The organism is Microbispora sp. GKU 823 (assembly GCF_002027145.1).
GTDB classification, from domain to species: domain Bacteria; phylum Actinomycetota; class Actinomycetes; order Streptosporangiales; family Streptosporangiaceae; genus Microbispora; species Microbispora siamensis.
On record NZ_MWJN01000015.1, the window covers coordinates 56,714 to 113,359 of the forward strand.

Below are 56,646 nucleotides of genomic sequence, written 5' to 3' on the forward strand. Positions count from 1 at the left end.
TCCGGCCGGCGACCGGCTGTGCGGGGCTCTGCCTGCGCTGCGGGATCATGCTGCCGGGGGAGACGCTCGGCGTCCGCCCGCACGAGGAGAGCGAGGCGGTCTACTTCGTCTTCGAGGGCGAGGGGCAGTTCTACCTGCACGACCGGTGGGTGGACCTGGGGCCGGGCGACGGCGTCTTCGTGCCGCCGGGCGTCCGGCGCGGCGCCCGCAACCCCCACGCGGGCCACCTCGCCAGCCGCTTCGTCGTGTTCGGCGGTTCCATGGCGGGAATTCCCGCATATCTGGCAGATGATTTGTCGGATTTGCAGCACGAACGGTCGTAGCGGTAGGGGAAAATAGGGGTGGAAAATCCGCCTCGCACAATCTTGAGTGGTACCGGGTGCATCCTCGCGTTTCTCGTACCTCCTTTACTTCCAGCGGTGTCCACGTGAATGACCAAGCGAAATCGAAACCCTTCAAGCGGTCACGGCCACGCGAGTCGCGGGCGGCGTCATGCGGCGCGTGAGCCTCGGCGGGCAGGGCCTCGTCTCCACGAGCCTCGGGCTCGGCTGCACCGCGCTGACCGGCGCGTACGGCCCGGCCGACCCCGATGAGGCGATGCGGGTGGTGCGGCGCGCGCTCGACGGCGGCGTGTCGCTGATCGACCTGATCGACGCCGACGCCGAGGCCGAGCGCCTGGTCGGCAAGGCCGTCGCACACCGGCGCGACGAGGCCCTGATCGCGGCCGGTCCCGGTTCGGTTCGGTGGGACGGTTCGGTTCGATGGGCCAGTGCGGTTCGAGGGGCCGGTGCGGTTCGGGGGGCCGGTTCGGCCCGGTGGGAGGCGCGAGACTTCCTGTCCCGTCCGGAGAACCTCGGCCGCGCCTGCGACGCGTCGCTGGCCCGCCTGGGGATCGAGCGGATCGACCTGTTCGTGGTGGACCCCGACGCCAGCGGAGCGCCGATCGAGGAGACGATGGGCGTGGCCGGCCGGCTCCAGGACGCCGGGAAGATCGCGCACATCGGCGTCCGCGCCCTGGACGGGGACCGGTTGCGGCGCGCGCACGCGGCGCGGCCCGTCGCCGCCGTCGCGGTGGAGTACTCCCTGTGGCAGCGCCGGGCGGAGCGGGAGCTGCTGCCGGTGGCGCGCGAGCTGGGGATAGGGGTCATCGCCGGCAGGCCGCTCGGCCGGGGCTTCCTGACCGGCCGGATCACCTCGCCGGTCCACCTCGGCCCGGGGGACGTACGCTGCCTCGATCCGCGTTTCTCGCCCGAGAACCTGGAAGCCGAGCTGCTGCGGCTGCGCGACGCCCAGCGGGTGGCGGCCGAGATGGACGTCGGCATGGGGCGGCTGGCCATCGCGTGGCTGCTGGCGCGGGGCGACGACATCGTGCCGGTGCCGAGCACGCGCGACCTGGTCCACCTGGAGATGAACCTCACCGCGACCGGCATCCTGCTGCCCGAGCCGGTCAAGGCCCACCTCGCCAGGACGTTCCCGCTGGAGGAGGGCTGAGGCTCAGGGGAACGAGCGCTGCCCCCGCAGGCCGGGAGTGTTCGGGCGGGGGCGGGGCGCCGGCTGGTCGCGGCGCGGCGAGATGAGCGAGGCGGCCAGCGCCTTGTTGACCGCGTCGATCCGGGAGACCGCGCCGAGCTTGGTGAAGATGTTGTGCAGGTGCCGCTTGATCGTCGCCTCGGTGAGCGTGAGCCGGGTGGCGATCTGGTAGTTGCTCAGCGCCTGGGCGGCGAGTTCGAGGATCTCCCGCTCCCTGTCGGTCAGCACCACCTTCGACCCGCCGCCCTGCACCTGCGCGAAGGAGTCGCGCGAGACGGCGAGCACGAGCCGGTCGGGCTCGTTCCTGACGCTCCTGACGGCCGAGATCAGCTCCTGGCGGTGCACGCTCTTGAGCAGGTAGCCGCGGATGCCCGCCGCGAGCAGGCGGCTCAGCAGCTGCGGGCCGTCGTACATGCTGAGGATGATGATCTGGGACTCGGGCGAGATCTCGCGCATGCGGGTCACCGTCTGCGTGGCGTCGTCGCCGGGGATCTCGACGTCGAGGAGGACCACGTCGGGCCGCTCCCGCTCGACCAGGGCCACCGCCCCGTCGGAGTCGCCGGCCTCGCCGACGACCTCGAAGTCCTCCTGGGCCTCGAGGATCTCGCGCAGGCCCTCCCGGAACAGCGCGTGGTCGTCGATGACGGCGATACTGATCATGTTGTCCGTTCCGGTCATGCGGTGAGCCCTGGAAAGGGCACGTACAGTTCGACGTGGGTGCCGTGGCCCGGCCTGCTCGTGATGGTGGTCGTCCCTCCGATGATCGCGGCCCGTTCCTGCATCGACATCAGGCCCACCCCGTCCGACCGGCCGCTTCCTTCGGCGAAGCCCATGCCGTCGTCCTCCACCGACGCCCGCAGTTCGTGGGGGGCGAAGTCGATCCGGATCAGCACCTTGGCGGGGTTGCCGTGCTTGAGCGCGTTCCTGGTCGCCTCACGCAGGATGAGGAAGGACTCGTCGCGCACGGCGGGGGAGGCCCACGTCTCGTCCCCGCTGACCCGCAGCCGGATGTCCACCTCGTCCATGTCCACGGTCTCGAGGTAGTACAGCAGGGCCTTCTCCAGGCTGTTGAGCGGCTCCTGCGGGTGCAGGTCGCTGGTGACCGCGCGCAGGTTCTGCATGGTCTCCAGGATGGCCTGCTGGGCGGTCTCCACTTTGGCGGTCGCCGTCGCCGGCTTGCTCGCCCGGTGCAGGTCGTACAGCTCCAGTTGCCGGTGGGCGACGCTGAGGCCGTGCCCGAGCCGGTCGTGCAGTTCGCGGGCGATCCGGCGGCGCTCCTCGACCTGGGCCTCGTGGACCTTGTCGAGCAGGAAACTGGAGTAGCTGGCCGAGGCCTCCCTGATCCGTGTCGTGATGCTGCGCTCCAGCCCGAGCACGACCAGTGTGAGCAGCCGCATCGACTCGGCATCGCCGGGCATGCGCTCCAGCAGGCAGGTCACGACCGCCTGGAACCACACCGACGCCGCGCGGAGCGACTCGTCCGGATGAACCCCGCTCGCCGCCCTGGTCGCCCCCACCTCCCACGCGATCATCTTGTGGGAGTCGCCCACCTTGATGCTGCCGGCCCGCAGCGTCTCCGCGACGTCGTCGAGGATCTGCTCCGCGTTCGCCAGCGCCTGCCGCAGGGCGATCGGGTCGCGGCTGATCGGGCTGTCCAGTGCCGCCAGGTTCCGTGCGTACGCTTCCAGAATCTCGGAGCGATGCGCTTCGAGGAAACCCTCGAAGTCCGGGACCGCCGGTCCCAGTTCTCCATCTCCCGCCAATGGACCCTCCGAGAGGAAGCGGACGAGTGCCCTCCATCCTGGACTAAGCCGCACGCCCAGACAATAAGAATTGTGACACCAGCGGGAGAAGAACAGCCAAATGCACAGCGTATTGCGTCGTCATGAACGCCCGGTAGGGCAGGCGGCGGCGCACCCGGGACCCCCGGGAAAGCGGAGTAAGAGTGACGACGGTGAGCAGCGCGGCGCCGGTGAGCATCACGGCCGGCGCCATGCCGAGCGGCACCCGCAATAGCAGCGCGACCGCGCAGAAAGCGAGCGCGACGGAGGCGGCGACCGCCGACAGCAGCAGCCTGACCGGCCATTCTCCGCGGCTCACCGCGAACGTCGCCCGCCCGGCGGAGCGGTCGCCCGCGATGTCCGGCAGGTCCTTCGCCGGCGTTCCGACCAGGCCCATCCACAGCGACGCCGCGACGGCGAACGCGGGCAGCGCGATCATCTCGCGCCCGCCGGGGCCGGTCCCGTAAGAGGCGTATCCCGCGCAGTAGGAGAGCAGGCCGGACACGCCGCCGACCACGACCGTGGCGCTGGACCACTTCTTGAGCTGGAAGGGCGGCGCCGAGTAGAGGTAGCCGAGCACGAGCACCGCCGTGACCAGCCAGATCATCGCGCCGCCGAGCAGCAGCGCGCCGAGCAGGGCGGCCGCGGCGGCGGTCCAGGCGACGATCCAGGCCAGTTCGGGGTCGAGGTCGCCGCGGGCGATCGGCCGGCGCGAGCCGTTCACGCGGTCCTCCCGCACGTCCGTCACGCCGTTGAACAGGTAGACGAAGAAGATCGCGCACTGCCACACCAGGGCGCCCGCCAGCAGGCGGAACGGGTCGGCGGGGGCGAGTCCGGCGTCCACGGCCGCGCCGGCGGCGAACCGCAGGAAGAAGATGGCCAGAACGGACGGGCGCGCCTCGGTCACGCACATTCCGAAGATTCGGAAAGGCGGAATCGAAATGGCTGGGAACGCTGCTCTGCTCATCGACATGACCCGGAGTATGTGTCCGATTCAGGGGGTCGTTAAGAGGGCCGCCCGGGAGGTTGTACCGGGCCTACAACTTTCGATACCCCTACCGATCGTCCGGGTGATGCCGGGCGCACTCTAGTTGCTTCTCCCTTGCCCCTTGACCAGGGCGCTTGTAGCTTCGGCAACGTGCCGGTCAGCGAATCGCCGGAAATTCGGACGGCCTTCCGGAAGGAAGTCGGCGGGATTCGCGGACAGCTTTTCGGAAAACGGTCGGTCGCGAATTCGGTGACATGGTCGCCGATGAGAAAGGAATTCCTCATGAGCAGCTCTCCTTCCCGTTACTCGGCCTTCACCCCCGTCCGCCTGGCGGACCGGCGCTGGCCGGACCGGACGATCGAGGCCGCCCCGCGATGGCTGTCCACCGACCTGCGCGACGGCAACCAGTCGCTGGTCAACCCGATGAGCCCGGAGCGCAAGCTGGCGATGTTCGACCTCCTCGTACGGATGGGCTACAAGGAGATCGAGGTCGGATTCCCGGTGGCGAGCCAGGACGACCACGACTTCGTGCGCATGCTCATCGAGCAGGACCGGATCCCCGACGACGTGCGGATCTCGGTTCTGGTGCAGGCGAGGGACGAGCTGATCCGGCGGACCGTGGAGAGCCTGGCCGGCGCCCCCCGGGCCAACATCCACCTCTACAACGCGACGGCCCCGCTCTTCCGCCGGGTGGTCTTCGGCATGACCCGCGACGAGTGCAGGGACCTCGCCGTCGAGGGCACCCGCCTGATGATGAAGTACGCCGAGGCGACCCTCGGCGACTGCGACCTGGGGTTCCAGTATTCGCCCGAGCTGTTCAACGAGACCGAGCCCGAGTTCGCCCTCGAGGTCTGCGAGGCGGTCATGGACGTGTGGCAGCCGGAGGAGGGCCGGGAGATCATCCTCAACTTCCCGACGACGGTGGAGCGGTCGCTCCCGCACGTCTTCGCCGACCAGATCGAGTGGCTCGACCGCAACCTGCCGCGCCGCGAGCACGTCTGCCTGTCGATCCACCCGCACAACGACCGGGGCACCGGCGTGGCCGCCTCCGAGCTGGCGCTGCTGGCCGGCGCGCAGCGGATCGAGGGCTGCCTGTTCGGCAACGGCGAGCGGGCCGGCAACGTCTGCCTGGTCACGCTCGGCCTGAACATGTACACCCACGGCGTCGACCCCGGCATCGACTTCTCCGACATCACCGAGATCCGCCGCACCGTCGAGTACTGCAACGAGATGCAGGTCAGCCCCCGCCACCCGTACGGCGGCGACCTCGTCTACACGGCCTTCTCCGGCTCCCACCAGGACGCCATCAAAAAGGGCTTCGACGCGCTGGCCGTGGAGGCGGGCGAGGCCGGCGTGGGCGTGGACGACCTGCCGTGGCGGATGCCGTACCTGCCGATCGACCCCAAGGACGTCGGCCGCACGTACGAGGCCGTGGTGCGCATCAACAGCCAGTCGGGCAAGGGAGGCGTGGCCTACATCCTGAGCGCCTGGCACGGGCTGAACCTGCCCAAGAACCTGCAGGCGGAGTTCGCCCGCGTCGTGCAGGCCCACGCGGACGGCTCGGGCGGGGAGATCACCCCGGCCGTCGTCCGCGATCTGTTCGACGAGGAGTACCTGTCGCGGACCGAGATCACCGTACCGCTCGGGCTCGGCGGCCGGCCGCTGCAGACCACGTTGTACGTCGACGGCGCGCGCTTCGACGTCGCCGGGCCGCGGGCCGACGCCATCCGCACCCTGGGCGCCCGGCTGGCGGTCTGGAACGTGGACGTGCAGATGGTCCACCGCACCGGCGTGGAGGCCGCGGCCGGGAGCGCGGAGGACCGGGAGGTCGCGGTCTACGCCGAGTGTGTGATCGACGGGCGGCAGGTCTGGGGGGTGGGCCTCGACCACGACGTGGTCGCCGCGTCCTTCGCCGCCGTCCGCTCGGCGCTGGCCCGCGCGGGTGAAACGGATGGGGAAGGCGCGGGGGAGCGGGCCGGCGAGAGCGTTTCCGCGCGAATGACGCTGGTCGGCTGAACGCTGCTCAACACTGAAGCTTTACAGAAGTCACGGCAATTGTGAACCGGCCGCGCGGCGAGAATCGAACGGAATTCGGGAGGCTCATTATGGCCCTGGTGGAGCGGGAAGAGGTGTTGGCCTCCCTTGAGGACATGCTGGCCGACGCCGTCACCGGCAGAGGAAAGATCGCCATCGTCGGCGGGCCCGTCGCGACGGGGAAGACCGCACTGCTCAACACTCTGGTCGAGGACGCGCTGGAGCACGGCGCCCTGCCGCTGACCGCGACCTGCTCGCAGGCGGAGTCGGGACTTGCACTGGCCGTGCTGTCGCAGATCCTGCACAACGCGCCGCTCACCCCCGACGAGGAGGAGCGCACCCGCAACCTGCTGCACGAGGGCGCCCGCTGCGCCATGTCGGCCGACCCGCTGGCCGACTACGTCGACCAGGTGGACGCCCACATCGTGCACGCCCTGTGCATGGTGCTGCTCGAACTCGCCGAGCGGCACCCCCTCATGATCGTGGTGGACGACATCCAGCACGCCGACCGCGCCTCGCAGCTCTGCCTGGCCTACCTCGCCCGCAGGCTGCGCTTCGCCCACATCCTGGCGATCTTCAGCCAGTCGGAGGAGTCGTGGAACGCCCCGACGCTGTTCCAGACCGAACTGCTGCGCCAGCCGCACTGCCGCCGCCTCCCGCTGTCGGCCCTGTCCCGCGAGGGCGTCGAGATCATGGCCGCCGACATCGTCGGTGACGACGTCGCCCGGCGGCTCGCCGCGGACTGGCACGCGGTCAGCGGCGGCAACCCGCTGCTCGTGGGCGCGCTCATCGAGGACCACCTCGCCGCGGCCGACGCCGGAGGCGCCACGGCCGAGACCGAGGCGGACGCGGGGATCGACGAGATCGTCGCGGGCGACGCCTACCGCCAGGCGGTGCAGTCGTGCCTGCGCCGCGGGCACCCGCTCGCGGCCCGCGTCGCGCGGGGCCTGGCGGTCGCCGCCGACCCCGGCCACCTCGACCGGCTGCTCGACCTCGACGCCGGCGTCGTCGTCCAGGCGCTCAACGCGCTGCACAACGCCGGGCTGGTCGGCGCCGACCTGCACCTGCGCCACCCCCAGGCGCGCGCCGCCGTGCTCGCCGACCTCGACCGGCACGAGCGGACGGACCTGCACCGCAGGGCCGCCGAGCTGGCGTACGGCCAGGGCGCACCGGCCGCCGTGATCGCCGAGCACCTGCTGGCCGCCTCGCACAACGGGGGGCCCTGGGCCGTGCCGATCCTGGAGGAGGCGGCCAGGCAGGCGCTCAGCGAGGGACGCGTTGAGCCCGCCGTCGACTACCTGCGGCTGGCCGACGGCGCGTGCACCGACGACCAGCGCCGGGCCACCATCAAGACGACTCTGGTGCGGGCGGAGTGGCGGCTCAACCCGAGCGCTCCCGCGGCCCACCTCGACGAGCTCACCGACGCCATGCACCGCGGCCACCTGCGCGGCTCCGACGCGGTCGTGCTGGCCAAGGCGCTGCTGTGGCACGGCCGCTTCGACGACGCCCGCGACGTGCTCGACCACCTGGGCAGGATCGGCTCGATCATGGACGCGGAGACCGTGGCCGAGATCCGCGCCGCCCGGCCGTGGCTGCGCTGCTCCTACACTCCGTTCCTCGCGCACATCCCGAGGGTCACCGACATGAGCACGCAGGCGCCGCCGTCCGCGCCGGTCATCGGCAGGCTGGAGGCCGCCACCGCGCTCGCGGCGGTGCTGACCAAGGGCCCGCACCCCCAGACGCTGGCCGACGTGGAGCGCATCCTGCGCGGCTCCCGCCTCGACGACATGTCGATGGACGCCGTCGAGTGCGCCCTGCTCGCGCTGATCTACGGCGAGCGGCCCGACCTGGCGGCGCCCTGGTGCGACCTGTTCTTCGAGGAGGCCGCCAGCCGCCGGGCCCCCAGCAGGCAGGCCCGCCTCGCGGCGCTGCGCGCCGAGATCAGCCTGCGGCAGGGCGACCTGGAGGGCGCCGAGGGCCTCGCCCAGATGGCCGTACGGCTCATCCCGCCGACGAGCTGGGGAGTCGCGGTCGGCGCCCCGCTGTCGGTGCTGCTGACGGCGGTGACCGCGATGGGCCGGCTGGACGAGGCCGTGCAACTGGTGAACCAGCCGGTGCCCGAGGCCATGCTCCAGACCCGGTACGGCCTGCACTATCTGAACGCGCGGGGCCGCTACCACCTGGCGACGGGCGACCTCGGCATGGCGCTGCGCGACTTCCAGACCTGCGGCGAGCTGATGGGCTCCTGGAGCCTCGACTCGCCCGGACTGGTCTCCTGGCGGACGGGCGCGGCCGAGGCGCTGATCGGCATGGGCCGCCCGGAGCGGGCCCGGCCGCTGCTGGACGAGCACGTGGCGCGCTGCGCCCCCGGGCCGGTGCGCGCCCGTGGGACCGGTCTGCGGCTGACGGCCGCGGCGAGCGAGCCCAAGCAGCGTCCCCCGATGCTGCGCCGCGCCGCCGACATGCTCCAGGCGAGCGGCGACCAGTACGAGCTGGCCCGGGCCCTGGTCGATCTGGCCGACGCCTACCAGGCGGTGGGAGAGCTGCGCCGCGCCCGTACGGTCGCCAGGCAGGCCCAGCGGATCGCGGAGGAGTGCGAGGCCGTCCCGCTGGTCAACGCGCTCACCCAGGGCGCTCCCGCGCAGCCGGCCGAACCGCCCCGCACGGACAGCGGCCCGGGGACGCTGAGCGAAGCCGAGCGCCGGGTGGCCTCGCTCGCTGCGGTCGGATACACCAACCGCGAGATCGCCGACAAGCTGTACATCACGGTCAGCACGGTCGAGCAGCACCTGACCCGGATCTACCGCAAGCTCAACGTCACCCGCCGTTCCGACCTGCCCGCCAGCCTCGAGTTCAGCACCTCCGCCTGAGACAGCTCCCCGATCTGGGCCGGCCGGGAATCCCCGGCGGTCCACTCCCCTGACTGGAAGGTGAACGCGCATGACTCGGACGAGCGTCACCCCTGCCGTCACATCCGCCGTCACATCCGCCGCCGCACCCGTCACCACACCGGCGGGCCGCCTCACGGCGGCCCAGGGCGCCGCCATGTACGTCGGCGCGGTGCTCGGCACAGGAGTCATCGCCCTGCCCGCGCTCGCTGCCCAGGCGGCCGGGCCGGCGTCGCTGCTGGCCTGGCTCGGCCTGGTCGTGCTGTCCGCCCCGCTTGCCGCGGCCTTCGCCGCGCTCGGCGCGCGCCACCCGGACTCCGGCGGCGTGTCGACCTACGCCCGCCTCGCCTTCGGGGACCGGGCCGCGGTCGTCGTCGGCTGGTGCTTCTACTTCGCGATCCCGCCGAGCGCCGCCGCCGCGGCACTGTTCGGCGGCGAGTACGTCGCCGCCGCGGTGGGCGGCGGGACCGGCACCGCGACGCTGACGGCGGCGGGGCTGATGGCGATCGTGACCGTGTCGAACGCCTCAGGGCTGCGGGTGACCGGCCGGGTCCAGCTCGGGCTGCCGGGCTGCTCGTCGCGCTGCTCGTGGTCGCCGTCGCGCTGTCGCTCCCGCACGCCGACGTGGCCAACCTGCGGCCGTTCGCCCCGCACGGCTGGACGGCCGTCGCCCCGGCGGCGGCCCTGCTGGTGTGGAGCTTCGCCGGCTGGGAGGCGATCACGCACCTCGCCGCCGACTTTCGCAGGCCCGCCAGGGACCTGCCCAGGGCCGCCGCGGCCGCCGTCGTGCTGGTCGGCGTGCTGTACCTGTCGGTCGCCTTCGCCACCGTCGCCGTCCTCGGCCCGGCCGCCGGGAGCGCCCGGGCGCCCCTCGGCGACCTGCTGGCCCTCGGTCTCGGCGGCAACGCCCGGCTGCTCGCCGCCGTCGCCGCGCTGCTGCTGACGCTCGGCGCGATGAACGCGTACTGGGCCGGGGCGGCCAAGCTCGGCGCGGCCCTCGGCCGCGACGGCGCCCTGCCCGGCTGGCTCTCCCGCGGCAGCGTCGCCGGGGAGGTGCCCCGGCGCAGCCTCGCGGTCGTCGCCGTGCTGTCCTTCCTGGCGCTCGCCGTCGTGTACGCGGCGGGGACGGGCATCCGTCCGCTGGTGCTGATGACCAACGGATCGTTCGTGGTGGTCTACGCGATCGGCGTGGCGGCCGCCATCCGGCTGCTGCCGCGCGGCCGGGCCAGGGCCGCCGCCCTGCTCGCGCTCGTGGCGGTCGCCCTGCTGGTCGCCGCGTCGGGCGTCTATCTCGTCTGGCCGCTGCTGGTCGGCGGCGCCGCCCTGGCGTACGCCCGGTTCACCCGCCGGAGGCGGGCCATCCCGGCGGAAGATTGACGAAAGTCAATGGTCACCGGCGACTTTCCGCGACTGCCCGCCGTGCCGTCCGGTCCCTAGGTTCGAGGGGCCGGACGGACCGGCAGGACGCAGCACGGAGGGGAACCGGTGGGCAACGAGATCGAGGACGTCCCGGACATCAGCGCCGAGTGGTATCGGGAGGTCACCGCGTTCGCCCTGCACACCCCCGCATGGGTGCGCGACGCGGCGGAGATCGCGACGGACGCCGTCCCCGCGATCCTCTTGGCGTTCCTCGTCTTCGGCTGGTGGCGGGCGCGGCGGCAGGACGACCGCAGGATGGCGCTCGCCCTGCTCGCACCGGTCGCGGTGGTGACGGCCTACCTCGCGAGTGAGGGCGTCAAGAGCGTCCTGCGGCTGCGCCGCCCCTGCTGGGACATGACCGACGTGGTCACCGTGGCGCACTGCCCGCCGTACGGCGACTGGTCGCTGCCGAGCAACCACGCGACCTTCGCCGCGGCGGCGGCCGTCGCGCTGGTCGCCCTGTGGCGCGGCGCGGCGGTGGTGGCGCCGGTGCTCGCGCTGCTGGAGGCGTTCTCCAGGGTCTTCGTCGGCGTCCACTACCCCCACGACGTGGCGGCGGGGCTGCTGTTCGGCGCGCTGATCGCGCCGCTGGTCCTGCTGGCCCTGCGGAGTCCCGCGACCGCCCTGGTCGCCGCGATGCGGCGGCGCCCGGCGCTGGCGGCGGTGCTGACTACCGCCCGCCCGCCAGTCCCGCCTCGTGGGCGATGACCGCCGCCCGCACCCGGTTGGGCACGCCAAGCTTGCCCATGATCGTGCTCACGTAGGTTTTGACGCTGCCCTCGGCGAGGTGCAGGCGGGCGGCGATGCCCGCGTTCGACATGCCCTCGCCGACCAGGGCGAGCACCTCGCGCTCCCGGGTGGTCAGCGCCGCGACCTGTTCGCGGGCCGCGGCCGAGCGCGACAGCCGGTCGCCGGCGAGCCCCCGGATGACCCGTGCGGCCACCGGCGGCGACAGGTACGCCCCGCCCTCGGCCGCCGCCCGCACCCCCAGGGGGAACTCGCGCGGATCGCCGGTCTTCAGCAGGAACCCCGCCGCGCCGTCGCCCAGCGCCCGCGCGACGTAGGCGTCCTCGCCGAAGGACGTCATGATCAGTACGGCGGTGCCGGGGGGCGGTCCTGCGCACCTCGGCCGCGGCGGCCAGCCCGTCCAGGCCGGGCATGCGGATGTCGACGAGCGCGACGTCGGGCCGGTGCGCCAGGACGGCGTCCACCAGTTCACGCCCGTCGGCGGCCTCGGCGACCACGTCGATGTCCGGGTCCGTCGCCAGGATCGCCCGCACCCCGGCCCGGATCACCGGTTCGTCGTCGGCCAGGACCACCCGGATCGCGTGCACGCCTCGATGGTACGGAACCACCGGGATTGTCCCGGGCGCCGCTCAGGCGGGCAGGAAAGCCTTGCCGACCAGCCGGCCCCCGGCGAAGCACAGCCGGTAGAGCTTCAACTCGGCGAACGGCTCGGGGCTTGCGCTGTAGTAGCGGCACCGGGCGCCCGGCGGGATCGGCGGCTCGGGCCACGATGGTTGGTCGACCCTGGTCCTGGCCGGCAGCACCGCCGCCACCTCCCGCTCGGCCTGCCCGACCCGCAGCTTCGCGAACTCGGCCGGCGGCAGGACAGAGGTGGCCGCCTCGTAGACCGTGAACCCCAGCACGAACGCGACGACGCCGGCCGCCGCGGCGAGGGAGACCAGCGCCGCGGCCATCCGCGTACGGCGCACCCGCCGCCGGGCCAGCGCCAGATCCAGCTCCACCGGCCGCGGCGCAACCCCGGGGCCGTCGTGCTCGGCCCCGGCGAACTCGGAGACGAGGAACTCGGCCGGCACGGCACCGGCGGGCCGGGCGGCGGTGTGCGGCAGCCGTACGGTCAGGGTGAATCCGCCGCCGGCGGGGCCGCTCTCCAGGGACCCGCCCTGCAGCCGGACCCGCTCCGCCAATGCCCGCAGTCCGTGTCCGCCCGTCACGCCGCGGCCCGGCTCGTGCGGCGCGGCGTTGGCGACGGTGACCACGGTCTCGCCCGGTGAGTGCGCGAGCCGTACGGTGACCGGGGCGCCGGGCGCGTGCTTGGCGGCGTTGGTCAGCCCCTCCCGGACGGCCCGCCGCACGGTGGCGAGCGCCGGCGCGGGGATGCGCGCCTCCTCCTGCGCGCCGTGCAGGGTGACCGGCATTCCCGCGGCCGCGGCGCGCCGGACCAGTTCGCCCACGCTCTCCTCGGGCGGATCCGCGTACGTCGGGTCCTGGTCGACGTGCCGGGGCCGTCGCCGTCCCTGAGCACGGCGACGATGTCGCGCAGGCGCTCCGACGCGGCCGTGACCGCCTCGCGGGCCTCGCCCGCCGCCCGGCGCCGGCTCTCGGGGAGGTCGGCGGCGACCTCCAGGGCGCCGATCCGCAGCGCGACCAGGCTCAGGTCGTGACCGAGCAGATCGTGCATCTGCCTCGCGATGGCCGCCCGCTCCCGCAGCCTCGCCTGCTCGGCGAGCATCCGCCGCTCGCGCTCCAGATGCCCGGCGCGTTCCCAGCCCGCCCTGGTCAGGGCCAGGCTCTGGTGCCTCGCGTGGCCCGCGAGCCACGGGACGAGTCCGAACAGCGCGATGCCCGTGACGGCGAAGAACCACGCGCCCAGATCCCACTGCGCCGCGAGAAGCCACCGTACGAACGGGACGACGACCGCGGCGACGACCGCGGCGGCCGACAGGCCGAGCAGGGCGGGCCGGGCCCGCTCCATGCGCACCCCGGCCAGGTAGCTCATCACCGCCAGGGCCGGGAAGAAGACGGTGGGGTCGCCCCGCACGGCCACCGAGCCCGCCCACAGCGCGGCCGTGACGAGCATCGCCCCCAGCGGCCGGGGCCGGGCGAGCGCGACGGCGACGCCGGTCACCACCAGGCCCGCGATCACCTCGGGCGAGGTGTACCCGTCGGCCAGGGTGGTCGTGAGGCCCGCCCACAACGCCGGCAGGCCGAGGACGGCCCAGAGGACGGCACAGAGCAGGACGTCCTTGAGGTATGCCGCTTTCCTCCCCACTCAGGCAACGGTATCCGCGGGTCGCGGACCCGGACGAATCCGTGCAGCGTCCGGGCGCTGGAGTGGCCGGACAGGGACATCAGCATCGGCGCGGACCAGCCGTCCTCGCGAGGTGGGCCAGGCGCGAGTGGCGCAGGTGGTGCAGCGTGTAGCCGCCGCCCTCCGGGTCGAGGTCCCGGGTGGCCCGTTTGAACAGGTACTCCGCCCGCTCGTACGACAGCCGGCCCCGGCCCGTGTGCGGGCACAGGTCGGCCGCCGCCGGCATGCGGCCCGGCCCCGGCCTGCGGTCGGCGAGGAACAGCGGGCCCCGGCGGCGGTCCCCGACGAGGAGGGGCAGGAGCGCTGCCGTGCCGGACTGCCAGTGCAGCCAGTGCCGCCTGCCCTTCACCTCGCCGCGCATGCCGGGCAGGTCGAGGTGTTCCACGTCGAGCGAGAGCGCCCACTCGGCCGGGGCCGCGCTCTCGTACAGCAGCAGCCACAGCGTGCGCTCGCGCAGCGGGATGTCCGGCCGCTCCCACAGGCTCTCCAGCCGCGACCGGTCGATGGGGCGGGTGGCGGGCGCGGGGTTCGGGCCGCCGGTCGAGCGGGGGCGGCGAGGTCGGCGCGGCCCCAGCCGCGCTCGGCCGCCCACGTGGCGAACGACCGCAGCGCCGCCCGGTGCCGGTTCCAGGTCGCGCCCGCCGCCGTGCCCCACGCCGTGGCGAAGACCTCGGCGATCCGGTGGGAGGTCACGTCCCGCAGCGGGACGTCCTCGCCGAGGTGCCGGCACAGCCGCGCCAGGGTCTGGTCATAGGAGCGGACGGTGCCGGCGCTCAGACCGGGCCGGGCGAGGAAGAGCCGCATGGCCTTGCCGAGGGTGACGCCCCCATCCGCCGGTCCGGCCGCCGGTTCGGCCTCCGCGGTCTCCGGTTTGGCCTCCGGTCTGGTCTTGGTGGCCTCCGGTTTGATCTCTTCGTCGGCGCAGGTCGCGGCGCGCCGCAGCAGCACCGCCCGTTCGGCGGTGTTGCGGGTGAGGGAGGCCGCGCGTTCGAACTCCGCCCGGGCCTCGCCGTGCCGGCCGAGCCGGGCCAGCAGGTCCCCGCGTACGGCGGGCAGCAGGTGGTAGCCCTTGAGCGCCGGCTCGCCGGTCAGCGTGTCCACCAGCGTGAGACCGGCGCGCGGCCCGTAGGCCATGGCGAGCGCCACCGCGCGGTTGAGTTGGACGACCGGCGTGGGCAGCACCCTGACGAGGGCCTCATAGAGCGCCGCGATCTGCGGCCAGTCGGTCTCCTCCGGCGTGGCGGCCCGCGCGTGGCAGGCCGCGATGGCCGCCTGCAGCACGTACGGGCCGAGTGGGCCGCCGGCCTGCCGCGCCCGCAGCAGCGCCGCGAAGCCGCGCCGGATCAGCAGCGGGTCCCAGCGCCCCCGGTTCTGCTCGTGCAGCACGACGGGCTCCCCTGACGGACCGGTGCGCGCGGCCGACCGCGACTGCTGGAGTTCCATCAGCGCGACCAGGCCGTGCACCTCGGCCTCGTCCGGGGTCAGTTCGGCCAGGACGCGGCCCAGGCGCAGCGCCTCCAGGCAGAGGGACGGGCGCATCAGGTCGTCGCCCGCCGTCGCCGCGTATCCCTCGTTGAACACGAGATAGATCACTTCGAGCACCGACGACAGCCGGGCCGCCCGTTCCGGCCCGGATGGGACCTCGAAGGGGACCTGCGCGTCGGCGAGCGCCCGCTTGGCCCGCACGATCCGCTGCGCGACGGCGCTCTCGGAGACGAGGAAGGCCCGCGCGATCTCGTCGGTCCGCAGGCCGCCGATGAGCCGCAGCGTGAGCGCGACCCGGGCCTCGGTGGACAGCACCGGGTGACAGGAGACGAACATCAGCCGGAGGACGTCGTCGCCGACCTCCCCGTCGAGCGCGTCCACCACGTCGTCCACGTCACGCTCGCCGTCGTCCGGGCGGGTGGCGAGATCGTGGGCGAGCAACTCCTGCCCGCGGTCCCGCCGCTCCTCCCGGCGCAGGTGGTCGACGGCCCGGCGCTTGGCGACGGCCATGAGCCAGGCGCCCGGGTTGTCCGGGACGCCCGCCTCGGGCCACTGCTCAAGCGCGGCGAGGACGGCGTCCTGCGCCAGTTCCTCCGCCAGGCCGACGTCGCCGACCATCCGCACGAGGCCGGCGACGATCCTGGCGGACTCCATCTTCCAGACCGCGTCCACGACGCGATGGGCGTCCAGGGACGTCATTCGACCGATGACAGCACCGGCCCGCCCGCCGCGCAACCGGGCGCGTACGTCGCCGGGGACGCCTGCGGGCCGGACACCTGCCTGATCACGCCGTCAGCGGGAGCCGGCGCCGGGGCCGTCTTCGGGGCCGAACACCTGCTGGATCGCGCTCTCGCCGTCGCCGACGATCTTCCAGAAGCGGCGGGCCAGCTCCACCGCCTCCTCGCGGGACCGCGCCTCGATCAGGGCGAAGCTGACGATCGCCTCCTTCGCCTCCGTGAAGGGGCCGTCGGTCACGGTGATCTCGCCGCCGGAGGAGACCATCCGCAGGCCGCCCGGCTCCAGCCCGCCGGTGGCAAGCAGCACGCCCGCCCTGGTCATCTCCTCGATGAAGGCGCCCATCTCGGCCATCATCGCCGCGTCCGGCGTCCGGGAGCCGCCCTTGGTGGTCATCAGGAACCGCATCGTCGATCTCCTTCTTTCTGATCCTTCGGCCGGCGGGCCGGTCGCCGGTCCCGCCGTCACCTACACGTCGTACGGGACGAGCCGGACTCGACAGGCTCCGATCCTGACACGTCCTGACCTGGGCCTCTGCCGTGATGTGACAGGGAATGCGCATGTGACAGGGAATGCGCACTCCTGGCCGACGCCGCAGGTGGACGGGGTCGGGCGGCAGGCGGACGGCACGAGTGGGCGCGGATGGTCGAATCGCGCGGCCGCCGTTCGACGCGTCAGCGAGGCCGGCCACCACACCGGCCGGGACCACCGAAGCCCGGACCACCGAAGCCCGGGACACCGAAGAAGGGAACGGCGATGACCGCGACGCAGGACACCACTCAGATCAGCACCCAGATCACCCCGCAGCCGACCGCGCCGCACCCCATGCGGGGCTCGACGCGTGCGCTGCTCACCTGCGCCGTGCTCACCACGCCCGTCTTCGGGGTCGTCTCGCTGACGCAGGCGTTCACCCGCGAGGGGTTCGACCTGCTCCGTCACCCGCTCAGCATGCTCAGCACCGGCGATCTCGGCTGGCTGCAGATCGGCAACTTCTGGATCACCGCCCTCCTGACGGTCGCCGGGGCGATCGGACTGCGCAGGGTCATGCGCGGCACTCCCGGAGGGACGTGGGCGCCGAGGCTGCTGCTCGTCGAGGGCGCCGGACTGGCAGCGGCCGGAGCCTTCAGCATGGACCCGGGGGACGGCTTCCCCGCGGGCACCCCGCTGGGGGCCCCGGCCGGGATGAGCTGGCACGCGATGCTGCACATGGCGGCCGGCTCGGTGGCCTTCACCGCGCTCATCGCGGCCTGCTTCGTCCTCGGCCGGCACTTCGCCCGTGCGGGGCGGGCCGGGCACGCGGTCGCCTCCCGTCTCGGCGGCCTGGCTCTCCTGCTGGGCAACGGATGGGCGATGTCCGGCGGGCGGGCCGGTTCCCTCACCCTGTGCGTCGGGGTGCTGGTCGCCATGGCCTGGGTCTCGGTGGTCGCCGCGGCCAAGCGCGCGGACCTCATGGGCGACGCCGGCGCATTCGACACTGCGCGACGCTGACCCGCTCGACGGGGAAACCGTGCAGGGCTCCTGGTGTCGCGTAAATCACTGGGAGCTCTGCGAGGTCCGGTGATACGTTCGGCGTCGCCGTGCGTCGCCGCGACCCGAGGAGGTGAGACCGATCAACGCTGTGACAGGTCGGGGCTCCCTCCGTCGCATGGCCTAGGGAGCGCCCGCAGAAGGCATCCCGAAAGGCGTGAAACGCTTTGCGCTTCATCTCCCGGACGTCGTCGGACGGCGTCACAGAACAGCTGTTCACCCTCGGTGAGGTCCCCGGTGTGCTGTGGACGCCGGAAGGCGCCGCCGGGGCTCGTCCCCTGATCCTGATAGGTCACGGCGGCGGGCAGCACAAGAAGGCCCCCGGCGTCGTGGCCCGCGCGCGCCGCCTCGTCACCGAGGGCGGTTTCGCGGCGGTCGCGGTCGATGCGCCCAACCACGGCGATCGGCCGAAAACCGAGGAGTTCGCCCGGGTCGCGGCCGGGTTGCGGGCGGGCATGGCCGCGGGTGAGGACCTCGCCCCGCATCTCGCCACCATGCATGCGTTCCTGGCCGGCCACGCCGTACCGGAATGGCAGGCGGTCCTGACCGCGGTGCAGGAACTCGACGTCGTCGGCGCCGGCCCGGTGGGCTACTGGGGCATGTCGATGGGCTGCGGGCTCGGCGTCCCCTTCGTCGCCGCGGAACCCCGGGTCCGCGCGGCGGTGCTGGGCCTGCTCGGCGTGGACGGGCTGGCCGAGACCGCCGCCCGGGTCACCGTCCCGGTGCGGTTCCTGCTCCAGTGGGACGACGACCTGGTGCCGCGGGCCCAGGGCCTGGCGCTGTTCGACGCCCTGGGGTCGGCCGACAAGACGCTGCACGCCAATCCCGGCAAGCATGGGGAGATCCCCGAGTTCGAGACCGACAGCTCGCTGCGGTTCTTCGCGCGGCACCTCGGTTAGGGCCTGTAGGGCGTTCGGACAAGCCGATTCCACGGAGCCCTGGGCACCTCACCGGGGGTGCCTAGGGCTCCGTGTGTTCGATACACGTCGGCAGTATCAGCCGCAGTAACGCGCCGCTTTCACACGGCACGGCTTCGGCCGTTCCGCCATGAGCCTCGGCGACCTGCCGGACTATGGCCAGGCCCAGGCCGGAGCCGGGGTGCGCGCGGGCCGCGGGTGATCGGTAGAAGCGGTCGAAGACGAATTCGAGGTCGCTGTCGGGGATTCCTGGGCCGGCGTCCGCGACCTCGAGGGCGCCCGCCTTGACGCTGATCCTGATCAGGCCGTCGGACGGGCTCCATTTCACGGCGTTGTCGACGAGGTTCGCGACGGCGCGTTCCAGGGCGTCGGGGTCTCCGTGGACGAGAGTGGGCGCGCAGGTCAGCTCGAATTCGATCTGCGGCGCCCGCCGCTTCGCGCGGGCGGCGACGCGCTCGGCGACGAGGTCGAGGCGGACGTCTTCCGTGTGGAACGGGGCTTGGCCGTAGCGGGCCAGGTCGATCAGGTCGTTGACCAATGTCGTGAGTTCGCCGGCCTGGCCGAGCGCTTCGGCGGCGAGCAGCGGGGCCTGCGCGTCGGCCGGGTTTTCCGACAGCAGCTCGAGGTTCACCGTCAGGCTCGTCAGTGGTGTGCGCAGTTCGTGCGAGGCGTCGGCCACCAGACGGCGCTGGGCGCCGACCGATTCGTCCAGGGCGGCGGTCATCGCTGCGAACGCCGAACCGAGCCGGCCGATCTCGTCCCGGCTGTCGGCGGGGATCGGAATGGCCAGGTCGCCGGTCGTGCGGATCAGTTCGACGGTCTCGGTGAGCTGGTGTACCGGGCGTAGGACGCGGCGTGCTGCCAGGCGTGAGGCCAGTGCTGCCAGAAGTCCGGCGGCCACCGTCGAGCCGGCGAGCAGCCAGGCGAGTTCGCGTAGCGTGGGTGCGGGATCGGATTCCGGGATGGCCGTGCGTACGAGCGTTCCCGGTGCTTCGGGCAGTTGGGCTGTGTAGACGCGGTAGGCGACGCCGTTGTAGACCGCGTCACGGAAGTAGGCGCCGGCGGTGCCGTCCGCGACGGCGACGTCGCGGGCGGTGAGGTCGACGAACTCCGTCGACGGCCCGATCCTGACCGGGCCCGGCACGATCTGCAGCTGGGTGCTTCCGATCCCCAGCGGAACAGTCGGGAAGCCCGGCTCCCCGTTGGCGTCCCTGAACTTGGCCTTGATGGCCGCGGCCACGTTCGGTGCCTGGTCGGCGGCCACGACCAGCGATCTGTCGATCTGGCCGCGGAGGTTGGCGTTCACGGCCGGATACAGGACCACCGACACGAGCACCAGGGCGCCCGCGACCACGGAACCACCGGCGATGGCCAGCCGGGTGCGCAGGTTCACGGCTCCTCGCGCAGGACATACCCCAGGCCGCGCACCGTCTGGATCAATCTGCTGCCGCCGTCCGTTTCGAGCTTGCTTCGCAGGTAGCTGATGTATACCCACAGTGCGTTCGACTCCGGGCCGAAGTCGTAGCCCCAGACGGACTCGAAGATCTGGGTCCGGCTCAGCACCCGGCCAGGATTGCGCAGGAACAGCTCCAGCAGGGACAGCTCCGTCTTGGTCAGCTCCAGGCGCCGGCCGGCACGCTCGGCCCTGCAGCCGTTCAAGTCCAGGTCGACGTCGGCGAAGCGCAGCACCTCGGCCCTGGCACCGCTGCGCCGGAGCAGGGCTCTGAGCCGGGCCCGCAGCTCCTCCAAGGCGAAGGGCTTGGCCAGGTAGTCGTCGGCCCCCGCGTCGAGCCCGGCGACCCGGTCGGTGACCAGGTCCCGGGCCGTGAGCATCAGGATCGGCGTGTCGTGCCCGCCTGAACGTAGCGTCCGGCACACCTCCAGCCCGTTCGGTTCGGGCATGAGGACGTCGAGAACCACCGCGTCCGGGCGGAACACGCCGTGCTCGGCGAGGGCGGACGCCCCATCGGCGGCGGACGACACGTCGTAGCCGTCCCGGCGCAACGCATGCTCCAGGGACCGCCGCACAGCCGGGTCGTCGTCCACCACAAGTATCCGCATGGTCGCCTATCCTCACCGTCGATGCTGAAGCTGTGTGAGACGCGGACGCGGTCGCTGTCAGCCCTTGCTCAGTGACCGCTTCAGATCGCTCAACGCGGCATCGAGCCGGTCGGAGCTGACCCCGAGCGAGGCGGCGATGTCACCGAAGGCCTTGGACGTCGGATCGACTCTGCCCATCGCCACCACAGCGGCCAGAGCGGCCTTGGCCTTGGCTTGATCGACACCGAGCGCCGCGGCCACGGACGCCGCCGCGGCGTCGGTGGTGAACGGCGAGTCCTGCGGGCCGTTCAGGGCCTTCTTGTCCATGCTGTCCAGCTTGCCCTGGTCGTCACCATCCGGCGCGGGCTCGGCGACCTTCGGCCCCAGAGCGTCCTGAACCTGCGAGGCCGCAGTCCCAGGTTGGCCGCGACCGCCGCGACGAAGGCCTCCGGCGTAACGCCGGCCCAGTCGGCCAGCGACGTTTTGGCCGCGACCAGCGCGGCGTCGAGCCGCTCGGTCGTCACTCCGAGCTTCGCCGCGATCGCGGCGGAATCGGCATCCGCACCCGCCCTGGATTTCCCGTCCACCTTGACCGTCGCGGAGTCGGATTTCGCAGCGCAGGGTGTCGGGGCCGGACCGGCCGCCGCGGCCGTACCGGTCGTGGCCAGCGTGGCGAGCGTGACCGTGGCCACGACCAGCCGTGTGCGTTTCATCATCGTGATGCCTTTCGTCCGCTGAGCGCGCCGGACGAGAACCGGCGTCTTGGGGACAACAGAAACATCACGGCCTCTGGCGGGGTTTCAGCCACCTTTAGAGGTTCCTTAGAACGGCTACGTTCTCCCCGCGCGATCGATCGGTCATGTCGCTGACGATAGCGCCGCACGGCGAGCAGTCACCGGTTTGCACGAGATGGCCAGGCGACGCGCGGGACGGCGGGCGGACCGGCCCGGGGAGCGGCTGGTCAACGGGCATGGCGTCCCTGGCCGCGCCGTTCCCGCAGCCGTACGGCCACGAACCGGACGACGACGAGCACGACGGCCGCCGCGACCACCTTGGACACGATCCCCATGTACTCCTCGACGAGGTGCCAGTTCTCGCCGAGCAGGTAACCCGCCAGCACGAACACGGTGTTCCAGATCAGGCTGCCGAGCGTGGTGAACAGGAGGAAGGTGCCGAGCGGCATGCGTTCCACCCCGGCGGGGACCGAGATCAGACTGCGAAAGATCGGGATCATGCGCCCGAAGAACACCGTCTTCACACCATGCCGGGCGAACCACGCCTCCGCCTTCTCGATGTCGGGGATCTTGACCAGCGGCAGACGCGTCGCGATGGCCACCGTACGCTCCCGGCCGAGCAGCGCGCCCACGCAGTACAGCGCGAGCGCACCCACAACGGAGCCCGCGGTCGTCCACAGGAGGGCGGCGACCAGGCTCATGTCCCCGCGCGCGGCGGTGAACCCGGCGAGCGGCAGGATGACCTCGCTGGGCAGCGGCGGGAACAGGTTCTCCAGGGCGATCGCGACGCCGGCGCCCGGCGCGCCCAGGCGTTCGGTGAGCTCCATCGCCCACCCGGCGATCCCTCCGATTTCCGCGGTGTCCATGCAGGTGACGCTAACGCCCGAAGCCGGACGATGCGGTCACCATGAGGAGCGCCGCCGGGATCCCTCCGGTGCACCCCGGCCCAGGGGTGCGGAAACCACAGGTCTGGATCGTCGTCCACAGGTTGTGGATATCTGTCCCGGTTTCGGATCGGCCGATTCGGGGACGGAGCCGCACCGGCTCAGAGGTCGTCCTTCGGCGTCTGGGCCAGCACCTGGTCGGCGGTCGCCGTCACCACCGCCGCGGCCGCCGAGATGTCCCTGACCTGCTCCGCGGGAAGGGCCCGCAGCACCTTCTCCAGTCCCTCCAGGTCCGCCTGGTAGGCGGCCGCCATCGCCGCCTGGGCCTTGGCGGTGCGCTGTGCCTGCTCCACCGCCTTGCCGAGTGCCCGGCCGGCGCGTTCGACGGCCCTGGCCGCCTCGATCGCCGCCTTCTCAAGATTTCTCGCCCACTCGGGCGGCTGGTCGCTCATCGAATTCCTCTGCGTGCGGGTGGTTCCGCGGGCATGAGTCGCCCACGAGGACTGCCGGGTCAGGCCCTTAATGCCCTCCCTGCGGGCTCTACACCCGGCGGGGCCCACGCTCTCAGAGTTCTCCCAGATACAGCACGAGGATCCCCGTGCGGCGTGGCGCGCGAGGGCCCCGGATCTTGCTTCGGATCAGGAAGAGGTCAGCCGCAGTGCTCGAACGGGCTGTCGTAACCGGACGAGCCCGCCTTGCCGCCCCACTTCACGCATTTGTCCGCCGCGGCCGCCTGTACCGGCCCGCGTAGTAGCCGTAGTTGCCCGAGTCGGTCACCCGGGTCTTGCCCTGGACCTCCAGGTAGGCGCTGGTCGTGGTGGCCGTGCCCAGCGAGGTCTTCTTCAGCGTCACGACGCAGTTGTTGCCGTTGCCGGAGTTGTAGAGCAGGTAGACGGTGCCCGCCGTGCCGAGGGCGGCGGAGTCGATCACCGAGTAGCCGGCGCCGCACACCTGCTCCGGCGTGTACGGGTTCCCGGTTCCGCTGCCGCCCGTGACGTACTGCATGTACGTGTTCCAGTCCCAGTACGGCCCGGGATCGGTGTGGTCGGACCCGGGGACCTGGTAGTGCCCCACGATGTGGGACCGGTCCTTGGGGATGCCGTACCGCGCGGCGATGGAGCGGACGAGGGCGGCCGAGGAGCGGTACATCGCGTCGGTGAACCAGGACGCGTCGTCCACGTATCCCTCGTGCTCGATACCGATGGAGTGGTGGTTGTAGTCGGAGTTGCCCGCGTGCCAGGCCCGGTCCTTCTCCCGCACCATCTGGGTGATCGCGCCGTCGGACGACCGTACGACGTAGTGCGCGGAGACCTGGGCGGCGGGGTTCTGGAACCAGGAGATCGTCCCGGCGTACGAGCCCTGGGTGACGTGGATGACGATGCGGTCGATCGCGTCGCTCGCCGGCCGGTCGGACACCGCGTAGTTGGCGGTGCTGGCCGGCACCCACGTCGCGCCGGGGTAGTCGACGGCCGCCGCGGCGAGCGTGCGGTTCTCCGGCTGGTCGAGGTCGCGGGCGTTCGCGAGGGCTCCCCGGTCGGGATTCACCGGGCGGGCGGCCACGGTGATCGTCTCGCCCGCCGGTGTCCGCGCGGTGAACCCGGCCGACAGCAGGTCGTAGACGGCGTCCGCGTACAGGCGGGCGACCTCGGGCGCGCTCGCCCCGCCGTAACGCGCGACGGCGGTGTACCAGCGACCGGCGTCGGCGCGCGCGGCGGCGTCCAGGCCCAGGGCGTCGGCCCTGGCCCGCAGGACGGCCGCCGCGCCCGCCACGTTGGCCGCGTCGTCGGCCTTGAGCGTGGCGACCGGCGCCCCGGTGAGCCGCGCCGCCTCCTCCAGGGTGTGCAGCGTGGGGTTGCTGACCAGGTGCGCCACGCCGTACCCGCCGCTCGCGCTCGGCCTGCCGTCATGGCCGTCGAGGTGGGTCTCGGCGTAGGCGAGCGCGACGAGCAGGTCGCGGGGGGACGCCGTGGGCCGCCGCCGCCCGCGTGAAGGCGGTGGTGAGCGGGCCCTCGGCGGCCGAGGCCGGCCCGGCCGGGACGAGCCCGGCCAGGCACAGCAGGAGCGTCACGACGCCGACGGCGGTCAGGGCCGTACGTCGGGACCCGCGGACGACCAGGAGTTCGGTCACGGGGATCAGCCGCAGTGCTCGAAGGGGCTGTCGTAGCTGGACGAGCCCGCCTTGCCGCCCCACTTGACGCAGGTGTCGGCGGCCGAGGCGCGCACCGGTCCGGCGTAGTAGCCGTAGTTGCCCGAGTCGGTCACCCGGGTCTTGCCCTGGACCTCCAGGTAGGCGCTGGTCGCGGTGGCCGTGCCCAGCGAGGTCTTCTTCATCGTGACCACGCAGTTGTTGCCGTTGCCCGAGTTGTAGAGCAGGTAGACGGTGCCCGCCGTGCCGAGGGCGGCGGAGTCGATCACCGAGTAGCCGCTGCCGCAGACCTCCTGCGGGGTGTACGGGTTGGACGAACCGCCGCCGCCGCAGTTGTGCGAGGTCACGGTCTGCACGGGGTAGCCGAACGTGACCCCGTTGAACACCGCCTTCTGGATGTTGGCGGGGTAGGACGTGTCGCTGGTGCGCACCTCGTAGTGCAGGTGCGGGGAGATGTTGTTGCCAGGCTTACTGGTGTTGCCGACCTCGCCGATCTTCTGGCCCTGGCTGACCTGCGCGCCCTGGCTCACCGACATGACCCGCAGATGGGCGTAGTAGGTGAACCAGCCGCCCCCGTGGTCGATCTTGACGAGGTTGCCGAAGCCGTTGGTCGACCCCTGGTTGGCGGCGATGACCACCGTGCCGGCCGCCGCCGCCACGACCGGGTCGCCGAGGTCCGCGTCGGCCGTGCTGCCGCGGTTGAAGTCGATCTCGTACGACTGGTGGGCGCTGCTGGCGTTGGAGTTGCCGGTCCACACCTGGCCGCAGGGGAACGGCATCTGGAAGTCCGGGCGCGGACCCGCCGCGGAGGCCGCCGGGGCGGTGGCGGCGCCGAACGCGAGGCCGAGGACCACCGCGAGGCCCGCCGTGACAAGCGATTTGAGTCTCATGACCAAAAAGAGTCGGAATCTACTGCACAAAAAACATCAAGACTCGGTACAAAGGGTGGGCGAGTCATGGCGAACCGGTCCTTCGACAGGGGGAGCAACGCGGTCATGACAGTCGATAAGCCAACGTTCAGCGTGCTCGGTCCGCTGGAGGTCCGCCTGCCGGGCACGGCGCCACGTCTCGGCGGCCGGAAACCCCGCATGCTCCTGGCCACCCTTCTCCTCCACGCCAACCACACGGTCGGCGGCGACGAGCTCGCCGAGGTGTTGTGGCCGGGCCACCGGCCGCGCTCGACCGCGGCCAACCTCCGCACGTACGCGAGCGCCCTGCGCGCGGAGCTCGGGCAGGCCCCGGCCCGCATCCGGGCCCTGGGAGCGGGGTACGCGATCGAGCTGCCGCCGCACGAGCTCGACCTGCTGCTGTTCGAGGAGCGGGTGGCCGCCGCGCGGGAGTGCCGGGCGCGGGGCAGGCCGGACGAGGCGGCCGGCCTGCTGGCACGGGCGCTGGCGCTGTGGCAGGGTGTCCCGCTGTCCGACCTGCCCGGAAGCCCGCTGTGGGACCGCAGGCTCGAACGGCTCGCCCAGGCGAGGTTGCGCGCCGCCGAGGACCTGGTCGAGCTGCTCATGGCGGCCGGAGAGTACGGCGAGGCGGTCGGGGAGCTGCGGGCCCTGCTCGCCGACCACCCCTTCCGCGAGGACCTGTGGCGCAGGCTCATGCTGGCCCTGCACTGGTCGGGGCGGCAGGGCGAGGCGCTGCACGCCTTCGCCACGATCCGCGAGCACCTCGTTACCGAACTCGGCGTCGAGCCCGGCCCCGAGCTGCGCCGGGCGCACGAGGCCGTGCTCGCCGGGGAGCGGCCCCCGCGGGCCGTGCCGCGTCAGCTGCCGCCCGACCTGGTGGACTTCACCGGACGGGCCGCCGAGGTGGCGGCGCTGACCCGGGCGCTCGCCCCCGGCGGTGTCGCCGTCGTCACCGGGCCGCCGGGCGTCGGCAAGACCGCGCTCGCGGTGCGCTGCGCGCACGCCGTCCGCGCGGCGTATCCCCACGGCCAGCTCTTCCTGTCGCTCGGCGGCACCGACACCGCGCGGCCAGAGGACACCGCGCAGCCAGATGACACCGCCGTGAAGCCCAACGACACTCCGCAGCCCGGCGACACCCCGCACGGTGCCGTCGGGGCGCCGGTCGAGCCGGGGGAGCTGCTGGCCGAGGCGCTGCGCGCGCTCGGCGCGGCGGAGCCGCTGCCGCCACGTCACGAGCGCGCCGCGCTCTACCGCACGCTGCTCGCCGAACGGCCGATGCTGGTCGTGCTCGACGACGCGGCGGGCGCCGCGCAGGTCCGGCCGCTGCTGCCGGGCGGCGGCAGCGCCGTCGTCGTGACCGGCAGGCGCCGCATCACCGAGCTTCCCGGCGCCGCGCGGATCGACCTGGACGTCCTGCCGCAGGCCGAGGCGCTGGGACTGCTGACGGCGATCGTCGGCGCGGAGCGGCTGGAACGGGGAGCCGGAGGGAGGCCGCCGCCATCGTGCGGGCCTGCGGCCGGCTGCCGCTCGCGGTCCGGGTGGCCGGGGCCCGGCTGGCCGCCCGGCCCGGCTGGTCCCCGGCGGTGCTGCGGCGGCGGCTCGACGACGAGACGGCCAGGCTCGCCGAGCTGCGCGCCGGCGACCTGGAGGTGCGGGAGTCGTTCGACCGCAGCTACCGACTGCTGCCGGACGACGCCGCGCGCACGTTCCGCGCGCTCGGCCTGCTCGGCACCCGGCCGCTGCCTGGCTGGGTGGTCGACGCCGTGCTCGACCGGCACCGCAGCGACGACGTGACCGACGTGCTGGTCGACGCGAACCTGCTGCGCCCGGAGGGGACCGACCCCCTCGGCCAGCCCCGCTACCGGCTGCCCGACCTGCTGCGCGTCGACGCCAGGGACAAGGCGGGGGAGGTGGACATGCCGGCGCTGGCGCGGGTGGTCGCGGGCTGGACGGCCGCCGCGGAGCACGCCACGGCCCGGCTGCCCACCACGGTCTTCCGCCTGACCTCGCCCGCCGCCCGGCGCTGGCGGCTGCCCGAGGACGCCCTGCGCCGGGTCGCCGCCGACCCGGTCTCCTGGTTCGGCGCCGAGCACGAGACCCTGGTCGAGGCCGTACGGCTGGGCCGCGGACGCGGGGCTGGCCGGGCGCCGCCTGGGGCCTGGGCGGCGGCGCTCGTGCCGTACTTCGACCTGCGCTGTCACCTCGGCGCCTGGGAGGAGACCCACCGCGTCGCCCTGGAGGCGGCCCGCGCGGCCGGAGACCGGGCGGGCGAGGCCGCGATGCTGCGGGGGCTCGGCCAGGTGGCCCTCTATCGGGACAGGTACGTCCAGGCCGCCGGCATGTTCCGCCGCTCCCGGATGATCTTCCGTACGCTCGGGGACGTCAGGGGCGAGGCGGTGTCGGTCTGCGGACTGGGCGCGGTGGGCCAGTTCCGGGGCGACCAGGCCGCCGCGTCCCGGCACTTCCGCAGGGCCCTCGGGATGTTCGTGTCGCTGGACGACCGGTCGGGCGAGGCGTACGCACGGCAAGCGCTCGGGCGCACCTGCCTGAGCGCGGGCGACCTGAACGGCGCAGCCGACTGGCTCGGCGGCGCGCTGCGCATGGCGCGGGAGCTCGGCGACGCCCACCGGGAGGGCTGCGTGTCGCTCCAGATCGGCCGCCTGCACGACCTCGCGGGGGAGACCGGGCGGGCGATGCGCGCCCAGGGCCGCGCGCTGACGATATTCGAGGGCTTCGGCGACCGGCACTGCGCGGCGTACGCCATGCAGGGCCTGGGCGGGCTCCAGGCGGCCAGGGGCGACTGGCGGCACGGCTCGGCCCGGCTGGAGAGCTCACTGGCGATCTTCCGGCAGCTCGGCGACCGGAGCGGGGAGGCGGCCACGCGGCGGATGCTCGGCGAGCTGCACCGCTCGTCCGGGCGTCGCGCGCTCGCCCGCGGCTACCTCCACGCGGTCACGTCCCGGCAGGTGGTCGAAGACACGGCGATTTCTCATGATTGGACCGGCACGACTGATTAGACCGCCACCACTGGGGCATCAGAGGCGTCGTGGGTGGTGGATGGCTCTCCCGCTGGCCGGTGATCCGGCAGCTCAAGGGAGAGGACGGCAGAGGGCAGGCGGCGCGCTCGGCGCGTACGGACGCCTTGCGGCCCCGGGTCGAGGGGGCCGAGACGGTCGCGCGTTCCGTCTGCCCTTACTGCGCCGTCGGCTGCGGCCAGCTCGTCTACGTCAAGGACGGCAAGGTCACCCAGATCGAGGGCGACCCCGACTCGCCGATCTCCCGCGGGCGGCTTTGCCCGAAGGGCTCGGCCAGCAAGCAGCTCGTCACCCACCCCGGCCGCCAGACGAAGATCCTCTACCGCAGGCCGTACGGCACTGAGTGGGAGCCGCTCGACCTCGAGACCGCGATGGACATGATCGCCGACCGGGTCGTGCGGACCCGGCGCGAGACCTGGCAGCAGACGCACGAGGGGCAGGAGGTCAGGAGGACTCTGGGCATCGCCGGCCTGGGCGGGGCGACGCTCGACAACGAAGAGAACTACCTGATGAAGAAGCTCTACACCGCCCTCGGCGCGATCCAGGTCGAGAACCAGGCGCGCATATGACACTCCTCCACCGTCCCCGGTCTGGGGACCAGCTTCGGGCGTGGCGGCGCGACCCAGTATCAGCAGGATCTGGCCAACGCTGACTGCATCGTCATCCAGGGCTCCAACATGGCCGAGTGCCATCCGGTGGGGTACCAGTGGGTGATGGAGGCGCGTGCGCGCGGCGCGAAGGTCTTCCACATCGACCCGCGCTTCAGCCGCACGAGCGCGACCGTGGACAGGTATCTGGCGATCCGCGCCGGCACGGACATCGTGCTGCTCGGCGCGCTGATCAACTACGTGCTGTCGAACGGGCTCGACTTCCGCGAGTACGTCCTCGCGTACACGAACGCCGCGACCCTGGTGAACAAGGACTTCCGCGACACCGAGGACCTCGACGGCCTGTTCTCCGGCTACGACGAGGAGACCGGCAGGTACGACCCGTCGAGCTGGGCGTACGAGGGCGACGTGCCCGAGGAGGAGGAGCAGACCGAGGGCGGCAGGCGCCACGCGGAGGCGGCGGGGTCCGACTCCTACGGCGCGCGCGGCGCCGGCGCCAGCGCGACGCCGCCGGCCGACCCGACGCTGACCGACCCGCGGTGCGTCTACCAGATACTCAAGCGGCACTACTCGCGCTACACGCCCGAGATGGTCGAGGAGCTGTGCGGCATCCCGCCGGAGCGGTTCCACGAACTGGCCGAGGCGATCACGGCCAACTCGGGCCGGGAGCGGACCACGGCGTGGGTCTACTCCGTCGGCTGGACGCAGCACTCGGTCGGCGTGCAGTACATCAGGGCCGCCGCGATCCTGCAGCTCCTGCTGGGCAACATGGGCCGGCCGGGCGGCGGCATCATGGCGCTGCGCGGGCACGCGAGCATCCAGGGCTCCACGGACATCCCGACGCTGTTCAACCTGCTGCCGGGATACATCGCGATGCCGCACGCCCATCGGCACGACGGCCTCGACCACTACCTGGAGCGGGAGGGCGCCGACACCGGCTGGTGGGGCAACCGGCGGGCGTACGTCGTCAGCCTGCTCAAGGCGTGGTGGGGCGACGCGGCGACGGAGGCCAACGACTACTGCTTCGACTACCTGCCGCGCCTCACGGGCGATCACGGTCACTACGCGACCGTGATGGGCCAGATCGACGGGACGGTCAAGGGCTACTTCGTCGTGGGCGAGAACCCGGCGGTCGGCTCGGCCAACGGAAAGGCGCAGCGGCTCGGCCTGGCGAACCTCGACTGGCTGGTGGTCCGCGACCTCATGCTGGTCGAGACCGCGACGTTCTGGAAGGACGCGCCCGAGATCGAGACGGGCGAGCTGCGGACCGAGGAGATCGGCACCGAGGTCTTCTTCATGCCGGCCGCGAGCCACGTGGAGAAGGAGGGCACCTTCACCAACACCCAGCGGCTGCTGCAGTGGCGGGAGAAGGCACTCGACCCGCCGGACGACTGCCGCAGCGACCTGTGGTTCTTCTACCACCTCGGCAAGCGGATCAGGCCGCGGCTCGGCGACGACGAGATCGACCGGCCGGTGAAGGAGTTGACCTGGGACTACCCGGAGATCGGCGAGCAGCGCGATCCCGACGCCGAGGCCGTTCTGCGGGAGATCAACGGCAGGGCCGCCGACGGCCGCCTGCTGGCGTCGCTGCGCGAGCTCAAGCCCGACGGCTCGACGAGCTGCGGCTGCTGGATCTACTGCGGGGTGTACGCCGACGGGGTCAACATGGCGGCCCGGCGCAAGCCGCACACCGAGCAGGGTCCCGTCGCGCTCGAATGGGGCTGGGCCTGGCCGGCGAACCGGCGCATCCTCTACAACCGCGCTTCGGCCGACCCGCAGGGCCGCCCGTGGAGCGAGCGGAAGAAGTACGTCTACTGGGACGGGACCAAGTGGACCGGACCTGACGTGCCCGACTTCGAGGAGGACAAGGCTCCCGACTACGTGCCGCCCGAGGGGGCCAAGGCCCAGGACGCGCTCGCCGGGACCGACCCGTTCATCATGCAGTCGGACGGCAGGGGCTGGCTGTACGTCCCGTCCGGGCTGTCGGACGGGCCGCTGCCCACCCACTACGAGCCGCACGAGTCGCCGGTGCGCAACGCGCTGTACGGCCAGCAGGCCAACCCGGCCCGCCGCACCATCGACCGCCCGGAGAACCCGTACAACCCGGCGCTGTCGCCCCGGTTCCCGTACGTCTACACGACGAGCAGGCTCACCGAGCACCACACGACGGGCGCGATGAGCAGGCCCCTGCCCTACCTGGCGGAGCTCCAGCCGGAGGCGTTCTGCGAGGTGTCTCCGGACATGGCGGAGGAGCTCGGGCTGGAGAACGGCGACTGGGCGACGATCGTCACCGCGCGGACCGCGATCGAGCTGCGCGTGCTCGTGACCGGCCGGGTGCGGCCCCTGCGGCTGAACGGCCGGACCGTCCACCAGGTGATCATGCCGTACCACTGGGGATACAGCAGTGGCGGGGTGATCACCGGGGACGTCGTCAACGACCTGCCGTCGATCGTGCTCGACCCGAACGTCTACATCCAGGAGAGCAAGGCCGGCACCTGCGACGTCCTGCCGGGACGGCGCCCGCGCGGCACGGCGCTGCTCGACCTGATCGAGAGGTATCGCCATGGCTGAGCGGATGGGGTTCTTCACCGACACGTCCATCTGCATCGGGTGCAAGGCCTGCGAGGTGGCCTGCAAGGAGTGGAACCAGGTGCCCGACGACGGGTTCGTGTTCCGGGCCACCTCCTACGACAACACCGGCGCGCTCGGCGCGAGCACCTGGCGGCACGTCGCGTTCGTCGAGCAGGACGGCCGGTGGCTGATGTCGTCGGACGTGTGCAAGCACTGCACCCACGCCGCCTGCCTCGACGTCTGCCCCACCGGGGCGCTGTTCCGCACCGAGTTCGACACCGTCGTCGTCCAGTCCGACGTCTGCAACGGGTGCGGCTACTGCGTCCCCGCCTGCCCGTACGGCGTGATCGACCGCAGGGAGGACGACGGCCGGGCGTGGAAGTGCACGCTGTGCTACGACCGGCTGCGCGGCGGCATGGAGCCCGCCTGCGCCAAGGCGTGCCCGACGAAGTCCATCCAGTTCGGGCCGCTCGACGAGCTGCGGCAGCGGGCCGAGGAACGGGTCGAACGGCTGCACGCCGAGGGCACGACCGAGGCCCGGCTGTACGGCGCGAACCCGGACAACGGGGTGGGCGGCACCGGCGCGTTCTTCCTCCTGCTCGACGAGCCGGAGACGTACGGCCTGCCGCCGGATCCCGTGGTGACCACCCGCGACCTGCCCGCGATGTGGCGCTGGGCGGGCGGCGCGGCGCTCGCCCTGGCCGCCGGCGTCGCCGCCTGCTTCCTTGGACGACGCTGATGCGCGGGCCACGGCGGCGGGCACCGGACCGGCGAGCTGCCCGCGGTTTCGCGGGCGTGACCGGGATGCGCACGAACACCACGAACGCAGTCGCGGGGAGGATCTGATGCCGAGGCGCCGGGACGAGATGGTGCCGGACGCCGAGTTCCGGTCCTACTACGGCCAGCCGGTCATCAAGCAGCCCATCTGGCACGAGCCCCACATGCCGACGTACCTCTATCTGGGCGGGCTGTCCGGCGCGGCGGGCGCGATGGCGGCGGCCGCCCGCCTCAGCGGGCGGGACCGGCTGGAACTGGCCGCCAGGATGACGGCCTTCGCGGGTGCGAGCGCCGGTGCGGCCTTCCTCGTGGCCGAGCTGGGCCGGCCGATGCGCTTCCTCAACATGCTGCGGGTGTTCAAGCTCACCTCGCCGATGAGCGTCGGCTCCTGGACGCTGGCCGCCCACAGCGGGCTGACCGGCGTCGCGGCGGGCTCGGCGGTGACGGGCCTGCTGCCCCTCGCGGGCGACGCCGCGTCGGTCGCGAGCGGCCTGAGCGGCGTGGCGATGGCCACCTACACGGCCGTCCTGCTGGCCGACACCGCCGTCCCCGCCTGGCACGAGGGGATGCGCGAGCTGCCGTTCCTGTTCTCCGGGAGCGCCCTCGCCTCGGCGGGCGCGGCCGTCATGCTGACCACGCCCCGGGCGCAGGCAGGGCCCGCCCGCGTCGCCGCGGCGGCGGGCGCCGTGGCCGAGGTCGTCGCCGGCGGGCTGATGGAGCGCCGCCTCGGTCTCGTCGGCGAGCCGTACCGGAAGGGCAGAGCGGGCAGACTCATGCGGGCCTCCCGCGTGCTCACCCTCGGCGGCGGCCTGCTCGCCACGGTCGCCGGGCGCAGCCGGGCCCTCACCGCGCTGTCCGGGCTCGCGATCACGGCCGGAGCCCTGTGCACCAGGTTCGGCGTGCTGGAGGCGGGCCGGGCCTCGGCCAAGGATCCCAGGTACACCGTCGTGCCGCAGCGCGACCGCCTCGACGCCGGCCGCCCCGCCTCCGTCCCCGGCCGCTAGGGTCACGGTCTCAAGCTCCCGAAGCTACGGCGAGCCGCATGGTAGGGACGGTCAGCCGGCAGGCGGTCCGGCTGGCCTCGCTGCAAGTCACCTCCAAGTCGATCACCAAAGCCCGCTGCGAAGCTCCGGTATCGATAACGACACCGAAGAGGCGGCCGGGACAGCCTGCCCTTCCGCCTCACGTTATGAACTGGAAGGAGGACCCATGTTGAGACTTTCGTTCCGCGCTCTCGGCGGCGTCGGGCTTGCCGCCGCGCTGCTGGTCGCCGTGTTCGGCGCGACCCGTGCCGCCGATCTCGCCGACGGCCAGGCCTCGATCTCGAACAGCCGGCCCGTCGGCGTCTATGCTTACGGCTACCCCGCGGGCGCTCACCCGGACGGGTGCGATCCACCTAGGTGCAGGTGATTTCTCCGTTTCACATCGTCGCCTCGGCACAAGTGCCAGGGCGTGATTCGGAGTGGTCGCGCGGCAGGGTCCTGGAGCCTGTCTGACAGTTGATCACACCACTGTGATTGGAACCTGCTGGTCGCGCCGGCGACCGGCAGGGCAACTCATTGCGCCATGCGTTGTGGATGCGCTCTCCGGGACGCTCACCGATGTGCGCCTTCATGCACCAAGGTGGGCACGGGCTACTTGAAGTCCCTGAACAAGCCGGGACGTGCTCGTCCAGGCCGGGCGTCGCGGAGGCGTGACGACGATGCCCGCCGAACCCTCCGGCTTGCCGACCACCGCAGGCAAGGCGTCTGGTCACGTCCGAAACGTGCCGGTGCCCGCTGCCTCCTCACTGCTTGGCTGGGTGCACGCCCTCCACCCGCACCTGGCCGAACGGACCCATGTCGACAATCACGCTCACCCGGCCCCGCTCGCCTCTCATCGGCTGGCTCGCCGTCACCTCGCTCATGCTGGGCATCTTCGCCATCGTCACCAGCGAGATCCTGCCCATCGGTCTGCTGCCCGCCATAGGCGCCGACTTCGGCATCTCCGACGGCACCACGGGGCTGACCATGGCCCTGCCCGGTCTCGTCGCCGCGGTCGCCGCGCCAACCGTCACACTGACCACCGCGCGCCTGGACCGCCGTGTGATGCTGTGCGTCCTCATGGGGGTGCTCGCCGCAGCCGACGTGCTGGCCGCGGTGGCGACCTCCTACTGGATCGTGCTGATCTCCAGGGGGCTCGTCGGCCTCACGATCGGCGGCTTCTGGTCCATCGGGGCCGGGTTGGCCGGCCGTCTGATGCCGCCGCACGCCGTCGGCACCGCCACCGCTGTGATCTTCTCGGCCGTGCCGTTGGGCTCCGTGCTCGGCGTACCGGCCGGGACCTTCATCGGCGACGTCGCCGGCTGGCGGACCGCCTTTCTGGTCCTGGCCGTGCCGGCACTCCTGGTCCTTGTGGCCCTGATACTGCTGCTGCCGCCGCTGCCCGCCCATCAGGCCACCAGCCCTCGCGTCCTGCTCGACCTGCTGCGCACCCGGGGTGCCGCCATCGCCTTGCCGGCCACTTTCCTCATCGTCTTGGCCCATTTCGGCACCTACACCTACGTCACACCCTTCCTGCAGAACGTCACCGGCCTGCCTCCCGCCGCCGTCAGCGCCATCCTGCTGGCGTACGGCATCGCCGGAACCGCCGGCAACTTCCTGGCCGGCAAGGGCGCGGTCACGCGGCTGCGAACGACCTTCGTGACCTGCGGCTGCCTGATCGCGGTCACGACCCTGCTGCTGCCCTCGGTCGGCGGCACAACCATCGGCGCCGTGATGTCACTCGTGGTCTGGGGCTTGGCCTACGGAGGCGTACCCGTCTGTTCACAGGCATCGTTCATCGCCGCCGCCCCTCGCACGCCCGAAGCCGCGACGATCGTTTTCACCTCTTCCTTCCAGGCGACCTTCGCCCTCGGCGCGTTCCTCGGCGGACGTGTCGTCGACGCCTTCTCGGTCTCCACCGTGATGATCTGCGGCGGGCTGACCGCTCTCCTCATGGCGGCAACCCTGTGGTCACTCGGCAAGCCCCGCTGACTCGGTCAGGTGCCGTCCGCCGCGATCGAGGAGTGACTGTGGGCGCCGGGGGCGGGCGTTGCGGAGGCGTATGCCGCTCCAGCCCAGGGAACTGGTGGTCACCGCGTCCCAGAACGGCCAGAGGTTGCCCAGCAGCCTGAGCTGGATGCCGGCCTCCTCGTGCAGCCGTAGCAGGTCGCCGACGGGTTCGGGCGGCCCGAGCGGTTCGACGGGCTCGGTGGCGACCACCGCGTTCGGCACCGGCTCGCCGAACGGGACGAACTTCTCCGCCGGGAGCCGATAGGCGTACAAGCGGACGGTCAGGAACGTCTCCAGCCAGCCGTACTCGATGGCGTGGACCCGCTCGCCGCAGCCCGGCCCGATGATCCGGTCCCGGTCGTCGTCCGTGGTCGCCGGGGTGGTCCAGGCCATGGCCCGCGGGCACTGGCGGGGGAACCAGTAGTCGGGGCAGCGCTCGGCCGTCACCGCCCAGACGTACGCCTCCGGTTGCCGTGCGGTGGCCGCCACGTGCGGAACGAATCGGGTGATCTCGGGGTCCTCGGAGAAATGCAGCACCTCGCCGGGCTCAGGTCGCATGTCCCGGGTCTACCACCTCGCCGCCGTTCCGGGCGTCAGGGGTCAGGCGAGCCGGATCGCGGCGGCCTCGGCCGGGACGAGTTCGCCGACGATCGGCGCGCCAGGGACCTCGCCGGCGACCAGCAGGCCGCCCGAGGTCTGGGCGTCGGCCAGCAGGAGCAGGTCCTCCTCCGCGTACCGGCCCGGGTCGAGGTGGGGGTGCACCCAATCCAGGTTGCGGCGGGTGCCGCCGCTGACGTAGCCGTCGCGCACCGCCTGCCGCGCCCCCTCCAGGTAGGGCACGGCCGCCACGTCGACCACCGCCGTGACGCCGCTCGCCCTGGCGAGCTTGTAGAGGTGGCCGAGCAGGCCGAATCCGGTGACGTCGGTCGCGCAGGCGGCCCCGGCCGCCAGCGCCGCCCGCGAGGCGTCCCGGTTGAGCGTCGTCATCACCTCGATCGCCTGCGGGAACACCTCGCCGGTCGCCTTGTGCCTGGTGTTGAGCACGCCCACGCCGAGCGGTTTGGTGAGGGAGATCGGTGTCCCCGCCCGTCCCGCGTCGATACGCAGCAGCCGGTCCGGGTCGGCCAGGCCGGTGACGGCCATGCCGTACTTCGGCTCGGGATCGTCCACGCTGTGACCACCTGCGACGTGGCAGCCCGCCGCCCGCGCCACGTCCAGCCCCCCGCGCAGCACCTCCCTGGCGAGGTCCATGGACAGCGTCTCCCTTGGCCAGCCCAGCAGGTTCACCGCCACGATCGGTTCGCCGCCCACCGCGTACACGTCGGACAGCGCGTTGGTGGCCGCGATCCGCCCCCAGTCGTACGGGTCGTCCACGACCGGGGTGAAGAAATCCGCGGTGGCGACGACCGCCCGGCCGCCCTCGATCCTGACCACGGCCGCGTCGTCGCCGTCGTCCAGTCCGATGACCAGCTCGTGCGCGTACGCCGACGGGTTCGGGGCCACGAGCCCGGCCACGATGCTCTCCAGCTCGCCCGGGGGGATCTTGCAGGCGCAGCCGCCTCCGTGCGCCTGCTGGGTCAGCCGGATTCCGGCCTGCTCCGCCGTCTCGGTCATGCCGCCCCGTTTCGAGTCGATCGTCCGCCACGCCGCCGCCACGGGGGCGCCGCCCGGGTCCCTACCCCGTTCCGGCTAGGTTTCTCCCTGGAGGTGTGTGGGCGCCTGGTGGCCCCCGCGGTCTTCAAAACCGACGAGGCCGAGGTCCTCGGCCTGGCGGGTTCGATTCCCGTCCACCTCCGCTCACCTACGCCCTTGCTGCGTCATGCCTGTCCCGCTGTCTGTCCGCGTTCGACCAGCTCAGAATGGGTGAGCAGTCCTGGCAGCGGTAGATCTGCCGCAAGGTTCGCGGTGAATCCGCCGAAGGGTTCATGGTGGATCTGCCGGACTGGAGAAGGGCTTCCCGCCAGAGGCTGAATTCTCATTCCTTCCACAGGCTCTGTTGACCCGACCGTGTGCGAAAATCGCACCATGGGAATCGGCGGGGAGTGGGCGGACATGGGCGACCGCGTCCGCGAATGCAGGCTGGCGGCCGACCTGTCGCAGGACCAACTGGCCGCGGCGGTCGGCCTCGACCGTACGATGATCGCCAAGATCGAGGCAGGGGTACGCCGGATCGACGCGTTGGAGCTGGTCAAACTGTCCGAGGCGCTCGATGTGCCCCTGGACTTCCTCCTCAGGCCGGCTCAGCAGATCATCTCCCGGCGGGCCGAGCTGACCGACGACACCATCGCCGATGTGACTCGCCAGTCCTATCGGCTGGAGCTGGCACTGTCCGCCTGGCTGGCAGATGTGCGGCAGCTCGCAGAACTCGGGGACCTGATCACACCTCCCGTGCGCCGCTATCCCGGGGCTGTGGACGACATGCTGGGTGCGAGATCGGCGGCCAGATGGGTGCGGGACAGTCTCGACCTGGGCACGAGACCGGTTGACTCGCTCATGACGCTCTGTGAGCGGATGGGGCAACTCGTCGCCGTGGTCGCGACTCGCGGGGACGGCGCGTCGCTCGTGGACGGCGACGTGGCGGTGGCCGTCGTCAGCAGTCAAGGCGATCCAGGGCGTCGCCGGGCGACCGCGGCCCACGAACTGGGCCACCTGATCGTCGGTGACGAGTATTCGGCCGATCTGGGTGTCCATACGTCCCGGGCGGAGCGAGAGCAGGTCATCGACGCCTTCGCGGCCGAGCTCCTCCTTCCTGCGGGCGTCGTGAAGGAGCGCGCCGGGGAGTCCGCCGCTCCCATCCGAGACGTTCTCCTGGTGCTCGCCGCCACCTACCGGACCTCGTGGTCCCTGACGGTGCGGCAGGCGCTCGAGGCCGGGGCGGTGGACAGAGAGGCGGCGAAGGAACTACGACGACGGAACCCTACTCGAGCAGAGCTGATGGAGGCGGTGGGCTGGACACCCCAACCGGACCTGGAGTCCGTCCGGGTGCCTCCGAGCTACGCGCATGCCGTCTTCCAGGCCCTGAAGAAGAACTTGATAACGACCTCCAGGGCGATCGAGCTGATGCGCGGTCAGGTCGAGGAGGGCGATCTCCCTGCGGGGGACGACCGGGACATCGAGCCGTGACGTCATCCGCCGACCAGGTGCTCATCTTCGACGCCACAAGCCTCAGTCACTTCTCCCGAGCTGAACGGCTGGACGTTTTGCGTGACCTTCTCGCCGGACGCCCATGCCTCACTACCCGGGTGGTCCACGAGGAGCTTCGTGCCGGTCTTGGAACGTTCCCGACTTTACGACAGGCATTGGAAGCCGAGTGATTGGGGATGGCGGAACTGTCCACACTGCAGGAACTCGAATGCTTCGCGCGCTGGGTCCGGCGTGTCGGCTCGTCTGGCCGTGATCTGGGGGAGGCAAGCGTATTTTGCGCGGCTGAACTGCTCGGCGGGATCGCCATCACCGACGATCGCGATGCCACTGCCGTGGGCAGGGCCTATGGCCTGGAGGTGCACGGGACGATCTGGCTTCTCGGCACCGCCTGCCGGGAAGGCAAGCTCACACAAGTGGGCGCGGAGAACCTCGTGGACGCCCTCCGCGCGACAGGCATGCGCTTACCCTGCTCAGGATCGACGTTTCTCTCCTACGCCCGTCGCCATCGACTCTGCTGACGACGGCGACTCGGCCTGGTGGGAGGCTCGCTACGCAGGCCGCCCGACACCTGATGGAGGCACTCATGGAGTCCACCGTTTGGCCGGTCTACAGCCCCTTTGCCCGTCAGCATTACGGGAAGGGTCTCGAAGCCGGCCGCGCGGAAGGCCGTGAAGAAGGTCGCGAGGAAGGTCGCAGAAGGGGCCGGGCAGAGGGTGAGGCGAGGGCGGTGCTGACCATCCTGGAGGCGCGGGGCATCCCGGTCTCCGATTCCGACCGCGCTTTCATCAGGGCCTGCACGGATTTGGCTCTGCTCGACGAATGGGTACGGCGCGCCGCCACCGCGACCTCCGCCGCCGACCTGTTCGCCGAGGAGTCCTGACTCGTCTGCCGTGGAACGGCACCGGCTCTATTCCTGCCGCGGTGAGCGGGAGGACCTCCCCCTGGCCGTGTAGGCGGCGATCGCGACCAGGAGGGCCGCGACGAGCTGGAGGATCAGATGCTCCTTCGCGACGGTGTCGGTGATGAACGTCCGGACGGTGCGGTTCACGAAACCGTGGTCGACGACGCCCTGCAGAACTCCCGCGATGAGGGAGAGCCGGGCGGCGGCGAGGAACTCCGGTCGCCCGCGGGCCGGGCGGACGCCGAGCAGCAGCATGACGAGCAGAGTGGGCAGGTAAGTGGTGACCGCCTCGGCCCGGCCGAGGTCGAGCACCACGAGCACGGTCGCGGCGGCGCCGAGGAGGAACGCGACGAGGGCTCGGGTGTCGCGTCGCTGCTCGATGCCGCGGACGACGAGCAGGCAGAGGCAGGCGGCCGTCACCACCGTCGCTCCCCACCACTGCTGCGTCTCCCCGGGGTCGTAGGCGATACGTTCAGGAGAGGCCAGGTGGGCCGCGATCACCGCCACCGCGATCAGGCTGACGACACGCTCCCCGAGCCGTGACCATCGCGTCGTCTCCGGCGGACCCTCCAGCATGACGACCGCGAAGACGAGCAGGGTCGCGGCCGCTGCGATCCACACGCTCCAGGCGCTGCTGTACTCGTCCGAGTAGAACGCGAGCAGCCCCAGCATGACCGCGCCCAGGCCGACGGCGAACCCGAGGGTGATCTCACGAGCCCGTCCCTCAGGGGCAAGCAGTCCAGCCCCGAGGGCGGCGGCCACCAGCAGCCACTGCCAGAGCGTGGCGATCGGGCTCAGCCATGGGAGCGCCGCGCTCGCCAGCAGGAAGGCCGCCAGAAGGGCGGGCACCCGGAGGTCGAGGGCTCGGTCGCGCAACCGGAGCGCCCCGAGGACTCGGTTCCGGATCCCCGCCGTACCCTCCGACGGGGTCGGCGACGACGGCGTCGCCGCGGCGGAAACGGATGACATGGCCCGTCCCGCGGGGGGCAGCGTGGCCGGAAGCGGTTCCGGGCGGGGTGACGCGACCGATCGGCCCGGCATGTCTTCACCAGGGGCGGTGACCACCCCCCGGGACCGGTTCGGCGCGGTCGTCCGCGGGGCGGGTGGATGCGGACGGAGCGGGCTCGCCTGGGGTGGCCCGGACAGAGGTCGCGGGAGGTGGAGACTTCAACGGCTCAGGCTGTGGCGCGGAGGGCGGGAACGTCGACGGCGATGCCGGTGCGGCTGTCCTGCCGGTGGCGAGGGCCTCGGCGGCGGCCGTGGACACGGTGCGGCTGTCGTCGTCGGCGAGCTCCTGCAACGCCAGCCGTGCCGCCAGGGCGAGGCCCTCGTGCCGGGTCCCCAGCAGGCGCCGCAGCTCCTCGACCGCCCCGGCACGGACCCGGGGAATGGAGCTGTCGATGACCGCCTGGAGCTCCGCCGGCAGGGGAGAGGGCACGGTGACGGGGCGGGCGCGCCGCGCGACGTAGAGATCGCCCTGCAGGTCGAACGCCCACCTGCCCGGGGTCTGACCCGGTGTCGTCTGCCGGACCTTGTCGTAGACGTAGTCGTACAGCTCGTCGATGCCGACGTAGCCGTCCTGGTCGCGGTCGGCGTCCCCGGACTCCAGCCCTTCCACGAGGGCACGGGTGAACACCGACGGCGCCTGCTCCTGGGCGTCGGCGAGCTCGGTGCCGTCGAAGGCGTACTCCATCGCGTTCGACGCCGTGATCACCACCCGGCCGCGACCGCCGAACTGCTCCTCCACGTGCACGCCCATGCCGGCGCGCGGCACCGCGCCTCGTGCCCACGCTCCCGCATAGCAGCAGTCGAGCAGCAGGATCATGCGCCTGGACCGGCTGCGGCTCATCCTGCGGCTGACGAACTCGGCCGAGACCGCGGTCGCCCCCAGGCGGTTCAGCTTGGTGGTGGGCGTGGCGAAGTACAGCTCGCCGTTGTCGTCCTTCACGCCGTGGCAGGAGAAGTGCAGCAGCAGCACGTCGTCCGGGGCGCGGTCGGTGAAGAACTCTTCGACCATCTCGCTGACCACGTGCGTGGGCTCGTTGAGCAGCGTCCGTACGTGGAAGCCGCCGATCGCCGGATCGCCGAGCACGCGGGCCAGCGCCTCCGCGTCGCGTGCGGGAGCGCGCAGCCGGCGCAGCCCCGGATCGCGGTACTCGTCGCCGGCCACGATGAGAGCGCTCCGGGTCCCGGCGGGGGCGCGAACGGCCTCATGCCGCCGCACCCAGAGATCGGTCAGCCGGCGTTGCTCACCGGACGGCACACCGGTCAGCTCGATCGCGTCGCCGTCGATCGTGAGCTTCGCCGACCGGTGCTGGTCACGGGTCAGCCAGGCCGTCACCGCGCTCACGACCGCGGCGAGCAGTTCCGTGCCCGCGAGGGAGACCACCAGGCCGCCGAGGGAGAACGACAGGACCGCCCTGGCGCCGGGTGGCGGTGGCGCCCCCCGCTCGGCCTCCGCCGCCACCACGTCGATCTCCAGCAACTCCGCACGGAGCCGGGCCGTCAGGTCCTCCAGTTCGTGGGGGTCGGCGTTCTCCTCTGCGATCTGGATGGTCAGCCGGGTCGTTTCAGCGGCCATTGCGGCTCCCTTGCACGGGCCGGTCCCTGCCGATGCAGTGTCGGCCGCGCAACCCGGGGGAGGAAACAGCGCGGTCCACTCAGCGGACCGGGTGTCAGGTGCGGCCGAGATTGCGCGTGATCTCCCTCGACGCACGCAGCACGAGTTCGGTGAGCCCGGCCGGCACCGCCGGCCGCACCGCGAGCGCGCTGACCGACGCGACGATCTCGCCGTCCGGGCGCCGGACCGGTACGGCCACGCAGCAGACCCCGGGAAGGACCTCCTGGTGATCGACGGCGACCGAACCCGACCGGCGGGCGGCCGCCTGGGCCCGCCGCCATTCGGCGAGCGTGAACCCCGGCGGCGCGGTGTCGCCGTCCGGTCTCCGCATCAGCAGCACCCGGCCCGCGGCGGTCGCCTCGGCCAGCTCGGAGCCCGGCAGGACCGGCGGCACCTCCCTGATCTCTCCCCGCGCCGCCGTGATCACCCTGATCCGGCCCTCTTCCAGCACGGTGAGGAATGTGACGGTCGTGGTCAGCGCGGACAGCAGGCGTACGGGTTCGCGGGCGGCGGCCTGCAGCCGCGGGTCGGGCTGCCACGCGGCGCCCAGGCGGGCGAGCCGCGGCCCCACGAAGTAGCGCTGCCCGTGCCGTTGCACCACGCCGAGGTTCGCGAGCTGCCGGAGCAGGCGATAGGTGGTCGCCTTCGGCATGCCGGCGTCGCGGGCGAGTTCGGACAGACCGGCTCCCTCCTCGGCCGCCGCCAGGACGTCGAGCAGGTGGAACGCCCCTTCGAGGACGCCGCGTCCGTTCAGCGTCCCGGATCGAAGCGCCGGTTCCCGGCCGGGACCGGCGCCGGCGTGGTCCCGCACGTCCATGGGAACTCCCCTCCCGAGGCGGTTACCAGGAACTCGCGGACGAGGAGTCCGCCGTTACCGCCGGGACCGCCAGAAGGGTGTCACCGGCCGGAGGGGCGGGGGAGCAGGGCGGGGCCGGGGCGCCAGTCGCCGAGGTAGCTCCCGGGGTGTGCTCGGCGGCCTGCTCGGGGTGAGCTGTGGCCGGTTCTCGGGGACGGGGATCGCGGCGCCCGGACCGACGTTGTGGAACTCGCCGAACCGCGCGTCCTGCCAGTGATACCCGGAGGTCATGTCCACGTACGGCGTGGCCGCGTCGATCGAGGAGCCCATCCAGGTCTCGCGTACGACCAGCGACGGGAGGGCGGTCGGGTCGCTGCTGGGCCGCCAGGGCCGGGCCAGGCCGAAGGACGCGTCGGCCGCGGGCCCGTTGATCACGCATCGCACCGCCAGATAACCGCGCGGGTTGGCGGCGGCGGTGCTGGGCGCGAACACGAAACCGTACGGACGGAACGTCACGTCCCTGGCCAGGGTGCTCAGCTCGCACCGTTCGAAGACGGCGGTGGCGCGGCCGAAGACGAAGTCGACGTCCCCCTCGATGTGGCACTCGCGGTAGTACTGCCGGGCGAAGGAGGCCAGTGCGCGGGTATCGGCGTACAGCGTGTCCTGGTGGCCGAGGAAGCGGCACCTCTCGAAGTACGACCGGTCGCCCATGACCTTCGCCGCGACCGCCTGGGTGCCGGTGATGTCCGGGTGGTCGGCCCGCAGCCAGTCGTTGGCGAACGTGACGTGCGCGGCGGTGAAGCCGTCGGCCTGGATCGTGGTGGTGGCGCTGCCGCTGGTGCCGTACGTGCCGCCCTCGGGCTTGGGCGTGCCGGCCGCGTTGTCGTAGACGATCACCACGTCGCGAGCGTCGCCGGTCGCCCCCAGGAAGCACAGGCCGGTCTTGGCCTGTGGCACGAGGACGGTCTCCCGGTAGGTCCCCGCCGCGATCACCAGGGTCCAGCCCACGGCGGGGGCGTCCGGGGTCGCGTCGACGGCGGCCTGGACGGTGGTGTGGTCGCCGCGTCCCCCGGCGTCGACGTAGAGCGTGCGGTCGTTCAGCCGGTGGCGGGGCGAGCCGTACCGGCCGAAGGGGAGCACGTGGGCGGCGCGTGCGGGCGACGCCACCGCGAGTCCGAGGACCGCGGCGGCTCCGCCGGCCAGCACCTGCCGCCGGCCGATCAGGGGGGTGAGGGACGACATGACGGCTCCTCTGGTCATGTATGTGAATCGATTTCCCAAATGCGAACACACTGCGAACAGCAGCACCGTAAGATCCGCCTCCGGCCCTGTCAACGACGGCCGGAAAACGGCTGGGGCGGCAGTGACAAGCCGGTGTCAAGTGATCTCCAAGTCGGATCGGACAGCATGGCCCGTCTTTCCTGAGCAACGACTTCCGTGAACAACGAAAAGGACCCCCGATGAGATGGACGGCGACGCTGCTGAGCGCCACGCTGCTCGGCAGCCTGCTGACCGCCCCTCCGGTGCTCGCGGCCCCCGCTCCCATGACGGCCCCCACCTCCACGTCGGCCGCCGCCAGGCCGGCCTCTGTCGTCAAGACGGCCGTGGCCAGGGTCAAGGCGAGCCCGGCCACGAGAACCGGCGCCTGCCCCACCACCGTGGGCTTCTCCGCCGTGGTGGCGGCCAAGGGCAAGGGAACCGTGCGCTACCGCTGGGTGCGCGGCGATGGGAGCAAGGGCGCGATCAGGAGCTTCCGCGTCAACGGTGCGCGCAAGGTGGTCGTGCGGGACCGGCAGACGTTCGACCGCAGCACCTCCGGCTGGCAGGCCGTGGAGATCCTCGGCAAGAAGGGACTGTCGGCCAAGGGCCGCTTCGACGTCCGGTGCACCGGCGCCGTCGTGATCTGGGACACCGCCCACCCGCTGCCCGCCGGGCCGGGCGCACCGCTGGTCGCCGCGGCCGCGGTCAGCGCGAGCCCGGCGACCTACCGGGGCGCCTGCCCCACGACGGTGACGTTCACGGGCACCATCCAGGTGTCGCGTACGCCCGCCAAGGTCTACTACCGGTGGATCGACAGCGGCACGGGGGAGGGCCGGCTCGAGTCGCTCTTCTTCGCGGCCGGCGGCCCGCGCAGCCGCCAGGTCACGCTCCCGCTGGCCGTGGGCAGCTCGACCGCGGGCTGGAAGGCCATCCGCATCGTCAACGCCGGCGGCCGCGACTCCGGGCGGGCCGCCTACACCGTGACCTGCACGACCACGCCGCCGACCTCGCCGAGCCCGTCGGCTCCGCCCAGCCGGTCGCCCAGCCCGTCGCCTTCGTCCAGTCCGTCCACGAGCCCGAGTCCTTCGGCAAGTCCGACGCCGCCGCCCGTGCAGACGCCGGTGCCGCGGATCACCGACCTCACGCCCGGTGACTACGAGGGCAGCTGCCTCGAGCCCGTCGCGTACCAGGCCACCGGCCAGATCTCGCTCCCGGCGGGCGCGGCGCAGAGGGTCGAGTACTGGTGGAGCCTCGACGGCTCCGCGTGGCAGCAGCAGTTCGCCGACTTCCCCGCCGGCGACCAGCCTCGCGTGCAGAACGTGTCCGCGACCTGGAGCCTCGACTCCACCCGGAGCGGCTCCCACACCATCGCGCTGCAGGCCGAAGGCGGCCCCGCCCAGCCGGCCCAGCGTACGTTCACCTTCACGTGCGTGGCCGAGGGCGGCGACGCCACCCTGACCGTCGAGTACATGCTGACGCCTCACTTCAAAGGCGAGTGCGACGGCTCGTTCCCGATGCGGGCCAGCGCGATGGTCCTGACGGACCGCGACGCCGAGGTCACGTATCGCCTGGTCGTCGACGGCAAGCCGGGCGTGCTCAGGACGGCCCAGCTCAAGCCCGGCGTGCGGAGCACGATCGGCGACTTCTGGTACGGCAACGCCAGGTCCAGCGGTTCCGGCGTCGTCCGCCTGGAGATCCTGAACCAGAACAAGCCTGTCAAGCAGGCGCCGTACAGCTGGACGTGCGTGGCGCCGGACCCGTCGCCGGGCACGGTGCAGATCACCGAGATCGAGTCGGTCGGCTACTACGGCGACTGCGTGGTCGCCCCCTACGTGACGGCTTTCGGCGAGTTCAAGGCGCCCGCGGGGACGGAGATCACCTACCGCTGGGTGGTCGACGGCGTAGCCCAGCAGACCTTCACCCACACGGTCCCCGAGGGCGGCGTGATAGGCATCCAGGCCTGGTACTGGACGCGGGCCGAGAAGACCGACGGAACCGTCAAGATCGAGGTGTTGAACCACAACAAGCCGACGGCGCAGGCGGCCTATCCCGTCAACTGCCAGGGCTGACGAAGAACCAGGGCACGCCGTTGGTCCCCCGCCGGCGTGCCCTCGGCGCACGGCCCGGCCTCGCGGGCGGCCGTGCGCCATCGCTGTAATTTGAAGTGTGGATCCACGGAGGCGGGTGCCGCGCACCGACGCCGTGCTGGCCGATCCGCGGCTGGTCGCCGCCATCGAGCGGCTCGGCCGTCCGGCGGTCAAGGACGCGGTCGCGTGCGCGCAGCAGCGGGTGCGGCAGGGCGAGATCGAACCGGAGGACGTCGCGGACGTCGCGCTGGCGGCGCTGCCGCGCCACGCCACGAGCCTCCGCCCTGTGATCAACATGACCGGCGTGCTGCTCCACACGAACCTGGGCCGTGCGCCGCTGTCCGCGGCCGCCGTCGAGGCGGTGACGGTGGCGGCGGGGGGCGACCGACGTGGAGTTCGACCTGGCCACGGGGGCGCGGGCGCGCCGGGGGCGGCGGGCGCGGTCGAGGCGCTCGCCCGGGCCGTGCCCGACGCCGGGGGCGGCCACGTGGTCAACAACAACGCCGCCGCCCTCGTGCTGGCCGCCACCGCGCTCGCCGCCGGGCGGGAGATCGTGATCAGCAGGGGCGAGCTGGTCGAGATCGGCGACGGTTTCCGCATTCCCGACCTGCTCGTGTCCACCGGCGCACGGCTGCGCGAAGTGGGCACGACCAACCGCACCGCCCTGGCCGACTACCGGGACGTGATCGGGCCGCAGACGGGGTTCGTGCTCAAGGTCCACCCGTCGAACTTCCGGGTCGAGGGCTTCACCGGCTCGGTCGAGGTGTCCGAGCTGACCGGGCTGGGGGTGCCCGTGGTCGTCGACATCGGCTCAGGGCTGCTGGAACGCGATCCGCTCCTGCCCGAGGAGCCCGACGCCGCGAGCGTGCTGCGGGCCGGCGCCGACCTCGTCACCGCGAGCGGCGACAAGCTGCTCGGCGGCCCGCAGGCGGGCCTGCTGCTCGGCCGCCGCGACCTCGTCGACCAGCTCAGGCGTCACCCGCTCGCGCGTGCGCTGCGCGTGGACAAGCTGACGCTGGCCGCGCTCGAGGCGACGCTGCGGGGCCCGGAGCCCCCCGTACGCAGGCTCTCCACGCCGACCCGATCACCCTCGGGGAGCGCGCCGAGGCACTGGTCAAGGCGCTGTGCCAGGCCGGCGTGGACGCGGCGGCCGTGCCCGCGCAGGCGACCGTGGGCGGGGGCGGAGCCCCGGGAGTGCGCCTGCCGAGCACGGCCGTGAGCCTGCCGGAACCGCTGGCCGCACCGCTGCGGCGGGGAGAGCCGCCGGTCGTCGGCCGGGCCGAAGGGGGCCGCCTGCTGCTCGACCTGCGCGCCGTGCCGCCGGAGCGGGACGGCGAGGTCCTGGAGGCCGTCCTGAAGGCGGCCGGCTGATGCACGTCGTGGCCACGGCCGGACATGTCGACCACGGGAAGTCGACGCTGGTGCGGGCGCTGACCGGGATGGAGCCCGACCGGCTGGCGGAGGAGCGGCGGCGCGGGCTCACGATCGAGCTGGGCTACGCCTGGACGACGCTGCCCTCCGGGGAGCGGGTGGCGTTCGTCGACGTGCCCGGGCACGAGCGGTTCCTCGGCACGATGCTCGCCGGGGTCGGACCGGTGCCCGCCGTGATGTTCGTCGTCGCCGCCGACGAGGGGTGGATGCCCCAGTCGGAGGAGCATCTGGTCGCGGTGCGCACCCTCGGCGTACGGCACGGCCTGCTCGCCGTCACCCGCGCCGACCTGGGCGACCCCGCGCCCGCGCTGGAGGACGCGCGCGACCGGCTGGCGGCGGCGGGGCTGGGCGACGTGGAGGCCCTGGCGGTGAGCGGGCGCACCGGCGAGGGCCTGGACGGGCTGCGCGCCGCCCTCGACCGGCTGGTGGCGGCGCTGCCCGCGCCCGATCCGCGGGCCCCCGTACGCCTGTGGATCGACCGGGCGTTCAGCGTGCGCGGCAGCGGGACCGTCGTGACCGGCACGCTGCCCGCCGGGCGCGTCGAAGTGGGCGACGAGCTGGAGCTGGACGGCGAACCGGTGCGGGTGCGCGGCCTGGAGTCGCTGAAGGAGCACGTCGAGTCGGTCACCGGGGTCGCGCGGGTGGCGCTCAACCTGCGCGGGCGGATCGCGCCGCAACGCGGGCACGCCCTCGTCACGCCCGGCGCCTGGACGACGACGAGCCTGGCCGACGTGCGCGTGACGATGGCGGAGGGCGCGCGCGGACCCCTGCCCGCACGGCTCACCGCCCACATCGGCTCGGCGTCGGTGCCGTGCGAGGTGCGCCCGCTCGGCCCGGGAGACAGAGGGGGCGGCGGCCCGGCTGCGCCTGGCCCGGCCGCTTCCCCTGCACCTGGGAGACGCGCTGCTGCTGCGGGACCCGGGCCGGGGGCAGGGCGAGCTGCGGGTGCTCGCGCGGGCGACCGTGCTCGACGTGCGGCCCCCGGAGCTGCGCCGCCGGGGGGCGGCCAGGGAGCGCGCCAAGGCGCTGGCGGACGCGTCGGCCGACGCGGCCTCCCTCCTGCGTACGCACCTGCTGCTGCGCGACGGCGAGCTGGTCGCGATGGGCTGCCCGCCCGAGGGACGGCCGGTGGCCGCCGGCTGGCACGCCGACCCCGATCACTGGTCGGGGCTGTCCGCCCGGCTCCCCGAGGTCGTACGGCGGTACGCGGCCGACCACCCCCTGGAGCCCGGGATGCCGGTGGAGGCCGCCCGCCACGAGCTGGGCCTGCCCGACCGCCGGCTCGTGACGGCGCTCGTACGGCCGCCGCTGACGGTGGCCGACGGGCGGATCACCACGACGGGCCGCGTCGTGACCGGGACCGCGGGGCTGCCCGCTCCCGTCGCCCGGGCGGTGCGGGCCCTGCTTGACGACCTGGCCAAGGCCCCGTTCCAGGCGCCGGAGGCCGGGCGGCTGGCCGCGCTGGGGCTCGGGCCGCGCGAGCTGGCCGCCGCCGTACGCGCCGGGGCGCTGCTGCGGGTGGCGGAGGGCGTCGTGCTCGCGCCGGGCGCGGACGCACGCGCGGCGGCGCTGCTGGCCCGGCTGCCCAGCCGTTCACGGTCAGCCAGGCCAGGAGCGCGCTCGGCACCAGCCGGAGGGTCGCGGTGCCGCTGCTGGAACACCTCGACCGCAAGGGCCTCACCGAGCGGGTGGACGAGGTCCACCGCCGCTGCCGGCCCGCCACCGTCGAGCCGTAGCGCCCCGTGGCGGCCCGGCGCCGCTCGCGGACTCCGCGAGGGCGCCGGGCGCGTGGGAGACGCTCACGCCTCCGGGACGTCGCGCTTGCCGGCGGCGGGGTTGCCGGGGTCGACGCCGAAGCTGATGATCCGCTGCGGATGGACGCGGATGATCGGGCCGGCCAGCGGGGCGTTCGAGTCGGTGGGCTCGGCGAGCGCCTCGCCGCGCCCGCGTATCTCCAGGCACCGCACCTGCCAGGGATCGACGGACGGGACGTCGTCCACGACGAACGCCACCTTGCCGTTGGCCAGCACGTTGCGGAACTTGCGGCTGGCCGCCATGTCGCGCCCGCCGATGTCGATCGTCCCCAGCTCACGGTTGTAGCGGAACCCGACAGGGCTCACCTGGAGGGTGCCGTTCGGGTGGAGCGTGGCCAGGCGCCCGATCCGCTGGCCGTCGAGGTACTCGATTTCGCGCTCTGTGAAGATCACGGCTCATCCTAATCAAGTGGTTGATTGACATTTGTCATTCAAGCACTTGATTGGCTAGGGTGCGCGCATGGCTTCAGCAGCGCGGCGCGCACCTCAGGAGCGGGGGAAGGCGGCGGAACGGACCCGCGAGCGGATCCTGGAGGCGGCGGTCGAGGAGTTCGGCGCGAAGGGGTACGCCGGAGCCCGTACGGCCGCCATCGCGGCGCGAGCGGGGGTCAACCAGCAGCTCATCTCGTACTACTTCGGCGGTAAGCAGGGGCTCGTCGAGGAACTGCGGCGCAGGTGGGCGCGGGCGCAGCAGAGCGTGACGCCGCCCGGTGCGACGTACGCCGAGAGCGTGGCCGCCCACCTCGACGCGACGCTGGACAACCCGGACTGGTCCCGGCTCGTGGTCTGGCAGGCGCTGGGGGACAGCGCGGCCTCCGCGGGCGACGACGAGTGGGCGGCGGCGCAGCGGGCCCGGCTGCGCGAGGCCGTCGAGCGGACCCGCCGCCGCCAGGAGGAGGGCGAGATCACCGGTGATCTGGACGCCGAGTTCGTCCTGCTCGTCGCCTACGCGCTGGCCTTCGCGCCCATCGCGCTGCCCCGGATGGTCGAGGGGATCGTCGGCGTCGATCCGCTGTCGAAGGACTACCGCGAGTGGGTCGCCGGCCAGCTCGCCGCGATGACGAGAAGAGACTCATGAGCAGGATGGTCCTGTTCTCCGCCTAACGGCTCGATCGTCTAGCGGCTCGATCGCCTACCGGCCCGCCGCCGAGCGGATCGGCACGTGGCGGCCGGGCATCGAGCGCTCGGCGGTCCGGCTCGCGGACTTCGGCGTCGAGGTGTTCGGCTTCGACACGCTGCGGCGCATGGACCCCGACGGCCGCCGGGCAAGCCCCCAGCGTCCCGACTTTCACGTCCTGGCTCTGATCCGCTCCGGGCGCGGCCGGCACACGGCGGACTTCGTGGACCATCCGCTGGGTGAACGCACCGTTGTGTGGATCCGCCCCGGCGTGGTGCACCGCTGGACCGACGTCGACCGGGTCGACGGGTCCCTCGTGCTGTTCGAGCAGGACGTCCTTCCCCCGACGGGACCCGCGGCGCAGGCCGCGGCCGACGTCTTCGCCCCTGCGACCTGGCGGGCCGGCGAGGACGTCTGGCCCCTCTGCCTGGCCGCCGCCGACCACCTGGGCAGGGAGTACGCGGCCGCCCTGACGGCTCCCCAACCGGCGTCGGCGCCGATCCTCGCCCACCTGCTCGCCGCGCTCGTGCTGCGGGTGGTCCCCGAGAGGGGCTCCGCGCCGGGCTCCGACGGCCCCGAGCACGAGGTGTTCCGCCGGTTCCGGGCCGCGGTGGAACAGTCGTTCGCCACCTGGCACCACGTGGCCGACTACGCGGGCCCGCTCGGTTACACGCCCCGCACCCTCACCCGGGCCACCCGCGCGGCGGCCGGAGTGGGCGCCAAACAGTTTCTCGACCAGCGGATCCTGCTGGAGGCCGAACGGCTGCTCGCCCACACCGACCTGTCCGTCGCGCGGTGTGCGCAGCGGCTGGGCTTCGACGATCCCGCGAACTTCACCACGTTCTTCCAGCGTCAGACCGGCCTGCCGCCCAGCCGATGGCGGGACGGGCACAGCGGCCGTCACGCCCTGAGCTCGCCGCCGAGGGGAGAGGAGGGGTAGCCCGGCACCCCGCCGCGTACCCTCCACGGCTCGTGGACCAGGTCGTCGGGCAGCGACGCGAGCTCGGGGACGTAGCGCCGCACGTACTCCCCCTCCGGGTCGAACCTCCTGGCCTGCCGCAGGGGGTTGAGCGTGCGGTAGGGCCGGGTGTCGTTGCCCGTTCCCGCGACCCACTGCCAGTTGCCGCAGTTGTTCGGCATGTCGCCGTCGAGCAGCCACTCGGCGAAGTGCTCAAGCCCGGCCCGCCAGTCGATCCCGAGCCGTTTGGTCAGGTAGGAGCCGGTGACCAGGCGCACCCGGTTGTGCATCCAGCCCTCGGCGCGGAGCTGGCGCATGCCCGCGTCCACGATCGGCACCCCGGTCGCGCCCTCCCGCCAGGCGGCCTCCGCCTCCTCGTCGCGCCGCCACTCCACGTCCCTCGGCCGGTAGTCGCGCCGGCCCATGTCCGGGAAGGCGTCGACGACCTGGTAGTGGAAGTCGCGCCAGCACAGCTGCCTGACGTATTCCTCGCCGCCGGGCCGTTCACAGGCGCGGTGGACCACCTCCGACGGCGACACGCAGCCGAAGTGGAGATAGGCGCTGAGCATCGAGGTGCGCCCCGCCATCCGGTCGCGGGTCTCGGCGTAGGAGGCCAGGCCGTCGCCCACCCACCGCTCCAGCCGCCGCCGTGCCTCGCTCTCCCCGCCCCGCACGATCCCGAACGGGTCGGGGGACGCCTCGGTCAGGACGCCCGGATCGATGCCGGGCGGCAGGCGCAGGCGGTGGGGCGCGCCGAGGACCGGCCGCCTCGCGGTGGCCGACCAGGCCCGCCAGTACGGCGAGAAGACCCGGTAATGGCTCCCGCCGCCGGGTCGCAGCGCGCCGGGGGGCACCACGGTCACCCCGGGGAAGAGGCGGAACTCCAGCCGGTGGGCCCGGCACTCCTCAGCCAGGCGCCGCTCCCGCCGCCGCGCCAGCGGGCTGACGTCCTCGCTCGCCCAGATCGCCGACGCGCCCGCCTCCCCGGCCGCCCGTACGGCGTGCGCCACCGGGTCGCCATGCCGTACGACGAGGTCGCCGCCGAGCGCGCGCAGGGACGCCCGCAGGTCGTGGAGGGACGCGTGGAGGAAGTCGCGTCGGTGCCGGGCCCCGATCGCGGGGTCGAACACGAACAACGGAACGACGTGCCGGGCCACGGCGCACGCCTCGGACAGTGCCGGATGATCATGGATTCGCAGGTCTCGGTTGAACAGCACGACGACGGTCTCCACGCGTACCTCTTCGCCGCCGATCAGCCCGATGGTTGCGGCTGCCGAGTAAATCGCGAGATCGTTTCGTCGGGCGGTGGGGGCTGCTTCACGCCGAGACCGGTCGTGCGCGTCCTGTAATGCCGAAAAAGCATGGAAAGCTGGTTATTCCCCGGAAATATGAAGGCTATTCACATCGGATGTGGCGATCGGATGAAGGGCGAAAGTCGGGCACGGAAACCCTGTCGCAGCCGATGTGTCCGATGCGTGGAAAGAGAATGAAAGGCCAGGTCATCCGGCCCTCGAAGAGGAGAGGCGGGGTATGAGCCGCGACTTCTCCAGACAAGTCGGGAGACGATAACGGCGCCGCGTCTGGGCCCCTTTCGGATGACCATATCGGTGTTATTTGCGGCTTATCCTCAACTCACGATTTCTCTGGTTCTTTTCCTTCCCAACACAACGCAGTCAGTCTAAGATCTCGTTCTATGTATCGGTATGCATCAAGATTTCCTGTTAGGCAAGTGCGCAGCCTAAGTCGCAGTGATGCTCTGGCCGAACATGACGCCGTCGTCATCCTCACCCTGCCCCGGTGCGCATGAACCCGCCCGTCGGGGATGTGACGCTCGACCCCGGCCGGGGGATGGCATGGGTGGACGAGCACGGCGCGCACCTCGTCGACTACGCCTCGGGCCACCTCGAGTCCGGCCCCATGCTCGCGGCGGTGATCGCCGCGCTGGAGTCGTGCGCCGCCCGCGAACGGCCCGGGAACGTTTCAGACCGGGCCTGGCTGCTGTCCGCGCTGCGCCGTGAGGTCGCCACCGGCCCGGGGCGGGGATTCCTGCCCGGACCCGGTCCCGGCGGGCCCGACCACCTCGCGGTGCGGCGCGCGTGGCGCCTGGCGGATCCTCTGGGCGCGGAGACGCTGCTCCTGCTCTACCGCCACGAACTCCCGTTGCGGGATCTCGTGTACGTGCTCGCCCTGCCGCTGAAGGAGGCCGGCAGGCTCATCGCGCGCACCCAGGACGTGGTGGAGATCCTCGTGAGCGGGCTGGACGGCCTCGCCCGGGGCCGCCCGATCTGCCCGGAGATCGCGCCGCTGGCCGCCGCCGTCTTCCCGGACGAGCACGGCGAGGCGGCCGACTTCGGCGCCGCCCGTACGGCGCTGCTCCGGCACATCGTGACGTGCGTGGTGTGCAAGCGGCCCATCAACATCCGATACACCGTTCCGCAGATCCTCTCCCGCCCCCCGGTCGCCGATCTCACGCCCGAGACCAGACAGCGACTCCTGGACGCCCTGGACAGGGCCCGGCGCACTCCGGCGGAGCGGACGGGCCACCGGCCTCCCTCGTCGTTCGGCATGCCGCTGTCCGCTCCCGTGGGCACCGCGCCCGTTCCTGCCACCCCCGCACCGGCGCTTCCCGCGTCGCCTCCGGCCGTCCCGCCGTCGGCGCCGCCCGACTCCGGCCTGTCTCCGGTCGTGTCCGGCGAGGAGTCCCGCCCGCCGTCCCGGGAGGACCGGGAGGCCGGGGAGGACCGGGAGGACACCGGACCCGGCCGCCTGCTCCGGCCCGCGCAGCCGGAAACGCCGCGCCCTGCCGGCACAGCGGCGGATGCCGTACCCGAACTGCCGGAGCGCCCGGTGCGGGCCTTCTCGCAGGAGGACACCCAGCCGAGCCTGCCGTGGCCGTCCGGGACGCCGAAGTCACGCGGCACGCAACGGCCCAACCCGTTCCCCGGGCCGTCGAGCGCGAGCCGATCACCCGGGTCCCGGGGCGCGACCCGATCGCCAGGGTCGCAGGGGACGGGCTCGCCCGGGCCAGTCGGGCCGATTGGGTCAAGGGGGTCGCTTGGGTCCCCCGGGCCGGCTGGATCGTCTGGGCCGGTTGGATCCGCTGGGCCCGCTGGATCGGCCGGGTCTCTCGGCTACTTGGGCGCGGCCGGGGCGGCGCGGGGGGCGCACCCGGCCTCCGGAGAGGCCGCCGAACTGCCCCCCGGGCAGGACACGCCTCTCTACAACGCGTTGCTCTCGCAGATCAGGGCCAGGGAGGCCCCGGCGCACGCAGCCGAGGCGGTCCCCGCCCCCGCGCACGTCCCCGATACCGCCGACGCGGTCGGAAAGGCCGACCTCACCGACCGGCCGGTCGCCGGTGCGCAGATCAGGATCATCGAGGTCCTGGCCCGGGTCGGCACGCTCCTTCGGGCGACCGCGTTACGGATCGTCATCGTCGTCATCGCGGGGGCCGCCGGGACCGTGACGGGGATCAACCTCTTCGCTCCCGCCTCCCAATCCCAGAAGGGATCGCTGGAGGCGAGCGTCGCGCAGGCGTCCGCCAATCCCACGGGGACGGGCGCGAACCCGTCGGCGACCGGACGGACGGACGGCGCGGCGGTGGGCGGCACCACGACCGGTGGGACCGCGGCGGGTGGTGCGGCGGCGGGCGAGGGCGCCACGAGCACGGCTTCGGGCACGCCGCAGACCACGGTGACCGCGACCGCCGCCGGAGGCGCCGCGCAGCCCGGCGGACAGAGCACCGCGGCCGGAGGCGGTGCGCAGCCTGGCGGACAACAGGGCACCGCGGCCGGGGGTGCCGCGCAGCCCGGCGGACAGGGCGCCACCTCGGACACTCCCGCATCCCCCGGTGCCTTCCTGATGGGGAACTGGGGCGTGCAGGCGCCGTCCGTCATCACACTCGACGCGTTCGGGAGGGGCACCATCACTCTCTCGACGACTTCCGGAAAACCCGTGAAATGGCGGATATCGGCGCCCGGCCTGGTGGTCGAGCCGTCCAGTGGAACGCTCAAGCCCGGGCACACCGACGTGCTCACCGTGCGCGCGTTGCGCGTCCGCTACTGGTGCGGGGTCCCCTCGCCCGTGACGGCGCCGCTCGAACTGCACGGCCCGAAGGGCAAACGCACCGCCACCGTGCGATGGAGCACCTGCTGACCGCCCCTGTTTCCTCCCGTCCTCGGTGAAAGGACCCGCCCATGACCGAGATCCGCACCCCGGTGCCCACTCCCGCCGAGCAGTTCCCGGAGAGCGTGCCTCTCACGGCCGAACACTTGTTGACCAACCGCCGCATCGAGCCCACCGGCGGCTGGCGGCGGCTCGTCTACCAGCTCTCCGGCGGCCGGATCATCCCGTCGGAGTCGGCGGCGGAGCTGGAACGGCGCACACTGATCGCCCAGGCCCAGACGCCCGTCGCCAGCGGTCACCACAGGATCGCGGTCATGAGCCTCAAAGGCGGGGTGGGGAAGACCACGACGACGGCGGCGCTGGGCAACACGCTGGCCTCGCTGCGCGGTGACCGGGTGATCGCCATCGACGCCAACCCCGACCGGGGAACGCTCGGCATCAAGGTCAAGTCGGAGACCGCGGCGACGATCCGGACTCTGCTGGCCGAGGCGCCGCACATCGTCCGGTACGCCGACGCCCGCGCGTTCACCTCGCAGTCGTCCGCCCGGCTGGAGGTGCTCGCCTCCGACACCGACCCGGCCGTCAGCGAGGCGTTCAACGCCGAGGACTACCGTACGGTCGCCAATCTGATCGAGCGCTACTACTCGATCTGCATCACCGACTGCGGCACCGGGCTCCTGCACGGCGCCATGGGCGCCACGCTGGAGCTCGCCGACCAGATCGTGCTGGTCACCATGGTGGCGGTGGACGGCGCGAGCTCGGCCGCCGCGACCCTCGACTGGCTCACCGCCCACGGCCACGGCCACCTCGTCAAGAACGCCATCGTCGTGCTGAACGCGGTCGAGCCGAAGTCAGACGTGGACGTCGACCTGCTCGAACGCCACTTCGCCGGACGCTGCCGCACGGTGGTGCGGGTGCCGTTCGACCCGCATCTGAAGGAGGGCGCGGAGGTCGACCTGGCGAGGCTGCGGCCCACCACCCGCGGCGCGTACCTGCGCCTCGCCGCGGCCGCCGGGCAGGCGTTCTCACAGCGGCCAGACCGGAGCAAGTAGTGGGACCGGTCATCCCCGATCCGGCGCTCGACTGGGACCTGGGACCGCCTCGGCGGTGGGATCCCCGGCACCTGATCGTCGCCATCACGGGGGTCGTCACGGTCATCGCCGTCGCGGTGATCGTGCTGCAGACCCGGCACACCGAGGCGCCGTCCACGCCGGCGCGCGTCACCGCGCCGTCGGTCGCGCTGGCGGCGCCCGCCGGTCACGAGGGCGACGGAGGCTACCCCGTGAGCTTCCCCCACACCGA

Annotated in this window: 51 protein-coding genes, 1 tRNA gene and 4 pseudogenes (2 of these 56 only partly in view); 29 read left to right on the forward strand and 27 right to left on the reverse strand. The window is 72.6% G+C overall.

What is annotated here, in order from left to right; genetic code table 11:
- Positions 1-323 carry the 3' end of a cupin domain-containing protein gene (locus tag B1L11_RS11020; RefSeq protein WP_079314380.1) on the forward strand. It extends 454 nt beyond the left edge of the window, so 323 of the gene's 777 nt are visible here — the last part of the coding sequence; the start codon falls outside the window, past its left edge; the stop codon is at positions 321-323.
- Between the two features lie 169 nt (positions 324-492).
- Positions 493-1,491: an aldo/keto reductase gene (locus B1L11_RS11025; RefSeq protein ID WP_079314381.1), complete on the forward strand. Its 999-nt coding sequence runs from the start codon at positions 493-495 to the stop codon at positions 1,489-1,491.
- A 3-nt stretch (positions 1,492-1,494) separates the two neighbouring features.
- Here B1L11_RS11025 and B1L11_RS11030 read toward each other — a convergent pair whose 3' ends face one another.
- Genes B1L11_RS11030 through B1L11_RS11040 form a run of 3 tightly spaced genes read right to left on the reverse strand, consistent with a single transcriptional unit; the run spans position 1,495 to position 4,218 of the window.
- The gene (locus B1L11_RS11030) at positions 1,495-2,208 is read right to left on the reverse strand and encodes a response regulator transcription factor (RefSeq protein WP_079314382.1); all 714 of its coding nucleotides are present in this window, start codon (positions 2,206-2,208) and stop codon (positions 1,495-1,497) included.
- The gene (locus B1L11_RS11035; protein WP_079314383.1) at positions 2,205-3,293 is read right to left on the reverse strand and encodes a sensor histidine kinase; all 1,089 of its coding nucleotides are present in this window, start codon (positions 3,291-3,293) and stop codon (positions 2,205-2,207) included. The genes B1L11_RS11030 and B1L11_RS11035 overlap by 4 nt, the downstream gene beginning before the upstream one ends.
- A 43-nt stretch (positions 3,294-3,336) precedes the next feature.
- A complete protein-coding gene (locus tag B1L11_RS11040) occupies positions 3,337-4,218 on the reverse strand; it encodes a UbiA family prenyltransferase (protein ID WP_179155082.1) in 882 nt (293 codons plus the stop codon).
- Between the two features lie 363 nt (positions 4,219-4,581).
- Between B1L11_RS11040 and leuA the strand changes: the two genes are divergently transcribed.
- The 3 genes and pseudogenes from leuA to B1L11_RS54720 all read left to right on the forward strand — a co-directional run.
- Positions 4,582-6,315 carry a 2-isopropylmalate synthase gene (gene leuA / locus B1L11_RS11045; protein ID WP_079314385.1) on the forward strand — a complete coding sequence of 578 codons (1,734 nt, stop codon included), beginning with the start codon at positions 4,582-4,584 and terminating at the stop codon, positions 6,313-6,315.
- An 89-nt stretch (positions 6,316-6,404) separates the two neighbouring features.
- Entirely contained in the window at positions 6,405-9,203 is a 2,799-nt protein-coding gene (locus tag B1L11_RS11050; RefSeq protein WP_079314386.1) for an AAA family ATPase, read from the forward strand.
- A gap of 175 nt (positions 9,204-9,378) precedes the next feature.
- Positions 9,379-9,723, forward strand: a pseudogene (locus B1L11_RS54720) (amino acid permease); the annotation flags it as partial.
- Here the strand turns inward: B1L11_RS54720 and B1L11_RS48055 are convergent.
- Complete coding sequence (locus B1L11_RS48055; protein WP_218671035.1) at positions 9,609-9,839, reverse strand: hypothetical protein; 231 nt, start codon at positions 9,837-9,839, stop codon at positions 9,609-9,611. The pseudogene B1L11_RS54720 and the gene B1L11_RS48055 sit on opposite strands and share 115 nt — an antisense overlap.
- Between B1L11_RS48055 and B1L11_RS48060 the strand changes: the two genes are divergently transcribed.
- Together B1L11_RS48060 and B1L11_RS11060 are read left to right on the forward strand one after the other, a co-directional pair.
- Positions 9,810-10,598 carry an amino acid permease gene (locus B1L11_RS48060; protein WP_256862411.1) on the forward strand — a complete coding sequence of 263 codons (789 nt, stop codon included), beginning with the start codon at positions 9,810-9,812 and terminating at the stop codon, positions 10,596-10,598. The two genes, B1L11_RS48055 and B1L11_RS48060, sit on opposite strands and share 30 nt — an antisense overlap.
- 108 nt (positions 10,599-10,706) lie before the next feature.
- Entirely contained in the window at positions 10,707-11,348 is a 642-nt protein-coding gene (locus tag B1L11_RS11060) for a phosphatase PAP2 family protein (RefSeq protein ID WP_079314387.1), read from the forward strand.
- Here the strand turns inward: B1L11_RS11060 and B1L11_RS11065 are convergent.
- From B1L11_RS11065 to B1L11_RS11080, 6 genes and pseudogenes are all read right to left on the reverse strand, one after another.
- A pseudogene (locus B1L11_RS11065) lies at positions 11,311-11,965 on the reverse strand (response regulator). The gene B1L11_RS11060 and the pseudogene B1L11_RS11065 overlap by 38 nt on opposite strands.
- Before the next feature lie 746 nt (positions 11,966-12,711).
- The gene (locus tag B1L11_RS48065; RefSeq protein WP_218671026.1) at positions 12,712-13,656 is read right to left on the reverse strand and encodes a sensor histidine kinase; all 945 of its coding nucleotides are present in this window, start codon (positions 13,654-13,656) and stop codon (positions 12,712-12,714) included.
- Positions 13,657-13,735: 79 nt separating this feature from the next.
- Positions 13,736-14,080, reverse strand: a complete 345-nt coding sequence (locus B1L11_RS48070; protein WP_218671027.1) for a hypothetical protein — start codon at positions 14,078-14,080, stop codon at positions 13,736-13,738.
- Entirely contained in the window at positions 14,041-14,499 is a 459-nt protein-coding gene (locus B1L11_RS54725; RefSeq protein ID WP_256862420.1) for a site-specific integrase, read from the reverse strand. The genes B1L11_RS48070 and B1L11_RS54725 overlap by 40 nt, the downstream gene beginning before the upstream one ends.
- 111 nt (positions 14,500-14,610) lie before the next feature.
- A pseudogene (locus tag B1L11_RS11075) lies at positions 14,611-15,879 on the reverse strand (RNA polymerase sigma factor); the annotation flags it as partial.
- A gap of 93 nt (positions 15,880-15,972) precedes the next feature.
- Positions 15,973-16,323, reverse strand: coding sequence for a YciI family protein (locus tag B1L11_RS11080; protein ID WP_079314388.1), 351 nt, complete (start codon positions 16,321-16,323; stop codon positions 15,973-15,975).
- Between the two features lie 348 nt (positions 16,324-16,671).
- On the opposite strand from B1L11_RS11080, the gene B1L11_RS11085 reads away from it, so the two are divergent.
- Together B1L11_RS11085 and B1L11_RS11090 are read left to right on the forward strand one after the other, a co-directional pair.
- Positions 16,672-17,403: a DUF998 domain-containing protein gene (locus tag B1L11_RS11085; RefSeq protein ID WP_256862412.1), complete on the forward strand. Its 732-nt coding sequence runs from the start codon at positions 16,672-16,674 to the stop codon at positions 17,401-17,403.
- A gap of 206 nt (positions 17,404-17,609) precedes the next feature.
- Complete coding sequence (locus tag B1L11_RS11090; RefSeq protein ID WP_079314389.1) at positions 17,610-18,341, forward strand: dienelactone hydrolase family protein; 732 nt, start codon at positions 17,610-17,612, stop codon at positions 18,339-18,341.
- 61 nt (positions 18,342-18,402) lie between these two features.
- Here B1L11_RS11090 and B1L11_RS11095 read toward each other — a convergent pair whose 3' ends face one another.
- From B1L11_RS11095 to B1L11_RS11130, 9 genes are all read right to left on the reverse strand, one after another.
- Positions 18,403-19,752, reverse strand: a complete 1,350-nt coding sequence (locus B1L11_RS11095; protein ID WP_079314390.1) for a cell wall metabolism sensor histidine kinase WalK — start codon at positions 19,750-19,752, stop codon at positions 18,403-18,405.
- Complete coding sequence (locus B1L11_RS11100) at positions 19,749-20,420, reverse strand: response regulator transcription factor (RefSeq protein ID WP_079314391.1); 672 nt, start codon at positions 20,418-20,420, stop codon at positions 19,749-19,751. Before B1L11_RS11100 ends, B1L11_RS11095 begins: the two co-directional genes overlap by 4 nt.
- Before the next feature lie 57 nt (positions 20,421-20,477).
- Positions 20,478-20,726, reverse strand: a complete 249-nt coding sequence (locus B1L11_RS11105; protein WP_079314392.1) for a hypothetical protein — start codon at positions 20,724-20,726, stop codon at positions 20,478-20,480.
- Positions 20,708-21,115 (reverse strand): hypothetical protein, encoded by a 408-nt coding sequence (locus B1L11_RS45070; RefSeq protein ID WP_143737183.1) that lies wholly within the window; start codon positions 21,113-21,115, stop codon positions 20,708-20,710. The genes B1L11_RS11105 and B1L11_RS45070 overlap by 19 nt, the downstream gene beginning before the upstream one ends.
- Positions 21,116-21,360: 245 nt before the next feature.
- The gene (locus tag B1L11_RS11115) at positions 21,361-21,999 is read right to left on the reverse strand and encodes a DedA family protein (protein WP_079314394.1); all 639 of its coding nucleotides are present in this window, start codon (positions 21,997-21,999) and stop codon (positions 21,361-21,363) included.
- Between the two features lie 179 nt (positions 22,000-22,178).
- Positions 22,179-22,469, reverse strand: coding sequence for a hypothetical protein (locus tag B1L11_RS11120; RefSeq protein WP_079314395.1), 291 nt, complete (start codon positions 22,467-22,469; stop codon positions 22,179-22,181).
- Positions 22,470-22,725: 256 nt separating this feature from the next.
- Entirely contained in the window at positions 22,726-23,889 is a 1,164-nt protein-coding gene (locus tag B1L11_RS11125; protein WP_256862413.1) for an N-acetylmuramoyl-L-alanine amidase, read from the reverse strand.
- 31 nt (positions 23,890-23,920) lie between these two features.
- Positions 23,921-24,145: a hypothetical protein gene (locus B1L11_RS50315; RefSeq protein ID WP_256862414.1), complete on the reverse strand. Its 225-nt coding sequence runs from the start codon at positions 24,143-24,145 to the stop codon at positions 23,921-23,923.
- A gap of 5 nt (positions 24,146-24,150) precedes the next feature.
- On the reverse strand, positions 24,151-25,053 hold the full coding sequence (locus tag B1L11_RS11130) for a M23 family metallopeptidase (protein WP_079314396.1): 903 nt from the start codon (positions 25,051-25,053) through the stop codon (positions 24,151-24,153).
- A gap of 105 nt (positions 25,054-25,158) precedes the next feature.
- Between B1L11_RS11130 and B1L11_RS50320 the strand changes: the two genes are divergently transcribed.
- The 6 genes from B1L11_RS50320 to B1L11_RS11165 all read left to right on the forward strand — a co-directional run bounded on the left by B1L11_RS50320 (position 25,159) and on the right by B1L11_RS11165 (position 35,076).
- Positions 25,159-26,865, forward strand: coding sequence for a BTAD domain-containing putative transcriptional regulator (locus tag B1L11_RS50320; protein ID WP_256862415.1), 1,707 nt, complete (start codon positions 25,159-25,161; stop codon positions 26,863-26,865).
- A gap of 1,252 nt (positions 26,866-28,117) precedes the next feature.
- Positions 28,118-31,285, forward strand: a complete 3,168-nt coding sequence (gene fdh, locus B1L11_RS11145) for a formate dehydrogenase (RefSeq protein WP_256862416.1) — start codon at positions 28,118-28,120, stop codon at positions 31,283-31,285.
- Positions 31,278-32,024, forward strand: coding sequence for a 4Fe-4S dicluster domain-containing protein (locus B1L11_RS11150; RefSeq protein WP_079314399.1), 747 nt, complete (start codon positions 31,278-31,280; stop codon positions 32,022-32,024). The genes fdh and B1L11_RS11150 overlap by 8 nt, the downstream gene beginning before the upstream one ends.
- Before the next feature lie 106 nt (positions 32,025-32,130).
- On the forward strand, positions 32,131-33,066 hold the full coding sequence (gene nrfD / locus B1L11_RS11155) for an NrfD/PsrC family molybdoenzyme membrane anchor subunit (protein ID WP_256862417.1): 936 nt from the start codon (positions 32,131-32,133) through the stop codon (positions 33,064-33,066).
- 205 nt (positions 33,067-33,271) lie between these two features.
- Positions 33,272-33,472: a hypothetical protein gene (locus B1L11_RS11160; RefSeq protein ID WP_079314400.1), complete on the forward strand. Its 201-nt coding sequence runs from the start codon at positions 33,272-33,274 to the stop codon at positions 33,470-33,472.
- A 428-nt stretch (positions 33,473-33,900) separates the two neighbouring features.
- Entirely contained in the window at positions 33,901-35,076 is a 1,176-nt protein-coding gene (locus B1L11_RS11165; protein WP_079314401.1) for an MFS transporter, read from the forward strand.
- Here the strand turns inward: B1L11_RS11165 and B1L11_RS11170 are convergent.
- Positions 35,056-35,652 carry a DUF6886 family protein gene (locus tag B1L11_RS11170; protein WP_079314402.1) on the reverse strand — a complete coding sequence of 199 codons (597 nt, stop codon included), beginning with the start codon at positions 35,650-35,652 and terminating at the stop codon, positions 35,056-35,058. The two genes, B1L11_RS11165 and B1L11_RS11170, sit on opposite strands and share 21 nt — an antisense overlap.
- A gap of 42 nt (positions 35,653-35,694) precedes the next feature.
- On the reverse strand, positions 35,695-36,708 hold the full coding sequence (gene selD, locus B1L11_RS11175) for a selenide, water dikinase SelD (RefSeq protein ID WP_079314427.1): 1,014 nt from the start codon (positions 36,706-36,708) through the stop codon (positions 35,695-35,697).
- An 89-nt stretch (positions 36,709-36,797) separates the two neighbouring features.
- Here selD and B1L11_RS11180 point away from each other — a divergent pair.
- The 4 genes from B1L11_RS11180 (at position 36,798) to B1L11_RS11195 (ending at position 39,118) form a co-directional block, all read left to right on the forward strand.
- Positions 36,798-36,891, forward strand: a tRNA-Sec gene (locus B1L11_RS11180).
- A 228-nt stretch (positions 36,892-37,119) separates the two neighbouring features.
- On the forward strand, positions 37,120-38,217 hold the full coding sequence (locus B1L11_RS11185) for a helix-turn-helix domain-containing protein (protein WP_079314403.1): 1,098 nt from the start codon (positions 37,120-37,122) through the stop codon (positions 38,215-38,217).
- Between the two features lie 197 nt (positions 38,218-38,414).
- On the forward strand, positions 38,415-38,756 hold the full coding sequence (locus B1L11_RS11190; protein ID WP_079314404.1) for a DUF3368 domain-containing protein: 342 nt from the start codon (positions 38,415-38,417) through the stop codon (positions 38,754-38,756).
- A gap of 65 nt (positions 38,757-38,821) precedes the next feature.
- Positions 38,822-39,118 carry a hypothetical protein gene (locus B1L11_RS11195; protein WP_079314428.1) on the forward strand — a complete coding sequence of 99 codons (297 nt, stop codon included), beginning with the start codon at positions 38,822-38,824 and terminating at the stop codon, positions 39,116-39,118.
- Between the two features lie 27 nt (positions 39,119-39,145).
- On the opposite strand, the gene B1L11_RS11200 is transcribed toward B1L11_RS11195, so the two are convergent.
- From B1L11_RS11200 to B1L11_RS11215, 4 genes are all read right to left on the reverse strand, one after another.
- Positions 39,146-40,015: a hypothetical protein gene (locus tag B1L11_RS11200; RefSeq protein WP_079314405.1), complete on the reverse strand. Its 870-nt coding sequence runs from the start codon at positions 40,013-40,015 to the stop codon at positions 39,146-39,148.
- A 169-nt stretch (positions 40,016-40,184) separates the two neighbouring features.
- On the reverse strand, positions 40,185-41,720 hold the full coding sequence (locus B1L11_RS11205) for a caspase family protein (RefSeq protein ID WP_079314406.1): 1,536 nt from the start codon (positions 41,718-41,720) through the stop codon (positions 40,185-40,187).
- 94 nt (positions 41,721-41,814) lie between these two features.
- Positions 41,815-42,576: an IclR family transcriptional regulator gene (locus B1L11_RS11210; RefSeq protein ID WP_079314407.1), complete on the reverse strand. Its 762-nt coding sequence runs from the start codon at positions 42,574-42,576 to the stop codon at positions 41,815-41,817.
- 54 nt (positions 42,577-42,630) lie between these two features.
- Complete coding sequence (locus B1L11_RS11215) at positions 42,631-43,797, reverse strand: pectinesterase family protein (protein WP_218671029.1); 1,167 nt, start codon at positions 43,795-43,797, stop codon at positions 42,631-42,633.
- A gap of 218 nt (positions 43,798-44,015) precedes the next feature.
- Here B1L11_RS11215 and B1L11_RS11220 point away from each other — a divergent pair, with 218 nt between their 5' ends.
- The 5 genes and pseudogenes from B1L11_RS11220 to B1L11_RS50325 all read left to right on the forward strand — a co-directional run.
- Positions 44,016-45,884 (forward strand): hypothetical protein, encoded by a 1,869-nt coding sequence (locus tag B1L11_RS11220; RefSeq protein ID WP_079314408.1) that lies wholly within the window; start codon positions 44,016-44,018, stop codon positions 45,882-45,884.
- 115 nt (positions 45,885-45,999) lie between these two features.
- Positions 46,000-47,121: an L-seryl-tRNA(Sec) selenium transferase gene (gene selA, locus B1L11_RS11225; protein ID WP_218671030.1), complete on the forward strand. Its 1,122-nt coding sequence runs from the start codon at positions 46,000-46,002 to the stop codon at positions 47,119-47,121.
- The gene (locus B1L11_RS48075) at positions 47,055-47,273 is read left to right on the forward strand and encodes a hypothetical protein (protein WP_218671031.1); all 219 of its coding nucleotides are present in this window, start codon (positions 47,055-47,057) and stop codon (positions 47,271-47,273) included. The genes selA and B1L11_RS48075 overlap by 67 nt, the downstream gene beginning before the upstream one ends.
- The gene (locus tag B1L11_RS11230; RefSeq protein ID WP_256862418.1) at positions 47,273-48,742 is read left to right on the forward strand and encodes a GTP-binding protein; all 1,470 of its coding nucleotides are present in this window, start codon (positions 47,273-47,275) and stop codon (positions 48,740-48,742) included. The genes B1L11_RS48075 and B1L11_RS11230 overlap by 1 nt, the downstream gene beginning before the upstream one ends.
- A gap of 189 nt (positions 48,743-48,931) precedes the next feature.
- Positions 48,932-49,069 (forward strand): annotated as a pseudogene (locus B1L11_RS50325) (SelB C-terminal domain-containing protein); the annotation flags it as partial.
- Between the two features lie 63 nt (positions 49,070-49,132).
- Here B1L11_RS50325 and B1L11_RS11235 read toward each other — a convergent pair.
- Positions 49,133-49,540 carry a PPOX class F420-dependent oxidoreductase gene (locus tag B1L11_RS11235; RefSeq protein ID WP_079314409.1) on the reverse strand — a complete coding sequence of 136 codons (408 nt, stop codon included), beginning with the start codon at positions 49,538-49,540 and terminating at the stop codon, positions 49,133-49,135.
- Positions 49,541-49,607: 67 nt separating this feature from the next.
- On the opposite strand from B1L11_RS11235, the gene B1L11_RS11240 reads away from it, so the two are divergent.
- Both B1L11_RS11240 and B1L11_RS11245 read left to right on the forward strand, forming a co-directional pair.
- Positions 49,608-50,225: a TetR/AcrR family transcriptional regulator gene (locus B1L11_RS11240; protein WP_079314410.1), complete on the forward strand. Its 618-nt coding sequence runs from the start codon at positions 49,608-49,610 to the stop codon at positions 50,223-50,225.
- Positions 50,226-50,364: 139 nt separating this feature from the next.
- Positions 50,365-51,204, forward strand: coding sequence for an AraC family transcriptional regulator (locus B1L11_RS11245; protein ID WP_218671032.1), 840 nt, complete (start codon positions 50,365-50,367; stop codon positions 51,202-51,204).
- Here B1L11_RS11245 and B1L11_RS11250 read toward each other — a convergent pair.
- Positions 51,165-52,454: a deoxyribodipyrimidine photo-lyase gene (locus tag B1L11_RS11250; RefSeq protein WP_079314411.1), complete on the reverse strand. Its 1,290-nt coding sequence runs from the start codon at positions 52,452-52,454 to the stop codon at positions 51,165-51,167. The genes B1L11_RS11245 and B1L11_RS11250 overlap by 40 nt on opposite strands.
- A gap of 565 nt (positions 52,455-53,019) precedes the next feature.
- Between B1L11_RS11250 and B1L11_RS45075 the strand changes: the two genes are divergently transcribed.
- The 3 genes in view from B1L11_RS45075 to B1L11_RS11275 are tightly spaced (at most 41 nt apart) and all read left to right on the forward strand, a layout consistent with a single transcriptional unit that may run on beyond the window.
- Positions 53,020-55,374: a collagen-like protein gene (locus tag B1L11_RS45075; RefSeq protein ID WP_143737184.1), complete on the forward strand. Its 2,355-nt coding sequence runs from the start codon at positions 53,020-53,022 to the stop codon at positions 55,372-55,374.
- Between the two features lie 41 nt (positions 55,375-55,415).
- Complete coding sequence (locus tag B1L11_RS11270; protein ID WP_079314415.1) at positions 55,416-56,396, forward strand: MinD/ParA family protein; 981 nt, start codon at positions 55,416-55,418, stop codon at positions 56,394-56,396.
- Positions 56,396-56,646, forward strand: partial view of a hypothetical protein gene (locus B1L11_RS11275; RefSeq protein ID WP_079314416.1) — the 5' end (the start) only. The gene runs 502 nt beyond the window's last position; 251 of the gene's 753 nt are visible here — the first part of the coding sequence; the start codon lies at positions 56,396-56,398; the stop codon falls past the right edge of the window. Before B1L11_RS11270 ends, B1L11_RS11275 begins: the two co-directional genes overlap by 1 nt.

Bases quoted from the DNA above. Each gene is read 5' to 3' on its own strand.
- B1L11_RS11120 (WP_079314395.1), bottom strand. From the start codon at position 22,469: ATGAGCGACCAGCCGCCCGAGTGGGCGAGAAATCTTGAGAAGGCGGCG.
- B1L11_RS11205 (WP_079314406.1), bottom strand. From the start codon at position 41,720: ATGGCCGCTGAAACGACCCGGCTGACCATCCAGATCGCAGAGGAGAAC.
- B1L11_RS11220 (WP_079314408.1), top strand. From the start codon at position 44,016: ATGAGATGGACGGCGACGCTGCTGAGCGCCACGCTGCTCGGCAGCCTG.
- B1L11_RS54725 (WP_256862420.1), bottom strand. From the start codon at position 14,499: ATGCGGCTCTTCCTCGCCCGGCCCGGTCTGAGCGCCGGCACCGTCCGC.
- B1L11_RS11195 (WP_079314428.1), top strand. From the start codon at position 38,822: ATGGAGTCCACCGTTTGGCCGGTCTACAGCCCCTTTGCCCGTCAGCAT.
- selD (WP_079314427.1), bottom strand. From the start codon at position 36,708: ATGACCGAGACGGCGGAGCAGGCCGGAATCCGGCTGACCCAGCAGGCG.
- B1L11_RS11190 (WP_079314404.1), top strand. From the start codon at position 38,415: ATGGCGGAACTGTCCACACTGCAGGAACTCGAATGCTTCGCGCGCTGG.
- B1L11_RS11270 (WP_079314415.1), top strand. From the start codon at position 55,416: ATGACCGAGATCCGCACCCCGGTGCCCACTCCCGCCGAGCAGTTCCCG.
- B1L11_RS11050 (WP_079314386.1), top strand. From the start codon at position 6,405: ATGGCCCTGGTGGAGCGGGAAGAGGTGTTGGCCTCCCTTGAGGACATG.
- B1L11_RS11215 (WP_218671029.1), bottom strand. From the start codon at position 43,797: ATGTCGTCCCTCACCCCCCTGATCGGCCGGCGGCAGGTGCTGGCCGGC.
- B1L11_RS11080 (WP_079314388.1), bottom strand. From the start codon at position 16,323: ATGCGGTTCCTGATGACCACCAAGGGCGGCTCCCGGACGCCGGACGCG.
- B1L11_RS11185 (WP_079314403.1), top strand. From the start codon at position 37,120: ATGGGAATCGGCGGGGAGTGGGCGGACATGGGCGACCGCGTCCGCGAA.
- B1L11_RS11105 (WP_079314392.1), bottom strand. From the start codon at position 20,726: ATGGACAAGAAGGCCCTGAACGGCCCGCAGGACTCGCCGTTCACCACC.
- B1L11_RS11230 (WP_256862418.1), top strand. From the start codon at position 47,273: ATGCACGTCGTGGCCACGGCCGGACATGTCGACCACGGGAAGTCGACG.
- B1L11_RS50320 (WP_256862415.1), top strand. From the start codon at position 25,159: ATGACAGTCGATAAGCCAACGTTCAGCGTGCTCGGTCCGCTGGAGGTC.
- B1L11_RS11025 (WP_079314381.1), top strand. From the start codon at position 493: ATGCGGCGCGTGAGCCTCGGCGGGCAGGGCCTCGTCTCCACGAGCCTC.
- leuA (WP_079314385.1), top strand. From the start codon at position 4,582: ATGAGCAGCTCTCCTTCCCGTTACTCGGCCTTCACCCCCGTCCGCCTG.
- B1L11_RS11130 (WP_079314396.1), bottom strand. From the start codon at position 25,053: ATGAGACTCAAATCGCTTGTCACGGCGGGCCTCGCGGTGGTCCTCGGC.
- B1L11_RS11165 (WP_079314401.1), top strand. From the start codon at position 33,901: ATGTCGACAATCACGCTCACCCGGCCCCGCTCGCCTCTCATCGGCTGG.
- B1L11_RS11240 (WP_079314410.1), top strand. From the start codon at position 49,608: ATGGCTTCAGCAGCGCGGCGCGCACCTCAGGAGCGGGGGAAGGCGGCG.
- B1L11_RS11115 (WP_079314394.1), bottom strand. From the start codon at position 21,999: ATGGACACCGCGGAAATCGGAGGGATCGCCGGGTGGGCGATGGAGCTC.
- B1L11_RS11085 (WP_256862412.1), top strand. From the start codon at position 16,672: ATGACCGCGACGCAGGACACCACTCAGATCAGCACCCAGATCACCCCG.
- B1L11_RS11150 (WP_079314399.1), top strand. From the start codon at position 31,278: ATGGCTGAGCGGATGGGGTTCTTCACCGACACGTCCATCTGCATCGGG.
- B1L11_RS11160 (WP_079314400.1), top strand. From the start codon at position 33,272: ATGTTGAGACTTTCGTTCCGCGCTCTCGGCGGCGTCGGGCTTGCCGCC.
- B1L11_RS45070 (WP_143737183.1), bottom strand. From the start codon at position 21,115: ATGATGAAACGCACACGGCTGGTCGTGGCCACGGTCACGCTCGCCACG.
- B1L11_RS11100 (WP_079314391.1), bottom strand. From the start codon at position 20,420: ATGCGGATACTTGTGGTGGACGACGACCCGGCTGTGCGGCGGTCCCTG.
- nrfD (WP_256862417.1), top strand. From the start codon at position 32,131: ATGCCGAGGCGCCGGGACGAGATGGTGCCGGACGCCGAGTTCCGGTCC.
- B1L11_RS11170 (WP_079314402.1), bottom strand. From the start codon at position 35,652: ATGCGACCTGAGCCCGGCGAGGTGCTGCATTTCTCCGAGGACCCCGAG.
- B1L11_RS11210 (WP_079314407.1), bottom strand. From the start codon at position 42,576: ATGGACGTGCGGGACCACGCCGGCGCCGGTCCCGGCCGGGAACCGGCG.
- B1L11_RS11030 (WP_079314382.1), bottom strand. From the start codon at position 2,208: ATGACCGGAACGGACAACATGATCAGTATCGCCGTCATCGACGACCAC.